This window comes from Blastopirellula sediminis (genome assembly GCF_020966755.1).
GTDB lineage: Bacteria > Planctomycetota > Planctomycetia > Pirellulales > Pirellulaceae > Blastopirellula > Blastopirellula sediminis.
Window position 1 is genome coordinate 1,211,104 of the sequence record NZ_JAJKFT010000010.1, and the last position, 55,606, is coordinate 1,266,709.

Here is a 55,606-nt window from a genome sequence, read left to right on the forward strand (position 1 = left end):
CGATGTGGCCGGCTGCGGTTCGTCGTGCGGTCAAATGTGCGGTTGCAATTCGTGCTGCGGGCACGACTGCTGGCTTACCAAGTTCCTGGTCCCCAGCGATCACTGCTACGACGACTTCATCAGCCCGATGACCAATCCGGTTTACTTTGAAGATCCGCGGACGCTGACCGAAGCCCGCTTCATCTACCTGCATCACCAGATTCCGACCGCCGCGCTCGGCGGACACGTCAACCTGCTCGCGGTGCAGCTGCGAGCGGCGCTGACCGAAAACTTGTCGATCATCGCGACCAAAGACGGTTTCGCCACGTCGACCAGCCCGTTGATTGACGACGGCTGGGCCGACGTCGCCGCCGGTTTGAAATACAACCTCTATAAAGATCCGTTCAATCAACGCTTGCTGAGCGCCGGCTTCACCTACGAAATGCCGGTTGGCAGCACCCGCACGCTGCAAGGAAACGGGGACGGCGTCTTCGACATCTTCCTGACCGGCGGCGCCCAGTTCGGCTACAACAACCACTTCCTTTCGACCACCGGCTTTTTGCTCCCGTGCGACAAGTCGGCCGAAAGCTCGATCTGGTTCTGGTCGAACCACATCGACCATCGCATCGCCGGCACGAAATGGTATGTGCTGGGCGAAATGAACTGGTACCACTACATGAGCTCGGGCAAAGCGTTCTCCGCCGCTCCGATCGAAGGCGGCGACCTGTTCAACCTCGGTACGGTCGGCGTCGCCGGTAACGACATCGTGACCGGCGCCCTCGGCGTGAAGTACAAGCCGTCGTCGCACATGGAACTCGGCTTCGCGTGGGAAACGCCGCTGACCGAACGTCGCGACGTGCTGCAGAACCGCATCACGGTCGACGCGATCTTCCGCTACTAAGCCAAACGCAACTCACTTCTCCTGATGACTAGGTTAGGCTGGGTAACCCGCAAGGCGTTACCCAGCCTCTTTTGTTGCGCGAAATAATAGCCCGAAGCGCAAGCGAGGGAAAAGCGTTTGGCGAAATGACGAATATAGAAACCAGAATGACGAACAAGATGCGTTACGTCGTTCGTCATTCGAGCTTCGACATTCGTCATTGAACTTGCAGCCGCTTTTCCCTCGCTTGCGCATCGGGCTACTATTGGCGGTTAGAACCACCAGCCGCTGCGGATCAGGACGGTGTCGTTCATGTCGAGAGTGAAGGGTTGGTTCCGATATTCGAATTGGCGCCCGAAGACGTAGCCGAATTCGATGAACGACTTTCCCCCGCCGTCGCGGCGTCGTTCGAAGCCGACGATCGCGCGATAGTCCGAGATCGTCAGCAGGTCGTTGGTTTCGTCGGCTCGCTGCACGCTCCACGTGCCGCCGCCAAGTTCGCCGGTGATGTACCACCAATCTTCATAGCCGGGGCCGTAGTCCCACAGTTGGCTATAACGGGGACGGGGAAAGGTCAGCTCCAGCTTGCGACGTTCGCCGGTCCAGACGACGCCGGCGATCGGCAGGATGTTAAAGTCGTCGCGGTTGAGCCAGACGACGCCGCCGAGAAACTGCCAATTCTTGTTCCAGTTGTAGGTGGCGATCGCCATCGCACTGGGACGAAACGCGTCGCTATTCTGTTGCTGGAAGTCGCTGTAGTAGCCCGCGGTGCCGGAAAGGATCACTCCCCACCGGTCATTGATTGGGCGAATGTAACGGGTCGTCAAAAAGGCGTCGTACAAAGTTGGCGGCGCATCGACCGACGCGGGGCCGACCAGAAAGTGCATGCCGAAGCCCGGCGTCACAATCAGCGGCGAGTCGATCGTCGGCGCCGGAAAGCCGAGCGTGATCGTTCCCAGCACGTCGGTCATTCCGATGTTGTCGCCGCTGCCCGCGATCCAGGTGCTGTCCGTTGTGACGGCCTGCAGGATTCCCGGCTTGCTGGTCGCCAGGACGGGACGCGAGCTGAAGATCTCGTCTTCATTGAGCGTCAGCCCCTCTTCCATCTGCATGTCGTACGGCATTTCGTCCAGCTCAGGCGGAATGACCGCAGCGGTGCGCGTCACAGCGGCCGTCGGATCGACCGGCTCGTAGAGGGGATACTTCGGCGGAAAGACGTCGGTCGGCGGTAGAGGCTGAACCGGTTCGTATGGATTGTTGCTTTCGGTCGCGGTTTGACCGTCGCCCCACGCGGCGTACTGCGCACAGACCGTCTCGGTCGCCAGACAGAGCGGAAAGATCGCCAGCCAAAATCTCAGCGAGAACAAATGCACAAGGGTATTTCTGACGGAGAACGCTTAGAAGTTGAAACCGGTCCGCAGCATCAGCGTGTTGTCGACGTTCAGCGTTGGAATCGCGCTGCGATAAACCAGTTGGCGTTCCCAGACGAAGCCGAGTTCGATAAACGCCTTCAAGCGATTCGGGTGAGTCGCTTCGAGACCGCCGAAAACTCGGTAATCGTTGATGTCGACCTGATCGTCGACGAAACCCATGCCGGTGTCGCGTTGAATGGTCCAACTGCCGCCGCCATACTCGCCGCCGACATACCACCAGACCTCTTTGTCGCCGAACGTCGTCCAGTACTTTGAGATGCGAGGGTAGGGAAAGACCAGGTCAAACCGCGAACGAGCGTCAGGCTGCCACGTTAAACCGATGACCGGCAGCAGTTTGACGTCCAAGCGGTTGATGTAAACGACGCCCGCCTTGAGCGTAGTAGTCGGAGTCAACCGCACGGCGCCGACCCCCAAGCCTTGCAGGCGAAGACTGTTGCTGTTGAACGTTTTGAAGTCGGTGTAGACGCCGGCGCGGAAACCAAGTTCGGCGTATAAACGGGGCGTCAGCTCCGGATTCCAGGCGAAGTCGAGATAGGTGCTGTAAGCGTTCCCCGGCAAGTTCTGCACAACATTCTGCGGACCATCCCACAGATGCAGCACGAAGGCCGGAGTCACCAACAGCGGCGCATTGCAGCCGAGGAAGTTCGGAAACTGCGCGGTCGCCGAGACGTCGAAGTCCTGCATCTGCAGCGCCGTATCGTCGTTGCTCAGCTTCGGCAGCCAGGTGTAACGGAAGCCGACGTTCTCGAGAAAACGCTCGTACGGAATCGAAGGAAATTCCGTCGTCGGTTGATAGATCGGTTGTTGATAGCCGTAGGCCGGGGCCGTTTGATTCGGAAAGTAAGACGGTGGTCCCGCGGTAAATCCGGCCGGCGGAGTCGTCGGCGGCGGCGGATAGCTGACCGGCGGCGCATAGGTCGGAGCGCCGTACGTTGGCGCCGCATACGTGGTCGCCGGATACGAACTAAACTGCGTCCCGGTTGCGTAGGGATCAAACGGCTGAATGCCGCCGGTCAATGTCGCCGGAGGCTGAACTCCATACGGCGACGGCGCAACCGTATTGATCGGCGTCGGGGCCTGGATGCGCTGTGCTAGCAGGGCCGCCGGCGCTGTCAGGAGGAGAGCGCCGACGAAGATCGTGTTTTTGAAAATTTCGCGCACGATTTTCTCAAGCAAACGGTCGCCAAGGGACGATAAACAATTAATTGCGGAAGTCGTGCGCTGTAATTACCAACCGCCGCCAATCGGGTCAAGGCGAACTTGCGCCGCTTGAGCGCTCGCGAGCTAAGTCGGCTTTCCTTCTTCCGCCGTCTGCGGAGTCCAGTAGAACTGGTACTCGTCTTCGCGCATCTGTCGCGTCAGACAGATGATCTCCTGCGTATGACCATAGAAATGAGAGACGCTATGGATCGCCGCTTGCCAACCGCTGACTTGTTGCCCCTGCACGCGGCGGGGCTGCAGCATCGCGTCGGCGTCGGCGTTCTGCAGGGCGGCGATCGCTTCGTCCAGCGTCGCTTGGAGATCGGCTAGCAGTTTGCCAGCCGGCAGCGGATCACGCACGGCGAACTCGGCCGGGCGGTCACGAACGTCGGCCGCTCCGCCGACGCCAGAGATAATGTGCTGCCGGACGTTGCCCCCCAGGTGAATCAGAATCGTCCCGATCGAGTTCATGCCGGGACCCGGTTGTCGCCAGAGCTGGGCGTCAGAAAGCTGGCCGACGCAATGTTTGACCCGCTCCAGACAACCTTCCAGACAGCGAATTAATTCGGCGGAAACAGCGGAAGTTACGTCAACGGCGGTCGTCATGGGTTTCTCCTGAGGATGCGATAGGGGCGCAGATTTTCAGGTAGACGCGGGAGAGGAAATTGGGTTCACCGCGACCAGAGAGGCGTGCGGCCGATTTGCCTAAGCGATTATCAGGCAAGCTTTTAGAGAATCCGTTAAGACGAAAAAGGGTGGGTAGAGGGACTCGAACCCACGACCCCTGGAATCACAATCCAGTGCTCTAACCAACTGAGCTATACCCACCGTAGTCGTCGAAACGTCCCAGTTTAAAGTCGCGCCACCCGGTCGTCAACGGCCGGGAGGCCGCCGGTTTTAAAATAGAGCCAGCGGCGGAAATGGCTGAAACGATCGACTAAATTCCGTCATAAGGGGGAGAAGTCCTGTTCTAGCTAGAGCCTGATCCCCAGCCGCAGGTTCACTTCGTTCCCAACCTTCTCTGCGCGAGCTTTCCGATGCTGAACACGATAGCCCGTCCGACGATGTTTCTGGTTGTTGCGCTCGCCGCGTCGTTGACCATTGCGGCGCCGCCGATCGTTCTTCGTCCCGACATGCTGAACGATCTTTCGGGACGAAGCGGACAGGCCGAATTGGTCGACGAGCAAAATAAGCTTGCCGACCCGGCCTACAAGCCAACCAGCAAGCCGAAAGCCAACTGGCAAGGCGCCGCGCTTTACTACCCGCGGCCGGTCGTGATCGACTTGGGGCAGATGCATCAGTTATCGGCGATTCGCTTTTATGATGTCGAAGGGAACGGCCTGATCACGATTGCAGCGCGTGTGGGGGACAAGTGGCAAGAACTCGGTCGCGATGAACTGAAGAAGTACAACGCGTGGTCGGAACATCCGCTTGATGTGGAGTGCCGCTATCTACGACTGACGTTCGCAACTCCTGCTGCGGCGATTGCGGAAGTGGCGCTCGAGGGGAAGCCGGTCGGCGCAGCGCCCGAGGTTGCGAAGAAGATCGAACCGCCGCAGCCGCCGCCGATGGACAAGTTCATCGGCGTGAACGGTTTCATTGATGATCCGGTCGAACGTCTCGCGGCGTTCGGCATGGTGCGCGAATATCACAACGCGCAGTGGGACGACGGCGCGAGCGGCGAGGGAACCGGCGCCTTTCCGCAGCATGCGTTCGCCTACAGCCCCAGCGCCGTGCGCGGCGCCGGTTGGGGATGGGACTTCGATCGCTTCTACACGCAACTGAAAGAAGCAGGCGTCGAGGTTTACCCCTGCGTTCAAGGCGCCGACAAGTACGGAGCGAGCCAACCGTTCAAGCCGCAAGACAAGCCGATCGCCGCGGACGCCGATCCGACCGATCCCGCGTCTTACGCAGCGCATGGGGCGCACTTGTTTCAGACGGCGGCTCGCTATGGAACAGCGAAAGTCGATGAAAGCCTGTTGACGCTCGAAAAGGGACAAGAGCCGAAGAGCGGGCTCGGATTGATCACCGCGATTGAGAACTGGAACGAACCCGATAAGTGGTGGGAAGGGCGCAGCGCCTACTTCAATCCGCTGGAACTCGCGGCGATGTGCAGCGCCGACTACGACGGACATCAAGGGAAGCTAGGACCCGGCGTTGGCGCCAAGAATGCGAATCCGAAGCTGCCGTTCGTGTTGTCGGGTCTGGCCACGACCGAGTTGAGCTATCTGCGGGCGATGGAGTTCTGGGCGGAGCTGCATCGTGGCGGCAGCTTTCCGGCCGACGTGATTAATCTACATCACTACAGCAACGACGCCGGCGGACAAGATGGGCAACCGACGACGGGGATTTCGCCCGAAGAAGACCGGATGAAAGAACGATTCGCCCGGATCGTCGCGTTCCGCAACGAGCATCTGCCGCAGTGCGAGCTGTGGGTGTCGGAGTTTGGCTACGACATTCATCCGAAGTCGGTCCAACGGGCGCCGGCGATCGGCGAGACGAGCGCCGAGGAGACGCAAGCCCGTTGGTTGGTTCGATCGTATCTCGCGCTGGCGGCGGCCGGGGTGGATCGAGCCCAGATGTACATGCTGCGCGACGTGAACGGAGCCGATTCGACCAAGTTCTCCAGCAGCGGAGTGACTAGCAGTAAAGATACGGGTCACCAGCCGCGACGTTCGTGGTATTACATTGCGACGATGAAGAACGTTCTCCATGGGCTGCGATTCGAGAAAGAGATCGAGCAAGAGGAGGACGTTCTGCAATATCGCTTCTCGAGCGAGGACGGCCGCCAGGTCGATCTGATTTGGCTGGGAAGTTCTCGCGATCAGAAGCTGGCCGACTATCAGCTAAACGGCATCGACGGCCAGGTCGAAGTGATTCAGCTGACCGGCGATTCGACTTCGGGGAAGGTAATTGCGAAGGGAGACGCGCAAGGACTGCGGCTCGAGGTGAGCGAATCGCCGCTGTTGGTGCGCAAAAAATAGCCGCGGAGAAGTTTGGTTCTCGCGTGGCTTTCTGGTTATGCATCTCGCCGATTAGAAAATCTTCGGAATAAACATCCGCACGCGACGACGGTACTCTTCGTAGTCGGAACCGTGAACGGCGACCAGGTCTCGTTCTTCCATCGGGATTGCCGCCAGGATGTAGACGGTCGTACCGATCGCGAAGAGCAAGTGACCCACCGACATCGTCGGCGTCATCCAAAAGACCAGGAACCAGCCGACGTACAGCGGATGGCGAATGTACCGATATAACACCGGCATCTGGAACTTCAGCGGAGTATATTCGACGCCGCGGAAGTAGAGCCACGACTGACGCATGCCGAACAGGTCGAAGTGATTGATCAAGCAGGAGGAGAAGAAGATCAACCCCCAACCGCAACCGTACAACGTGTAGAGGATCACTTGCGCCGGCAGCGAAGTCGCATGCCAGACTACCTGCGGCATCGGTTGCCAGACCAGGAACAGGGCGATCATCAAAATGTTGGTCGTCATCACGTATAAGCTACGTTCGGCCGCTTTCGGGATGTACTGCGTCAGCCAACGTTTGAACGCGGGACGGGCCATGCCGGAATGCTGAATGCCGAAGGCGACGATCAGCAGCAAGTTCACCGCGATCGCGCTGGCGGTTCCCAGTTGGACGGGCGCGTCGATCGTGCGGGGGACCCACAAGTTGCCGATAAAACCGATGGAGTAGAGGAATACTCCTAAAAAAGTGACGTAGGCGAGCGCGCCAAACAACAGGACTGCAATTCGTTTTGCCATGACTGGTTCTTTCTATCTCTTGGGGCTGGTTCTTAGTCGGTAACCATGCGAAGCGGAAAGGGGAGCGATTTGTTACGAAAAAAATCGCCCCAGTCCTCCTATTCGACGACCAATTCGCTTTGGACGGCGATCGCATGGGTGATATTGAAAAAATTCGGACTCGTACGGAGGACGGCGGCGTGCAGTTCGGCCAGTTGCTCGGGGGTCGCGTCAGCGCTGATTCGCACCGTCTGGCGAAGCGAGTCGTAACCGTTCGAAACCTTGTCGGCCAATTCAAACATCCCGCGGAGATCGATCTCGCCGCTTGTTTCGATTTCGAGCGAGTCGATCCGAATCCCCATCAGCGCCGCGGTCATCGCATAGCCGACCAGCATGCAGGCGTTCAAGCCTGAGAGGAGCAGCTCTTGCGGATTGGCGTGCAGATTCGTGCCGCCGAGCTCAAGCGGTTCGTCCGTTTTCCAGGCGAAAGATCGTGCGACTGACGTGCCGCCGATTTCGTAACCGTCGACCTGATGCTCGGCGACTGCGCCTCCTTGCCAACGGCTGGAGACCTTCCAGCTAGTCCCGCCGAGCGAACGATCTTGGGCGACGCCGTTGATCGCGGCGCGAATCGCGGTGACGTCGAGTCCATTTACATGCGAATCTCTGGAGGTCGTTGATGTGGTGGCGTTCATATTGGTTTGCATCCTAAGAGCATGATGGTGTTTGCAACGGCAAGTTGTGCCCGCCTGTAAGAAGAATACGGGCGGAAAGGCCTAGTGGAAGCGCACTCTCGGTGCGCACTGCGAGTGCGCACTTGAAGTGCGCCCAATTGGCGTTCAAAATGCGAGCATGACGCAAACGCCATCGTATAAACCAGTTGCCGAATTGCTCGGAGCGCCGCCAGCGCCGCGCGGAGCCAAAGATCGCCTGATTTCGACGGCGATTGATCTTTTTTATCGCAATGGTTTTAACGCGATCGGCGTGGATCGAATCCTAAATGACTCGGGCGTCGGGAAGACGACCTTCTACAAATACTTTGAAGGGAAGGATGATTTGATCGTCGCGGCGGTCGAGCGTTTCGACCAATGGGCGACCGCGGCTTGGAGCACCGCCGTCCGGCGTCATGCCGGCGACGATCCCCGCGCGAAGATCATCGGTTACTTCGAAGTGCTCGATCAGTGGTTTCATGCGCCGGACTTTCAGGGCTGTCTCTTTTTGAACGTCGCTGCCGAGTATCCCAATCCCCGCGATCCGATTCATATTGCTGGCGCCGCTCATAAGCTGCGGTGTCGCGAAACGTTTCGCGATCTCGCCGAGGATGCTGGCGCCGAAAAGCCCGAGGAATTGGCCGATCAATTGGCGATCCTGCTGGAAGGGGCGATCGTCTTGCGGCAGGTCTGCGGCTGCGACGCCGCCGCCAAAACCGCGGCCGAGACGGTTGCGATGCTGCTGGAAATCAATCTGCCCGCCGCGACATAAGTGGGGGCGCCCTCTTTTTTCTGACGGATCGGTGGTGATTCGATCGCCGCTTGCGCGTTAGGATGCCAGACGCGGCGTCGCTCGTCTGCCTGTAGCGACGTCGGTCCGTTTTTCACTTCAGCAGAAAGAGCAGAGCCATGTCGCGTTACGAAGGGAAACCGTTCGTACGACTGATCGAATGTTACATCTTGTCGGCGATTGACGAATTGCCGGCGGTCTACGAGCAGAAGCTGGTCGAAATGGTCCCCGCCTTGAAGGAGACCTACAACATCGAAGGCACATGGCGCGAAGTCGTGGCGGAAGTAATGCAGTTTCCTGATTCGATTGACGAAGAGCTGCGCGGCATGTGGAATCACAACCAGGCGATCGCCGCTCAAAAGAATCAGATCCTCTCGGCCGAGGCGTTCGCCCAAGCGGTCGTCGACCAAAACTTTCCGTCCGAGCCGGAAGGGGAAGAAGACGAGGGCGAAGAAGAATAGTTCCCACGAATAATTCCAAGGAAGGATGCTTTGATGTTCGTTCGTCTAACGGCGGTTGGGTTGTTGGCGATGGCGGGGATCTTCGGAAGCGGCGAATCGCTTTCCGCCGAAGAACGACCTGCACGTTGGGAGAGCGTGGTCGTCATCAAGTCGACCGTCGAGAAAGAGGGGAAGACTTCGGTCCGTTCGTCGACCGGCTTTTTCGTGAAGCAGGGAGAGCAGGTCTACCTGGCGACGGCGCGGCACTCGGCCGATGAAAGCAATCCCTCGTCAGAGATCCTATTCTCGCTCGGCGACAACAGCGTCAGCCTGAAGTTGGAGGAGCTGGGTCAATCTGTCGAGAACTCGTGGCTGACGAAGCCAAGTTACGACATCGCCATCTTACCGGTGTCGCACAAGTTGTTGGCCAAGGCGGCCTGCCTTGAACTGGACGATTGCCGGCGTCAACTGCCTCCGCCGAAAACGCAACTGGAGGTGGTCGGCTTTCCGTTGGCGCTCGGCCTGTTTGGCCCGGACCTGTCGCCGGTCGTGATGGAAGCGAAACTGGCGAGCGGCGAGATCAGCGATCCGTTTAAGAGTGACGGCCAGCGGATCGCCATCGCCATTCCCGCGATCGCGGAAGGAACCAGCGGAGCGCCGGTTTTCGCCCTCGAAGGAGAGAACGACTGGCGCGTGATTGGCGTCTTCATCGGCATTCTGGCTGACTCGACAGGCGGAAAGCTCTCGAAGTTAGCGCCTGCTCACGCTTTGATCGACTTGATCGAAATCGACGCCGCGGCGTCTAAGTAATGGCCGATTTTGCTCGCATCGCGGTCACCGCTTGGATAGTATAACGCCTGCGTTTTCTGTTAAGAAACCTGTCTACAGCATTCCGCCGGCGGTCAGTATGAGCGAAAAAAAAGAGATTAGTTCGACTGGCAAGATGATTCAGATGGTCGTGACGATTCTGGGAGTGGTCATTTCGCTCAGCGTGATGTTTGGAATGGGGATCGGCGGCGCCATTCCGGGCGCAGCGTTCGGCGCGGTTGGTGGAGTCGTCGGTTCGCTGCTAGGGGCGCTTGTCGCGTCGAACTTTCCGGCTGAGCCGCGGTCGTAGGCCGTAATGCAATTCCGGCTAAGTACGCTGTTACTGATGATCTTCGCGATCGCCGTTGCAATGCAGATCGGGGTAATCTATTTGTTGGTGGCGATATACTTCGCCAGCTCCTTGGGGCCGCTCGTCTTTCGCAAGACTTGGCTGCGCGCGGTCGTTTCCTTCGCGCTGGCGACGCTCGCTTGCCTGGCGATATTCATTGCGGTTCGAATGACGGGCGGTAATGATCCTTACCCTACGCCCGAGTCGGGGCCCTATTGGGGCACGTCGCTGATAGCGAGTCTGGTCGCGGGAACCTTTGCGGCGATCGTTTGCGTTGGGATCGGGCAAGAGGATCGGCCGAAGAACAGGGGAGAATAGTCGCCGCGACGGTCAGTTTAGGAATGAGCAGGCTGGAAATCGCCAGCCATTCGTCAAATTAGATGACCTCGCGGCGGCGGAGGGCATAATAGAGCGTGCTGCCGATCGCGAAACCGATCAGCAGCAAGATTGGTCCGTAGCCGCCGTAATCGTCGAGATTCGGGAGCAGCCCAGCGCCCCAGGTTGTGACGAACAGTCGAAACGCTAAGGTCTCGACCATCAACGTCCCTAGTACGATCATCGCGTAGATTTCAGTTCGCATGCAATTTCACCTACGAACGTTGCTGATTGTGATCGCACTGATCGCCGTCGCCTTGGCGATCGGAAGGTTTATCGGTTTGAAGGGTTCGCTGGCGTTCATTTGCGTGAGTGGATTTGTCGTGCCGGCGCTCGTCGGGAATCTATGGATTCGGGCGGCTCTGGCGTTTGGCCTGACGGGCATCGCGATTTTTGCACTTCACGCTCTGCTGGCGGAGGACGGCGCTCGGTCATTGTCACAGATGCTCTACTCGCCGATACGGCTGACGTTGTTCGTTGGCGTCGGGGCGCTCTTATTTAGTTCGCGTTTGCGCTGGGGATATTGTCATCCCACTGGATTTTCGCGACCAAAATAGGGGAGATTCGTCATCCGATTTCGCCTACAAACGCTCTGTATGGTAATTGCTGGTCTTGCCGTCCTGCTTGGGATTGGCAAAGAGATCGGGTGGCTTCCGGTGATATTTGTCATCTGCTTGAGCGGATTTGTCGTTCCGGCATTCGTAGCGAACGTCTGGCTTCGAGTTGGGCTCGCCTTTGGGATGACCGGGTTGCTTCTGGGGATTGTGAATGGAATCTTGGTCCTGGAGCAGTCGTCCCCAGGGGATCCGATTCTGTACCTGACGCTGATCGCGCCATTGCGTCTTCTGTCGGAAGTTAGCGCTGCCGCAATTGTCGTCAGTTCGTTGTTGCGGTGGGGTTGTCGACAGTACCTCGAATATCGATCGGTACTGGAACTTTCCGAGTCTGATCCGCCGGAGGAGTAAGATGCCGATGCTGAAAACGATGAAGTCGCTCTTGATCGGCCAATACGAGGCTTCGCTCTGGATGCTGCACCGCTGTATCGAGCAATGTCCGGACGAAGGCTGGAACCAGCCGGTAGCGAATCTCCAGTTTTGTCAGGCGGCGTTTCATGCACTGTTCTTTACCGATTACTACCTTTGCGCGGCGCCAGCAGAGCTGCGCGAGCAGTTGTTTCACCAGCAGCATGCAGACGACTTTCGCGATTACGAGGAGCTGGAGCCGCGTATACAGCGACTGACTTATGAGCGCGCATTTTTGCGCCGCTATCTCGACCATTGTCGCGCGAAGGCGAATGGCGTAATCAATCAAGAATCGGCGGAGATTCTTTTCGCGCCATGTGCGTTTCCGCCGAAGACATTCTCACGTGCGGAACTACATGTCTACAACATTCGACATATTCAGCATCATGCGGCACAATTAAGCTTGCGTCTAAGGTTATCTTTCGACGATGATATAGCTTGGTTAGGAACAGGCTGGAAAGAGGCGTGATCGTGAAAGCTTCCCTTTAACGGAGGTGCCCATGAGATTCCGCTTCACGAGTAGTGATCTGTTTCGTGCGATTGCTATTATTTCTATTCTAATTACCGTTTGCTTTCTCTCTAATTCTAATCGCGAAGAAGAAGTTCCTGCCAACGACGTCGCTCGCCTATTTCAAGGGGACGGCGCGATTGATCTCTCGCACATCGAAGCGTTTGGTCAACACCGCCATCTTGAATGCCATGATCCTCTGGTAATTCAATATCTTGAACGTTGCCTTGCGGCGTCGACCCCTGGCGGCTATTCGTTGCCGACGACGGAAGAAGAGATTCGTACTCATAGCGGTTACTATTCGTACTACGTCACGTTTGGTCTGAGTAACGGACGAGAATGCACGATGTTTTGCAAAGTTTCCAACCGCGATCTCTGCTTGTTGGTGCCCGAGCACGCGCCAGCCGGAGAAGTCGGTTCGCCGAATCATCGCGCCCCGTTTCCGCAGCCGATGCCGGAGAAGTTGACCGAGTTATTGGCGGTGCTGACGACGGAAGGGTTTCCTGAATAACCCGATAACACCAGGGTAAACTGGACCATGTAAGGTTCGGGCACGTCGGCGCTACGGCGCGATTTTGCAAAACTCGCGCCGTAGCGGAAGGAAGCGATGTTCGAAGCTGACGAGGAATCCTCGCCCAAATCAACGCCAATCGCGCGCGGCCTGGCGCCGATCGCGATTGGAGTTTTTCTTGGCGCCTCGGGTTATTTAACGATGGGGCGCGGACTGTCGTCGATCGTTACGGTTGGCGATCCGTTAGCGGCCGATGCGACGTTTCGAACTTCGGGCACGACCTACGTCATTATTCTAGGAGTCGCCGTCGCGATCATCGCCGCCGGTCTGCTGATGGCGCTCGAAGAGTTCTGGGCGCGGATGGTAATCGGCTTTGGCGCCGGGCTGCTTGTCGCCGGCGTATGGTGGAGCGCTTCGCAGCAGATCGTCTTGCGTCCAGATGGATTCTCGGTACGCGGCGCTCTACTAGTAACCGGCGCGGACTATCATTTCGAGCGTGGCGAGGAGATTCTATTGGAGGTAGAACCTCGTCCTGGTTCGCGACATGGCGATCGTCATTCGGTACATCTACATCGAGCGGATGGTACCGAGATGGAACTATGTCATGATACGCAATTCGAACCCGTCTGGTATTTTGCGGCGCCACATCTCATTCGAACAAGTCGCCGCGGGATGCTTGCGCCGTAACGCCGACTATTTTGTTTTCTTCGGCACGTCGAAATCGACGACGGTCGACTTGGTCGGCAACTCGGTCGTCGTTTCGTACGTGGGGAAGAGGGGACGGCCGTCGGAGTTGTCGCCATGGGCGACGCCGTCATAACCTTCGATCCGTACGATGTGAGGACCGCCGACGACGCCGAGCGCTTCGCTGGTGTCGTACTTGCCGCCGCGAATAATCGCCATACTGCCGGGACCGCTGTTGCCGGCCGACGTGTCAGGCTCAAAGTAAATGGAACCGTTCGGTACCGGTTGCCCGGCGTAGGTCACGGCGCCATGAATGTGAATCGTCGACGTCGATGGGCCGCAACCAAGCGATAACGGAGCGGCCATCAGCGCCGCGACGACGCTGAGTCGCGTGATGGAGGCGTTCACAGGATGGCTCTTGAAACGAAGGTAGAGGACAGGAAGAGAAGGGGCTTAGAGGTTGAAACCTCCGGTCGGCAAACCGTCGTCGACCTTGCCCAGCGCACGATAGGTCGCCAGGTCGATCGTCTCCGGTACGAAGTGAACCGAGCCGTCTCCCAGCAGGAAGAAGCAGCCGCCGGGATGATAACTGCCGAACAGTTTCGTCATGATGTTCAACGTGTCGTACTTCAGGCCGACGTTGGGGTTCGAGTTAATCTGATCGCGTGCCGCGGCCAGGATGTAGGGTGAACCGTACGCGTCGGTCTTCGAGCCGGTCGCCCAGCTGATGTAAATCCCGTCCGAGCGGCCGGTCGGCGTCAGGCAATACTTGGTTTCGCCCACCATGAAGGTGTTCGATGAACCGTCGAGCATGTCGCGGAAGTTGGTCTTTGAGTTGAAGTACAAGATGCCGTTGCGATAGAAGACGCGGTTGCCTGATTGCGTCGAGCAGCTTTCATCCGCTTGGGGACCGCCCCCTTGGACGCCGTAGTAGCTGGTGTTCGGCCAGTCGTCGCGGCTGCCGGGATCGGACGGGCATTGATAGGCCGGGTTGGCCAGCTTGAACTGGTTGTTGTTGGCGGTCACGCCGGGGACGTTGGATGACGCGGTGAAAGCGCCATTCAGGTCGAACAGCTCGTAGCGGTTGGTCTGCTCCAAAAATGGCAGGATCGCGACGGTCCATGGTTCGCGGGCATCGGAGTTGGCGCCGGTGGAGCTGCACCAGTTCGAGTTGGCGTAGTTTGGCGTGTTTCTGTTCTTCACGCCGGCCGGGAAGTGGCCGTAGGTGTCATGGTGATTGTGGAGCGCCAGACCGATTTGCTTCAGATGGTTGGAGCAATCCATCCGTCGAGCCGCTTCCCGCGCTTGTTGCACGGCCGGCAGGAGGAGGGCAATTAGCACTCCGATGATGGCGATTACCACCAACAACTCGACGAGCGTGAACGCTCTCCGATTTCGAAAAGACATGAGCCGTCCCCAGGAAGAAGAAAAGTGATTCGATGAGTTAGGGATTACTTGCGAATTTTCAGGGAAAAAATGCGACAAAGCAAGCACAAAACGGAAAGAAATCATCGTAAAGGCGCGAACTGCAACTTCAAACAAATGTCAAAAGGCGTTACTTCTCCCTACTACGGCTTGCCGTACTCCCGCCCGCCGCAATGCCAAGTGAAAAATAAGGTCCCTTATGCTGGAATTCGTCCGATGCCCCCCAGATCGGACTGCGCTTCGACTTGCCTAAGCGAATGGCGCGGCGTAGACTTTCCGCGCATTTGGCTAACTATTGACACTGCTAGCAGTTAGAATCACCAGAGTGATCCACAAAACCACCGACCCGTCACCGGCGGGTACCGCTTCGATTCAGGATGACCCTTTGTCGATTTACGGCGGACCAAACTATCACGAGCGCGAAGCGATCTTGCTCGCACCCTATGCGATGTTCAGCGCGAACACGCGCGGACGGGACGTCTTTGAGGCGGATCAGCCTTATCGCAGCCCGTTTCAGCGCGATCGGGATCGGGTAGTGCATAGCAGCGCCTATCGCCGTTTGAGCGACAAGACGCAAGTTTTTTCCGGCGTCAGCGACTATCACCGGACGCGGCTCACCCACACGATCGAAGTCGCGTCGGTAGCGCGCACGATGGGGCGGGTCTTCCGCTTGAACGAAGACCTGGTCGAAGCGCTGGCGCACCTGCACGACATTGGCCATCCGCCCTATGGACATTCCGGCGAAGATGTTCTGGCCGAGTGCATGTCGGCGGTCGGAGGCTTCTCGCACAATCAGTTCGGCCTGGTTCTGGTCGATCAGCTGGAGACGCGATCTCCCGCTTATGACGGATTGAACCTGACGCAAGAGGTGCTGGATAGCCAGCGCACGCGGATCGATAAAAGTGGCGGCGCGCCGAAATCTCCTCTCTTGGAGGCCCAAATCGTCGACGCGGCCGACAGCGTCACGTACGATGCGCATGACGTTGACGACGCCGTCAAAGTGGGGCTGGTGCGGATGGAGCAGGTCCTCGAGCTGCCGCTGGTCCGCCGCTGTTACGAGAAGGCCTGTCAGCGCTACGGGCGAGTCGAGGGGAGCGTGCTGCGAAAGATGGTCGTGCACGAACTGATCGATTTGCAGGTCCGTAACGTCATTGAGAACATCGGCGCGCAACTAGCGGCCAGCCAGCCGCAGAGTTCGGCCGAGGTTCAATCGCGGCCTCCCCTGGTCACGATGAGCGAAGAGCTGTTGGCCGAGAAACGGGAGTTGGAAAAATTCCTCTATTACGAAGTCTATCGGCATCCCGCAATCGTCCAGTTTCGTGAGCGAGTGCAGCACCAGCTGACGACCATGTACCGCGGCTATCTACGGCATCCCGAGTGGCTGCCGGCGAAGATCGCCGGACGCATCGATCAGTGGGGCCGAGAGCGCGCGGCCGGGTACTACCTCGCGACGATGACGGATACTTACTGTACAAACGAATTTAAGAAACGATTCGGTGAGAGCTGACGCCCGTGGGGGGTGACTAAGAGGCAGTTTTTCAGCTAAAATACTGAGTTGGAACGGAACAGACACACCTCTTACATTTTGATGACCGCACGGTTCATGCGCTTCTGCTGCGCGGTTATAGGCGACGGGCATTATGGCTCTCCTGATTCTTCGTTGTATTTTCCTGTTGGTGGCGGCTGGCGTCGGCATCTCGATCATTACGGTCAATGACTTCGCCAGCACGGCGCGCAACCAGCCCTTCTTCACCTTCACCGGGGTGATGTTGTTGGCGATTTTCGTCATCGGGTTGGACGTTGCGTTCAAACGGAAACGGTACGACACGATCAGCGGCGTTTACTTCGGTTTGCTCGTCGGTCTGTTCTTGACCTACATCCTTGGTCTCGCGATCCAACCGTTTTTCCCCGCGGATGAACTGGGCGCGACCGGCGGTCCGCAGCGTGCCGTGCAGCTGGTGATCGGGATGGTCCTTTGCTACGCGTGCATCAGCCTGGTGCTGCAGACGAAGGACGACTTCCGCTTCATCATTCCGTATGTCGAATTCTCGAAAGACGTGAAAGGTCTGAAGCCGTACATCCTGGATACTAGCGTCGTGATCGACGGGCGCATCGCCGACGTCGTCGAGACGCAGCTCTTCGACAACCAATTGATCATGCCGCGATTCGTGTTGGCTGAACTGCAAGCGATCGCCGACAGCAGCGACAAGCTGAAACGGAGCCGCGGTCGTCGTGGGCTCGACATCTTGAATCGTCTCCGCAATCACGCAGCGGTCGATCTGAAGATTCATGATCGCGAAACGCCGGAGATGGATGGCCAGCCGGTCGATATGAAGCTGGTGCTGTTGGCCAAGAACATGGAAGGGAAGATCGTCACCGGCGACTACAACCTGAACAAAGTGGCTCGGTTGCACAACGTCGAAGTGATCAACCTGAACGACGTCGCCAACGCGCTGAAGCCGGTCTTCCTGCCGGGCGAGCAGTTGGTGGTCCGGATCGTCAAACGGGGCGAGGAAGAAAGCCAAGGGGTCGGTTACCTGGACGACGGCACGATGATCGTCGTCGAAGGTGGTCGCGACCACATCGGCCAGAACGTCCAGATCCTGGTGACCAGCGTGCTGCAAACCAGCGCCGGCCGCATGATCTTTGGTCGTTACGAAACGGTCGCCGGCGGCAGCCCAGCCGAAATCCCCAATCGTCAGCGTCCCGCCGAATCGAAGGCGTAACGCGGAGAATCGCTAACCAAAATCAATCAAGACCCGTCTCTTCCGGCGGGTCTTTTTCTTTGCGCGGAGGCTTCTTCCCCCGTCTTTGGCTCGCTTTGTCGGCGTAGTAGGCGATCGCCGCGCCGGTTAGTCCGATCCAGACGATCATCAGCAGTTTGAAGACTTCGAAATAGCTCTCTCGATCAGGTCTCACCGGCAAAACGGTCTTGCTGATCCCGAAGCCTTGCACGCGCCATAGAGGCAGAAAGCCTTCGTCGACGACGTTTCCCTCTTTGTCCTTCTTGATAAAGTGGACTCGCTGGGCGTCGTTTGACTCAAGCGAGAACGTCGTCAGCCCGTCATAGGCGGGGACATAGCCGTTGAGCAGGTAACGCTCCAGGTTTTCGGCGAGCGCCCGAGAGAAGGTGGGGATCGTTCTCACCGACGCTCGGTCCGGATTGTCCCAATAGTAGGCGCCAACGGTTGCGATCAGAAACCCGAGAAAGAGGGAACGGAACGCTCCGCGGCAGCCGATCGCCAGGCAAGCGGCGATGATCAACAGAGCTGGCCAAGCGAGTTCCAGCGCTCGGATGGCGCCAGGCGTCGGAAAGCGAACCGCCGCCAAACTGCCGCACAGCACGGCGGTAAAGATGGCGAGCGTTCGCAGCGAAAATTGCGGCATCGTTTTCCCTTTCGCTTATTCAGCTTCGTTCGTTCCTCGCCAAGCGACGAAGTTGCAAATCCATCCCCCGAGTAATCCAAACCAGAACAGGCATATTAGACGGATCGAATTGGCCAACGGCGTTAACTTCGTGGGAAGTTTGCGTGCGCTGGGGATTTTGATCAGGCGGCCACGTCGCCAGACGACAATCTCCGACTGACCGGTCGCCGAACTATATCCGTCCGGAAAGAAACGAGCCGGGTCATTGGCGCCGCGCGCGTTGACGTAAAGTTCGTTCGACGCAAAAACTTGTTCGGCGGCGGCCAGGATTGGCGCCGTATACGTCCGGGAACTGGCCGATCCCATTTCCCAGTAGGCGATGACAATCGAGGAGACGAGAAAGCCGAGGTATTTGTTTCTTGCTGGTCCTGGCGTTCCAATCGCCGCGCAACCGACCCCCAGCATTACGCACGCCCAAGCGATCGCCAGCAAATAGGTAATCCCCTTGCTGGGAAACGTGAGCGCGATCACCGAGATGGCGATCAGCAGCGATACGAGGGCGAAGTTGCGGAAGGGGAATCGTGGCATGTCGACTCTCGATTTGGCCCGGGGCGGTTTCGTATTGTCGCCGATGAAGCCGTGAGATGCGAGAATTTTGGAGCACGCGATCATGGCCCATCATTCGATTCCTAATGCCAGTTACGCATGTAGCCAGCACCGAGTTCGCTAGCGGCAACACCTGACAAAGTGGGTTAAATACGCCAAGACGGGAGGGGGAGCAGTTTTGAATCGATCGATACGGTGGAGCGCACGATAAATCATTAGTCTCGAAAGTATTGCCAGCCTTGGTTCGCCTCACTGAGACAATTAACAGTCAGGATCGATCTGCTAATGCTGTCATTATTGTCTCATGCACTCCTTCGCAGGGTGATCTGCGGGGGCTTGCTCTGGTCTGCATTCTTGTCCGCCGCAGTCGCTCAGCAGCAGAACGACGACATCACGCCGGGGATGATCTCCGGCACTTCGACCTTCGCGAGTCCTTATTCCAACGGCCTCTGGGGCGAGTACTTTCCCCGCGTCTCGGTACAACATCGAACCGAAGGCGCCGGGTATGACTATTCGTTCACCGACTTTCGAACGTGGGTTCCGCTCTACGAATCGTACGACGCACGTGCGCTCACCTTCATGGATGCGGCGTTTCTGCTCGCCAATGATCGTAACGTCGGCATGAACGCGGTGGTCGGACAGCGTTTCTATTCCGATGACTACGGCCGTACGTTCGGCGGCTACGTTGGCTACGACAATCGGGATACCGGCGTACAAACCGTCGGCCAGGTCGTAACCGGCTTTGAGTCGCTCGGCCGAATCGACTTTCGGGCGAACGGCTACTTCCCGACCGATACCAGCCCGGTTTCCACCGGACTTAGTTTCAGCGACCCAACCTATGTCGGTTACAACATTCAGCTGACGCAGCTCAGCCAGTACCAGGTGGCGATGAAGGGGTTCGACGCCGAGTTCGGCGGGGCGCTGCCGCATGTCGGCGATTACGTTCGCGCTTACTTGGGCCTCTATAACTTCCAAGGGGATGGTTCGCCGCAGGCCTGGGGTTGGAAGACGCGGTTTGAAAGCCACGTCACCGATCGAATGCGGCTCTATTTGACTGTCAGCGACGATCAGGTATTCGATACGAACGTCGTTTTCGGCGCCGCGTTCTTTTTTCCTGGCAGCTCGGCTCGTCGGGTTCCGCGGTATGACAGCTTCGTCAACAAGATGGACGAGCCGATCATTCGCAACGAAGCGGTCGTCGTCAACAACGTTAGCCGTAGGGGGATCGTCAATGCGACCAATCCGGTGAGCGGTACCGATCAGCACGTGATCCACGTCGATCCCGATGCGGTGGCGATGGGGGACGGTACGGTTGATAATCCGTACAACGCGCTGCAACTGGCGCAGGCCGGCTCGCAGCCGAACGACATCATCTTCGTTCACCCGCGGGCTGACGATACGGCGACCAACCTGACGCAGGACTTCGTCTTGCAGGACAATCAGCGGCTGTTGGCCTCAACGACGCAGCATATGTTTACGGCGACGCAGGGGACGTTCGACCTGCCGGGTTACGAAGCGGGCAACCGCCCCACGCTTGACTCGCCGGGCGATGCGATCACGCTGGCCAACAACAACGAAGTCTCCGGTTTCCGGTTTGACGACACCGGCGGCGATTCGGTCGTCGGTAACGGCATCACCAGCTTCAATATCAACAACAACCAGTTCGTCGGGCTGGGGGCGATGGGCGAAGCAGCCATCTACATCCAGAACGCCGGCGGCACCGGCATCATCCGCGACAACGTCGTCTCCAACATTGCGTCGTTGGGCGATACCGGCTTCTTCGTCGAGCTTGGCGATACGTCGAACTTGCTGATCACCGGCAATACGCTCACGCGACAGCTGAGCGCCGGCGGCGACAACGGCATCGAAGTAAGCGTCTTGTCAGGCGTCGATGCGACGGTCGACATTACCAACAATACGTTGACCAACTTTCTGGCCGCAGCCGGTACTGGGATTCGGCTGGAATCGTTCGGAAATCTGACCAGCAACATCTCGCATAATGAGATCTATCAAGGTTTGACGGTCAGCCAGGCCGACTATGGCATTCGCGTTCGGCTGATGGACGGCACTGCCGCGCTAACGATTGACGACAATACGATCGGAACCATCGCAACGGCGCAGGCCCTGAATTACGGCATCCGCGTCGAGGATTCGACGTCCGGCGGATCTTATGTGCGTATTACCAATAATACGCTGGACGATTTCCTGACCGGCAGCGTCTTTCTCACCGGTATCGGATACCAGACGACCACCCTTGGGACGCATGATCTTGTTCTCAGCGGCAACTACGTGAATCACTCAGGCGTCGACATCGTGGATGAAGGGATTGTCGCCACCAATAACGGCGGCGGCCTCCTCAACATCAATGCGTTTGACAATGTGGTCACTGCAGATACCATCAGCCAAAACTACATCTTCGCGGCGAATAGCGGCGGCGACGTCAATCTGCGAATGGTTAACAACACAGCCGCTGATCGCGTTCGTATCGCCACCAGCCTTTCGGGAGACCTGCGATTTGAGGTCTTCGGCGGTCAAATGGTTCCCAGTGCGCTTACTGCGGCGGACGTCAAAGGTCAGAATACGATCACCGGCGCCGTTCAAATCTTCAACGGCGGCACTGGGTCGACAACGGCGGTCGCCCCCAATAGTTTGCCGATTCCAGACTAACCTCGCGGTTTAATCACGCCTGATGTTGGGATGCCGCCAACATCGGGCAATTTAGCCCGTTTAGGGGAAGTCGAAAGCGACGTTGATTTTCATTCGATCGATGCGGCGAGGCGCACGATAAATAGTTAGTTCCCAAAAGTTTGGCCAGCGACAATTTCTTCATCTTGAGACAGCCCTGCATGGAGCAATTGCGCATGTGGTCCCAACTATCGTCGAATTCCTTGCGCACGTTGCTGTGTGGGTTTCTTTGCTACTTCGCCTGCTCTGCGGCATTATTCGCGCAGCAGCAGAATGACGACATCACGCCTGGGATGATCTCCGGCACATCGTCCTTTGCGAGCCCTTACTCGAACGGCCTGTGGGGAGAGTATTTTCCCCGCGTCTCGGTGCAGCATCGAACGGAAGGGGCTGGGTACAACTATTCGTTCACCGATTTTCGAACGTGGGTTCCGTTGTACGAATCGTACGACGCCCATGCGCTCACTTACTTCGATGGCGCGTTTTTACTCGCCAACGATCGGAACGTGGGGATGAACGCGGTCGTCGGTCAGCGGTTCTATTCTGATGACTACGGACGGACCTTCGGCGGTTTTGTCGGCTACGACAACCGAGACACCGGCATTCAAACGGTCGGCCAGGTGGTAGCGGGTTTTGAGTCGCTGGGAAAAATCGACTTCCGCGCCAACGGCTACTTCCCAACCGATACCGATCCGGTTTCGACCGGGCTGACTTATAGCGATCCGACCTATGTCGGCTACAACATTCAGCTATTACAGACGACCGACTTCCAGACGGCCATGAAGGGCTTTGACGCCGAATTTGGCGGAGCGCTGCCTTACGTTGGCGATTACGTGCGGGCCTATCTCGGGATGTACAACTTCCAGGGCGAAGATTCGCCGCAGGCCTGGGGTTGGAAGACGCGCTTTGAAAGCCATGTCACCGATCGGATGCGGCTTTACCTGACGGTCAGCGACGATCAGGTCTTCGACACCAACGTCGTCTTCGGCGCCGCATTTTTCTTCCCCGGCAGTTCGGCCCGGCGAGTTCCGCGGTACGACAGCTTCGTCAACAAGATGGACGAACCGCTGGTCCGCAACGAAGCGGTCGTCGTCAACAATACCAGCAAGTACGCCACGGTGAACGCGACCAATCCGGTGACCGGGACCGATCAACGTGTGATTCACGTTGACCCCAACGCGGTGGCGGCGGGGGATGGTACGGTCGAAAGTCCACTTAATCGACTGGCCGAGGCGCAAGCGGCGTCGCAAGCGAATGACGTCATCTTCGTTCACCCGCGGGCCGACGACACTCAGACCAATCTGAAGGTGATTACGTTTTCTCTGAAAGAGAACCAGCGAATATTAGGGTCGACCACTCCGCATCTGTTTACGGCGACCCAAGGGACGTTTGATCTGCCGGGCTACGAAGTGGGCAATCGGCCGAAGATCGATGCGGCAATTGACATGTTCTACCTCGCCGACAACAACGAGATTTCCGGTTTCTATTTTGATAACATCGATGACACTCCGATCCGCAGTCTCGGCAGCGTTACTAACTTCAACATCAACAACAACTACTTTTCGCAAGGTACCGGAACCCTAACTGCCCAAGTCAACATTGCCAACTTTAGCGGGGTAGGGGTTATCCGCGACAATACGTTCTCGAACGTCGGAACGTCGAGCGTGATCCCGATCTCGGTCACCTCGGTCGGAACGGCTCAGCTGACGATTGACGGAAATACGATCAACCGCACAGCACTCGGCGGCAACTCCCCGATCACAGTTATTAACAACGGATCGCTGTTGACCCTCGACATTACCAACAATTACATCTCCAACTTTGTCTCAGCGACCGGCAGCGCCATCAACGTCACCTCGAACGGCGATTTGATCGCCAATATTTCGCAGAACGAAATCTATCAAGGTGTGACGGCCGCCGTCGTTGACTACGGCATTTTCGCGGAACTCAACGGCGCTTCCTCGAACTTGACGATCGACGGCAATACGATCGGCACGATCGCCACCGCCCAAGCTGTCGATGGTGGGATTTGGATTGAGGACAATACGACCGGCACGTCGAACGTCGCCATCACCAACAACACCGTCAGCGACTTCCTGACGGCAAGCGTCTACGACGTCGGGATTCGATACGAAGCCGACGGCGGAGGGACATACAACTTGGTCATGACCGGCAACGACGTGAACCATTCGCTATCTGGGGTCGTTTCCCAAGGTTACGTGGTCATCGCGAGCGGCCTTTCGACTCTCAATTTGAACTTTCAAGAGAACGTCTCTGGCGGAACGTTTAGTAGTCGGTCGGCCGCCTTTTTCGCAGAAGATTCGACGCTCAATATGCGAATGTTGAACAATACGCTCAGCTCCGTCGTTCGCTTCGACGCCGAGAATCCGGGTGGCCAGATCAATTTCGAGGTGTTTGGCGGCCAGACTGTGCCGAACCCCTTGCTTGCCGGCGATGTCTTTGGCCAGAACACGATCAGCGGCGCGATCGAATTCCGACGCGCCTTTGGCGGGACCATCAACCGCGCGTCGCCAAACAGCTTGCCGATTCCGGAATAAGCTATCCTAGTTGAAGGGCAGGACGTGTCTGCCGAAATGGGCTTCAAGCGAAACCGGACGCCATGTTCACGACGAGCGAATTCTCCCGCATCAGCGGGCTGTCGATCGAAATGCTCCGTCTCCTCAAACAGGAGCAGGTGCTGTCGCCGACTGCGCCCAGCGATGACGAAGAGCTGGCTGCTTATGACGACGCCCAGTTGCCGATCGCCCGGGCGATTTATCATCTGGGGAAGATCGAGATCCCGCTGGAGCGAATTCGGGCGCTGCTCGATCAAACCAGCGGCAAGGTCGACATCGCCAAACTGCTTTCGCAGCAGGAAGGAGCGCTTCCTGAGAAGCGAATCAAAACGATCGTCGCCCAGGAAGCGGCGATCGAAGCGATTTGCGCCCGGGACGACGACGATATCCGCGAAACCAAAGTCGACCGGCTGCTGGTCGCTGGGATTCGGATGCGGGGCAAGTACAGCGATTGCGGCAAGGCTTACGGCAAGATCGGCTGGCAGTATGGTCGCCAGTTGAGCGGCCCGGCGATGATGCTCCACTACGACAAAGAGTACAAAGAAAACGACGCCGATTTTGAAGCCTGTTTCCCGATTCGGCAGGGCGCCTCGAAGAAGGGAATCGAAGTCCATGAGCTGGAAGGAGGACGGCTCGTCTCGCTCACCCATCGCGGCCCGTATGAAACGTTGACCGGTTCGTACGCCAGGCTTCTCCGCTACGTCCGAGCTCGCCACCCCGGCTACTTGCTGCCGACGCGGGAAAGCTTCGTCAAAGGCCCCGGCTGGCTCTTCAAAGGGGACCCCGAAAAATATCTCACCGAGCTGCAAATCCTGGTGGCGTAGCGCCGGAATAGAACACGGAGACCACGGTCGGAAAGACGGAGGAACACGGCAAGATTCTTCCGCCTCGTCAAACGAGGGGATCCGACAGTTTGCACAATTTTTCTGATTGGGATTGGGGCGAGCGACTTTCCAAAATTCCTCCTTCTGACCGCGTCTTTCCGTGCTCCCAGCCGTGGCTTCCGTGTTCCATTCTTTCTTCTTTGGAAAGAACGGAGCGGGGAAAAAATCGCCGGAAACTTCCACTTAACGCTTTGGGCGGCCGATGTTATCTTGAGAGGCTCTGGTAGCGGCTTTCTGCTCACCTTCTATCCGTCACGGTTGACATGCCCATCGTTAAATTCGTCAAAGAGCAGAAAGAGGTGGAAGTTCCGGCCGGCGCCTATCTCCGTCAGGCAGCGATTTCGGCCGGGATCAACGTCCACCAAGGGGTGAACGGGATCGGCGCCGGGGTGAACAAGGTTCTCAATTGCTATGGCTTGGGGCAATGCGGCACTTGTCGCGTTCTGATCACCAAGGGGATTGAAAACGCCAGCCCCATGCGCATGATGGAGAAAGTGAAATTTACGGTTCCGGTGGGACCATTGTTGCCGATTCCCGATCCAATCGCATGTCTCGCCTATGTAGGCAATGAGGAGACGATGCGGCTGTCGTGTCGAACCAAAGTGTTGGGAGACATGGAAGTGGAGACGGGACCCGAGTTGAGTCTCTTCGGCGAAACCTTCTTTTGCTAAACGTCGCCGAGCCTAAGCGTGAAACAAGTCATCGCCATCGTGAAGCCCTATCTGGCCGAAAAGGTCTTGGAAGAGCTGAGCCGCGCCCCGATCGAAGCGCTCAACGTTCGCGAGGTGAAAGGTTTCGGCCGGCAAAAGAGCTATCTCGACGAATATAGCGACAGCGAATACGGCCAAACCTTCTTGCCCAAGGTCGAGATCACGATCTGGCTCGACGACTACCGCGCCGAAGAAACGATCCGCCGCATCGTCCAGGTCGCGCGGAGCGGTCGTATGGGAGACGGCAAAATCTTCGTCCTCCCGGCGATGAACGTCGGCGAAGCGATTGATATCGCATCAGCCCCGGCTAGCGGTAATAAGAAACGGAAGTAACGGGGTTCCGACGAACGGAAGCCCCGTTCTCCTTCGTCAAACGGGTCTTTAACGTTTCTTTTTCGTCTGGAGCGGCACATCGATATCGAACTGTCCCGATTTCATCGGCAGTTCAACGCTCATCTCGTAAGTACGGAAGATAGGGGCGCCGTCCGAGTTTTCGCCGGCGGCGATTCCGTCGAGTCCTTGAACGCGGATGACGTAAGCGCCCCCCAAAACTCCCAGGCTGTCGCGGGTCGTAAATTGACCGTTGCGGATCATCGCGACGCAGCCGAAGCCGGGGTTGCCTTTCGCTTCGTCGGGGCTGAACTGGATCATCCCCGCGGGAACCGGTTGTCCGTCGTAGGTGACGGCGCCGGTTAAATGAATCGTCGTATCGGACGCTCCGCAACCAGCAGCCAAGCCGGCCGCCAGAAACAGGGCTGAGAATAGCCAAACGGCGCCGCTACGGCCTGAACGACCGAGCGGCACAGCGACTTCCAAACATGCGGACATGGGAGAAATCCTAAATCTGAGGTGATGTGGAAGAATACCGCAGTTCACGGTCCGCTAATTGGCGTTCACCCCACCGATCGGTAATCCGTCGGCGATTTGAGCCAACGTTTGGTAAGTGGACAGATTCATCGTCTGATTCTGGAACTGCACCGAACCATCCCCCATCAGGAATAATGCTCCCCCTGGATGAAAGCTGCCGAAGGTCTGCGTCATGGTGTTCAGCGTGTTGGTCGTCGAGCCATCCCCGGGAACCGAGTTGATCTGGAGACGGGCTCCCGCCAACGTGTAAACCGACCCGGTGTCGGCGACTAGTTTGGCGGAGGAGAGCCAGCTGCAGTGAGCTCCGCTGGGGTGTCCTTCCACCGTTTGTGCGTACTTGGTTTCTCCCACGACATAGACGTTGGTAGAACCGTCGGTAAAGTCGCGGAAACCATTCTTGGAACTGATGTGGAATGCGCCGTTGGTATAGAAGACGCGCATGTCTCCGTTGTTCGAGCAAGCGGCCGTCGGCCCACCCCCTTGCACGCCGAAGTAGTTGATCGAGTTCGAGTCAGCCGTACTGGCGGGATGCGACGGACACTGGAAGGCTGGATTACTCGAATAGAACAGGGTGGCGTGCGGATTGGGAGCAGGGCAACTGGCGGCCAGAACGTTGCTGAGGGTCGGAAACGTGCTGTGATGCCAGAATTGGTCGTAGAGATTCTTCTGCTCCAAAAACGGCAGGATGCAGACGGTCCACGGCGATCGTGCCGGAAAGGCGTCGGTGCCAGTGGTGCTGCACCAGTTGGAAGCGCTGACGTTGACCGGCAGATCATAGAAGGCGCCGGCGCAGAACTTACCAAAAGTGTCATGATAGTTGTGCAGCGCCAAGCCGATTTGTTTCATCTTGTTGTTGCAAGAGATTCGCCGGGCCGCTTCGCGCGCTTGCTGTACAGCCGGTAACAACAACGCGATCAACACGCCAATGATCGCGATCACGACCAACAGCTCAACCAGCGTAAACCCTTTGTTGGTTTGACGCTGGGAAAAAAGAGAAAGCGGCCCAAAAGTATGTCGCATAAAATCGCCCTTAATTTGACTAAATGTTCGTGGGGCTGGGGATCATTATCCTTGGGGCAGAAGGCGATTCTAATGATCTTTTGCACTATGTGCATGGTTTATGTGCAAATTCAGTGTGGCACGCACGAATGACGCAAAAAAGAGGAGGTGGAGATCGTCGCAAGAATGCGTTTTAGGGAGCTGAACGCTTGCCGAAGGTTTCTGCCGCATTCATGGCCTCTTGCAGCTGCGCGTGCGATTCTTTCGCTTCCGCGCTCGAATCGGGCGAGACCGGTTTCGGCTCTTTCAAGCCATATTCGACGATCGGTCGCAGCTTCCCCTGGTTGTTCAGGATGAACTGCTCGTTGCGGACATGACGCTGGTTTTCTTTCTGCACGTGGATCCATGTTCGGGGCGTACCTGTTTCGCCCCGGAGCTGCGCTGCGAAACTGACGCCGTTGATCGGTTGCGGCGAGGCCTTGGCGTTCGCCAACTCGATCAGCGTCGGCAGCAGATCCGAAAGATCGACCAGGTCATTATTGACGCTGCCCGCTTTCACTTTGCCGGGCCAACTGACGATCAAAGGGACGCGGGTTCCGGTGTCGGTCATGTGCGATTTGCCGCCGGGGATGCGGCGCTCGATCGAGCCGTCGGTCCAGTTGGTGACCAGACGCTGATCGGTTCCGTTGTCGGCGACGAAGATCAGGATCGTGTTGTCGCGCAGTCCAAGTCGGTCGAGGGTCGCCGCTACTTGTCCGACTTGTTTGTCCAAATAGCTGACCATGTCGGCCATATATTTCGGATCGCCATCTCCCTTGCCGGCTGTCAGCGGATCTTTACTGTCAGGCGTCGGCTCCCAAGGCCAATGCGGCAGCAGACAGGCGTAGTAAACGAAGAAGGGTTGATCCTGATGACGCTCGATGAAGTCGGTGACGAAGGCGAGGTTCTCGTCGGGACCGTATCCGCCAGGGGTCGAAACGACTTCGCCGTTTTGCCGCATCGTGGGGTTGGCGTAGCGTGAGGTCTTGGCGCCCTTGTTGAAGATTTGCCAGGCCTGGTACTCGTCAAAGCCGTGGGCCGCGATCGTGTCGCGCTCTTCCAAAAACGAGAGTTGCCATTTGCCGGCCATTGCGGTGGCGTAGCCTGCCTCTTTCAGCAGCTTGGCGACCGACGTTTCTTTGGCCGGATCGAGAAACTCGCGATGCTGGTCGGGCAGGAAGATAACGCGGGGAATGCCGTTATGGAGCGGATAACGTCCGGTCAGCAGTTGGGCGCGAGAAGGGGAGCAGTAGGGATCGGCGAAGCAATGCGTGAATCGCATCCCGCTTTTCGCCAGGCGATCGATGTTGGGCGTTTTATACGAGAGCCCGCCGTACGACTCGACGCATTCAATCCCGAGGTCATCGGCCAGAAAGAGCACGATGTTGGGACGATCGGCCGCCGAGGCAAGCGTCGGGAGGAGTAGCGAGATCGACAAAGCAAACAGCAAAGCGCGAATCATGATTGGTGGGGCTCCATCAAGATCTGGCAGGCAAGGGGGATAGGACTCATGGTAATTGATTCCTACTCAGATTTCGCTCAACAATTCCCTGAAAACGACGTTTCCTTGCGCCGTCGCCCGAGGAAACGTTCGCAATCGGTTTTCGCGGCTGGTAAGATTGGCCGCGATTTGGAACACCCCCGTCACACCCCGGATCGAAACATGGCCAGCCAACCCGAACTCGTTGATCTTTTTTATGATGCCGCCGAAAAAGCGTTCGCCGCCTGGCGAGCGGAGAATCCAACCGAAACGGTCTTCGCCTTCGTCCTGAGTACGATCGACGACGCGATCTATGTGAGCGGCAGCGTCAACAGTTTGGAGAGCCACGAGCGGCGTCTTGCGGAACGAGGCTACGATGCGTCGCACGAGTACGCGGCTGATACGAAATGGGGGCCGTGGGAATGGGAGAACGAGTATATCGGTAGCGAGTACTTTCAAGTCGCCGACCAGCGTCTGGGCGAATTGTCGGAGGAAATGGGGGAAAAGAAGCATGCCAAATTCAAGAAGACCGTGACCGACTCGATGGTCGAAGCGCTGGTCCGTTTGCGGAACAGCGGCGCCATTTCCAATCCTGGCGATCCGATCGAGATCGCGCTGTTTGCGACCATCTATGATTCTTGCGATGCGGAAGGTCTGCAGCGTCGCTCGGGGAAGCTATTGAATTCGCCGGAACTCTGCGCGGAGTTCCTGGAGGTGATCAACGGGTAGACGTTATCGCTTCAGTGCGTCGCGGACATCCATCAATGCAAACCCCAGCAGGTTTTGCCCTTGCCAGGTGCTCGGGTGGGCGGCTTTCGGGTCCGACCCTTTCAGGCCAATTCCCCAGATTCGATCGAACGGGCTCGCTTCGACTAGAACCTGATCGCCAGTGTCGAGCAGGAATTCTTTCAGCGGCGCGTTCTGGCTGAACTTCGCCAGGTTTCCTTCCGTCACCAAGCGGCGCGATTCTGACTTCCAGATTTTGTCGTCAAAGTTGCGGACCTTGCGTCCCAAGGCCTTTGCTTGTCTGGGCGTATCGGCGTAGATGATCTTGGTGAGCGACTCGGCGTCGTCAAACAGCCGCGCTTTGGCCGCCATCATCCAATGTTCGGCGGTCGGGTAAAGCTGGCCGTCGATCGTAAAGGGGACTTCGAACCATTGGCTGAAACAGCTCTTGTAGATTGAGCCGTCTTTGGAGGGCTGGTGTCCCCAAAACATCAGGTAATCGAACGTCTCACCGGCGGCGCAGCGCTCGCGGAGCGAATTCAAATCGAGCATGGTGAACTCTCCCACGAGAAACGAACGCGTTCGGAATGAGACGACGCAAACGGGGAATAGGTTCGCAAGCGACCGCCAAATAGTAGCCCGAGGCGCAAGCCGAGGGAAAGTGGTGGGACAAATGACGAATGTCGAAACCAGAATGACGAAAGGAAGGACAACTCGTCATTCGAGCTTCGACATTCGTCATTGCCTTGAGATCGCATTCCCTCGGCTTGCGCCTCGGGCTAGTGATCCAGTTGGCGGAGAAGGGGGCGAGGGTTATTTCTCGCCCAGGGCCGCTTTGATGATTTCTTCGATATCGAAATCGCCCAGATCGATGGAGTCCATGACCGAGTCGATCATCACCCCTTCATCTTTCTTGTGGAGTTCGGCCAGAATCAGGACGATTTCCTCGTCGCTATGGCCGCGGCCGCGGAGATAGTCAGTCAGTTCCGGATAACGATCCAGTTCGCTCATTATGCTTGTCGTCGGTTGGCGGTTCGGTTCCACTTTCCGACACGGCGTTTGAACGCCCGGCCGGACCTTTTACAAGCATAGAACACCCATTGCTCGACGAACAATCAGTATCCCCAGTTTCTGCGGCGGAGAGATCGGATTTGCTCGATTTCGCCGCTTGCAGGTGATAAGTTAATAACGTGAGCCCTGCCATAACGTTACCTACCGATTGTTGGAGACGCCCCGAGATGACGTATCGACCATACGGGTTGGCCTTTCTGCTGGTTTTTGCAGTCATGACCGATTTTGCCGTTGGCGACGACTGGCGCGCTTGGCGCGGCGGTCGCGGGGATGGTGTGAGCCTGGAGACCGACGTTCCGCTAACCTGGAGCGAATCGGAAAACATTCGCTGGAAAGCGGAGCTTCCCGGTTGGGGCGACTCTACGCCGGTCATTCAGGACGCTGGATTAATTATTACTTCACAAGCGGAGGATGGGCGGCTTTTTTTGCAGCTGTTTGACAAAAACTACGGAAGTCCGCTTCGTAAGATAGAAGTTGGAACTGGCGACGTTCCGCGCGAAGCGCCGAAGCGACTCAAGCAGAAATTCCACAACCTGCACAATCTTGCGTCTCCATCGCCAACAGTTCATCACAAATGGATCGCGGTCCACTTCGGCAATGGGCTTTTGGCGGTTTACGACTTTGAGGGGAACCGTCTGTGGAGTCGAAATCTTCAGGAGGAGTATGGGGCCTACACGGTCTGGTGGGGGCATGCGAATAGCCCGGTCATCGTCGAAGGGAAGGTGATTTCGGTCTGCATGCAGGACTCCCTTTCCGATCTCGACGACCAGAAACCGGTCGAGAGCTATCTGGTCGCGCACAACCTGATGACCGGTGAACTGGTCTGGAAAACGAAGCGGATGACCGGCGCTCCGGCCGAACAAGCCGACGCCTACACCACGCCGCTGGTCCGCCAGCGAAACGGCAAGACCGAACTGATCGTCATGGGAGGGAACCAGCTTGACGCGTACGACGCCAAGACCGGGGAGCAGATCTGGTTCCTGCCTGGTTTGGATGGGGGCCGGACCGTGACCGGTCCGACGACCGACGACAAGCGAATCTACTGCACCCGCGGGATGCGAGGTCCGACGATCGCCGTCGATCTGAAGCAGGCCAAAACCGGGCGCGTGCCCGATACGGCGATTCTCTGGGAAGAGACGCAGTCGACCCCCGATACGCCGTGCCCGGTCGTGGTGAACGATTTGCTGTTTACGGTGACCGACGACGGGATCGCCGTCTGTCGCGATGCGGCGACCGGCGAGGTAGTATGGAAGGAACGCTTGGGAGGAAAATTTAAGGCCTCTCCCGTGGCGGCCGGAAATCGCATCTACTTTCTGAATACGGATGGTCTCTGCAGCGTGGTGGCGGCGGAGCGCGAGTTCCAGAAACTAGCGGAAAACAAACTCGACGACGAGACGATTGCGTCGCCGGCAATCTCGGACGGTTGCATTTACATTCGTGGCCGTAAAAACTTGTATTGCATCGGCAAGGCGCCATAAGGGACATTTCCGTGAACGAAAGCACATTGATGTTGTCCTCTCGCGAAGGGGACCTCGTAAAGGTAACGCTCTTGCCGGAGGAACTGCGCACTCCGGAAGACTGCTACGATTTGCGTAACGAAATGATCGCCGCGGCGGACGGCTGTCGCGTCGTGCTGATCAACTTTGAAAACGTCACCTTCATGAGCAGCGTCGGACTCCTCTCCTTTTTGGGCCTGCGTCGCGCGGTCGCCGAACGGGACGTCCGAATCATCTTCTTCAACCTCTGCGACAATCTGAACGCGATGTTGACGTTGTGTCGTCTCATCTCCGATTCGCCTCACGCCAAGGCGCCGTTCGAAACCGCCGAAAGCGAAGCCGCCGCTGTGGCCCTGGCGACGTAAACGCAAAACTCTGTCACACGTAGGGTGGGTGGAGCAAGCGCGAAAAGGCTGGCGATGCGCCGAAGATGACGCTCGCTTGCGCAACCCACCTTGCGCGACGAAGCGGAAGGTGGGTTGCGCATGCGAATTCGGCTCTGACGGAATGGTCGCGTTTCCGCGCTTGCTCCACCCACCCTACAACTTGCTGACGCTCGGGTTTTCTTTGCCAATCGAGCCCGCCAAGCCGTGGTGGGCGAGTTGTCCATTTCCCCTCTGGCTCTTAAAATCATAAAGGTATGCGAAAAACCCGCGTCCCTTTCCGTGGAGGGGGACCATGGTCCGAACTGGGCCAGCTGTAACAAGTTAGGAATGCCATGACGGTTGCCTCCCAGCAAACCGAAAATCTTGATGTCGACGCCATCCGGGCCGATTTCCCGATCCTGCACCAAACCGTGCATGGAAAACCGCTCGTTTATCTCGATAACGCTGCGTCGTCGCAAAAGCCGCGTCAGGTGATCGACGCCCTGCGGGAAGTGGATGAGCGGTACTACGCCAACGTCCACCGCGGCGGCCATCAATTGAGCAACGAAGCGACCTCGATGTACGAAGAGTCGCGCGAGGCGGCGCGGCGATTTCTGGGCGCCAAGTCGAACAAAGAAGTGATCTTCACCTACGGCACGACCTCGTCGATCAACACGGTCGCGCATGCCTGGGGCGTCGCCAATCTTGCGGCCGGCGATGAGATCCTGGTCAGCGAGATGGAGCATCACTCCAATCTCGTGCCGTGGCAACAAGTCGCCGCGCGAACTGGCGCCAAAATCAAAGCGCTGCCGATCACGCCCGACGGTCTGTTGGCGATGGACGAACTGCCTGCGATGTTGAGCGAACGGACGAAGATTGTCGCCGTCACGGCCGCGTCGAATGTGCTGGGAACGATCAATCCGGTTGAAAAGATCATCCGCCAGGCCCATGCCGTCGGCGCGGTGGTCTCGGTCGACGCAGCGCAGGCGGCTCCTCACAAGCCGATCAACGTGGTCGAGTGGGGCGCCGACTTCGTGGCGCTTAGCGCCCATAAGATGCTCGGCCCGTCCGGCGTAGGGATCCTGTACGGCAAGCAAGAGTTGCTCGATGCGATGCCTCCGTTTCTCGGCGGCGGCAGCATGATCAACACCGTCACCATCGAAGGGTTCACGCCGGCGATGTTGCCGGCCAAGTTTGAAGCCGGCACGCCGCCGATCACCGCGGCGATTGCGCTGAAAGCGGCGATCGAGTATCTCGAAAATATCGGCTTGGCCAATATCCTGGCGCACGAGCAAATGCTGGCCGAGTACGCCCATCAATTGATGGCCGACATCCCTGGGCTGAAAATCCTCGGCCCCGATCCGCAGCAGAAGGCGGGGATCGTCAGCTTCACCGTCAACGGCGTCAGTCCCAACGACATCGGCATGATGATCGACACGGCCGGCGTCGCGATCCGCGCCGGACATCACTGTGCAATGCCGCTGCACGCGAAGTACGGGATCTCGTCAAGCGCCCGGGCCAGCTTCTACGTCTACAACACGCGGGAAGAAGTGGAGACGTTCGTCGCCGCGCTGCGCAAGGTGTTGGCGATTCTGGCGTAGACGCCGCTACTTCTTCGGCAACGTCTTCACGAACTCAAATGCCCGGTCGGTCCAATCCTTGACCGCGGCGAAGTGAACCAGTCCCGGTTCGTCGATCACCACCCAGCCGCGCATCGGTCGGCCAGTGAAATCGAACTCGCGGACGTTCTCTTCTTCGAGCGCCTCCTCATACGCGTCCGGACCAATACGCGCGATCAGCAGATTGCGTGAGACGCCGACCAGCATGTTGCCGTGGAGCAAAAAGGCAAGCCCGCCGAACATGCGTTTTTCGGTTACGCCCCGTTTGCGCTGCAGCAGCCCGCGAATTCGCGAGGCGAGTTGTTCGTCGTACGCCATGCGTCAATTCCCTGTGTGCGTTGCGCGTTAACGAAAGATCGGGCTGCGGCCGAGCGTCTTGCGGATGTCGCAAAGTTGCCCACGATGATTCCACCAGTGCGAGATCACGATCGACAACCCAACGCCACGGTTCGGAAAGAACATATCCATTCCCTCCGGCGGCTGAAGGCAAGGGAGATCCAGGTCTTCGTCTTCCTGCGTCGCGAGCCAGGCGAGCGTGCGATCGCGGGCCTGGCGGAAGTTGGCGACGATTTCGTCCCAGCTCGGGTAAAGCTCGAGATCTTCTTCGGGGCGGCTGCCGGGACCAAGGGTCGGCGCCCATGCGTCGAGCTCGTTCGGCACCCCGAGCAAAAACTGCCGTGCGATCAGCCCTTCGCAGTAGGTGAGATGCCCGAAGATCCAGAGGGCCTGATTGCCGCCGGGCGTCGCTGCAGCCAGCGGCATTTCGCGGAGATCCTCGAAAATCGGCATTGTCAGCGCTTCGGTCTGCTCGAAATTGCAGCGCAGCAGGTCGACGGCTCGCATTACTTCACGCTCTGGGGGAAGAAACCTCGGATATTGCCGTTCGTAATCGATCGGGCAGCTACTATCATCTCACAATCGCGAGGACGAAAAAAGTTGGTTCGCCGCTTGGATTCTGGCGCAAGGAAGGGGAGAATCGCCCTCAATCGCTCTCGATGGATGCGTTCTGAGAAAACACCGGTCGCACGATGAAACTAGTAGTTCGCAGCGTACTCGCCCTGATGGTCTTGATCACCATCCCGTTTTTCGTTGCGCTTTTCATGCCGCGCGAGATCACGGTAACGCGCCAGATCGTGATCGAGCGGCCCCGCGCGGAGGTTTTCGACTTCATCAAGCTGCTGAAGAACCAAGAGAAGTTCAGCATTTGGGGAACGCTCCCCGGCGAGCGGCAAGTGTCGATCCAAGGGGAAGATGGAACCGAGGGGGCGATCATCGCGTGGAAGAGCGACGACTCGAATATCGGCGCCGGCGAGCAGGAGATCACCGGGATCAAACAGGGAGAGCGAATCGACTTTCTGATTCGCTATACCAAGCCGTATGCGGCGATCGATTCGACCTACATGCAGACCGACGACATCTACGACAACCAAACGCAGGTCACGTCGACCTACATCACGACGATGAACTACCCGACCAACTTGTTCCTCGTCTTCGCTGAGGAAATGATCAGCGACCAGGTGGAGATCAGCCTGGAGCGACTAAAGCGGATTCTGGAGAACCCGCCTGGGGAAGAGTAGTTCTCAGATCGCCGACGCGTCTTCGAGCGGCGGGAACCAGAGCGGCGGCATCTTGAGCGCCGCGATCGCCGCGTCGGTCGCCATCTTGGTTGACGCGAAGAGTTCTCCGCGATCGAGCGCCTGCGCGACGTTCAAGTCGCCGCAGAGCAAGCGAACGAGGTCATTCTGCGACAAGCGGATGAAGCTCCGGCCCAGCTTGCCGTCGCTCAGCGAACCGCTCCGCTCGTTGAAGTGGAGCGAGTGCTTTTCCCCTTCGACATGCAGACCGAGGTCGCACGGCAGGGGGTAGCCGACTTTGGCGAGATTGGTGCGGAATCGTTCGGCATGTTCGGCCAGCGATTGCAGCGGGTGACGCCAGCGAACCATCACGGTCGAATTCGAGACCGGGCGTTGCGGCGGAGCGGCGCTGCGAACCGCGCGGTGAAGCGGATCGGCGGCCGGTGCGTGGTAGTAAACGATCCGTTGGTCCCGTTCCATGGCGTCGCCGCAGATGCGACGAAGCAACTCGGCCGAAACGTCTTCACGACCCGGGGCCGCGACAACTTCCAGGATCTGACCGCCGCCGGTCATCGCATAGCCGACGATCCGCGAATCGTCATCGAGCGACAGTTTGTTCCCCCCGTCGATCGCGACGTAAAGCTGTTGGAAGCCGCGGCGATCGAGCAGCCATCGCCATTGCTCCTGCGTCCGGACCGCGGCGCCAAGCAGATCGCCCCAGCGACGTTCGTAGAGCGAAGTCAGCCCGGCGAACTCGACCTGGCGGTACAAGCGAATCGAGAGCCGCGTCGGCTCGTTGGTTTCTTCTTCCCAGTTGCGCAACGGAAGAGGACGTTGCATGTTGGCCAGGATCTGAGCCGGGTCGCCATGGCTGCGGGTTTGCGACGAGAGAGCCGTCCAGCCGCGCCGCGCCAGATAGTCGGGCGCTTCGGTCCGATAGACCGCGCACTCGGCGCCGCAGCGCTGCAGTTCGGCGTCAACTTCGGCCAGCAGTTGGGCGGCGATGCCGCGGCCGCGAAACTCCGGCGCGGTCGCCAGTTCGTCGACATGCAGCGTCGTCGCGATCCGATCAGCGAAGCGGGTCTTCCGCCGGATCACCCGCACGTGACCGACGATTTGCCCATCCGCTTTGCAGACGATCCGTTGACCAGGATCGTAGCCGGGACGTTCTTGTTCGATGTGGAATTCGTTTTCGCTAGGACGCAGCAAAGCACGCTGCATCATCTCGAAGACGGGAAAAGAATCTCCCTGCGTCGCGCGACCGATAACTAGTGGCGACGATTTAGAGGAGCGACCGCTCGGAGACTGGATCGACTTCGTAAGAGGCGAGGCTTGGACCGCGCACATGGGCCGGACTCCCTTCAAGCAACGGACAATTCCCTTTGTTCAGCTGAGCTTTCCCTTAACTTAAGGGGCGGCGGCGCTCAGGTCCAGTAGCAAAGTCCGTAAACTTTTTTCCGGGAAGAGGCAGAAGGGATACTCGCGCGAGAAAGCGATCGCGTCATTGCGCGCTTCGCGCTTGTTTTGCGCCAGCTCTTGTTCCAGCGCCGCGCGCTGCGGTGCGACGTACGGCTGCAGCGCGAGATTAATCCCCTCTAGCGCGCGGTGTCGCTGGGCCAATTGCGCCGGTTGGTCGTCTAACAACCAGCGCTCTTTTTCGTCGACAAGTTGGGTAATTTCCTCTGGCAAATTGCCATCGCCGAGATGACGGTCGGGATTGAACCGCAAATCGCGCATTAAGCGCGCGATCCGCGCCAACTGCTCGACATCGGTTCGCGTGCGAGCGATCGGCAGGTGAACCGTCGCCGTCGCCGCGACGATTTGCGGCGGGGTCACGCCGAAGTAACGCGCGATGATCAGGTCGGTCACTTGATCGTATTTGGCGCCGCCGATCCCATGGAGGAACAGATCGGAAAGGATCAGGCGGGCGTACATCGTCGTCAATAATGCGCGCGGCCGCAAACGGACCTCCGACTGCAACTCTCGCAGCGCCGAAATGGCCCCATCAATATCGCCAGGAATTTTTTGATCGAAGCTTCCCCGATCGGTCAGACGAATGCCGGACGAGGTAACTGCGACGAACAAACCGCGCCGCCGCGGATCGGCTTTCGTCCAGATCCAGAGGGGCGTTTCGATCAATTCACCCTCTTGCGCTAGATGCGGAGCAGGGTGATTGGCGCTCCGAATCTTGTGCAGCTGGCGGTACTCGTCGATCGCGCTGTTATAGATCGCGCGGAAGGAGGGCGCGTCATGCCACAAGCGGAGGGCAAAGCGCAGGAATGACTCGGTTCCATACGCCTGACTGAGCGGGATCTCGAGCGTTCGCAGTCCCCAATCGGCTTCCAGCTGATGCCGTGCCTGGGCGAAAGCGCGGCCGATATTGTCGTTCGACTCGGTCGCCGTCAAGACGCGCGGCCAGTACGACTCGATCAACGGCTCGTCGACCAGCGGGCGAATCGCTTCGGCCGCGGCTGCGCCGAACTGGCGGAACGTATCGCGGTCGAGGATCGTCCGTTCTTCCCAAGCGATCGGCGGCGACGAGTGATCGAAGGAGACGCGGTCCTGGTTCCAATTGCCGGACGCGTCAACTTCCGGAACGGCGATCGCCGGACTCGCGACGATGTCGTTGTCGACAATCAGGTTGATCGGCGTCGCGCCGGCGGCGCTTGCGACCGAGTGGAGGAGGAAGTTCTTGAACCAGACGCCGGGGTGAAACAGCCCAGGCTGATGGCCGGCCATGACGATCGGCGCCGCTTCGCCGGGGAGGTCGAACGGAGCGCGATAGGCGAACGTGTAATCGCGCGCCAGTTGGATCAGCTCGCGCCGCGCTTGTTTGGCGAGGGTCGGGAGGGAGAGCCCCGAGATTTCGACTGCCGGCGCATCGATGATCGGCGAACGACCATGGAGTAGCGCGACCGCTTCGGCGGCGGTCGGCTCGATCAGGGCCGATCCGCTGGCGCGTGGAGCGCGAAGGGGACGATACTCCAGTTCGGCAGGCGTCATTCTTCGTGCCGGTTTGAGGAAGCGGTGGGCGTTAGCCGCCGAGCGAAATCGCCGCGTCGTCGATGCCGAATTCGCCGCGGGCCATCGTCCGGTCGAGGACCAGGTGATAGTAGTTGAGCCGCGTCGTGCCGTCGTCGAGGTTGCCGCCAAACGATCGCTTTTCGTCCAGATAGACGAGCGGAACCGGCAGTTCGATCACGCTGAGCCCGGCTCGCGCCGCTTCGACCCACAGTTCCAGCGGCATCGCGTAACCGAACTCGGTCACCGGCAGCTGGCTGATGGCGTCGACGCGATACGCTTTGAAGCCGCAAAAGGCGTCGGTCAGCTGGTAGCCGAGCCGCTGATTGATTTCGGCAGTGAGCAGTTGGTTGATCCAGCGGCGTTCGGCCGGCGGTTCGCTGTCGCCGGAGTATTGTTTCAGATAGCGGCTTCCCGAAACGATGTCGACATTTTGGCAAGCGGCGACGAACCGCGGGATACGCTGCGGCTCGTGTTGGCCGTCGCAGTCGATCGTGACGATGATGTCGTAGTTCTCGGCGGCGGCATAGTCGAACGCCGTCTTCAGCGCGGCGCCGTAGCCCCGGTTCTTGGCGTGGGTGACGACCTGGATGTCGCTACGTTCGGCCAACAGCTCGGCCGTGCCGTCCGAAGAGCCGTCGTCGACGACCAGAATGTCGCTGCTGTAACGGGCAACTTCGTCCAACACCGAGTGGACGGTTCCACGTTCGTTAAACACCGGCAGCGCGGTCAGAGCACGAGGCGACTTCATCGTTGCTTCCATCAACAGCAGGGACCGAAAACCAAACAACCCATGCTACGCTGCGGCCCCCCGGGAAGCAACGCTTCCGACCAGCGGCGGCAATCCGTAACATCTTGCCTATCCAGCAGATACCGCACGCTGAGCGGTTACTACCCCTTTCGATGCCGCAACAGGGCCAGAGTTGCAAACCGGGGGCAAGAAAGAGGGAAACCCCGAAGAAGTTGGGGGAATTGGCTTTGGAGTTCTCCAAGCAGGGTCAAAAACTCTCTTACGAAAGCAGCGTAATCGGGTCGGTCTCCCGCTCGCTGGCCCAGCACTTCAAGTCCGGGAAATCGGTCGCCAGTTGGCTGGCCAGGGTTTCGACGGCGAAGCGTTCGCTGGCGTAGTGGCCGACCAGCACCAGGGCGACTCCGTGGGCTTTCGCTTCCAGCGACGTGTGGAAGTTGGTCTCGCCCAGCAGTAGGCAATCGCAGGAGAGCGTGATCGCGGTGGAGAGGAACTCGCCGGCGGCGCCGCATGCGACGGCAGGTTGCGCGATCGTTTGTTCGGGGTCACCGACCGCCTGAATGTAGTCGATCTTCAGGAACTCACGCACGACGGCGGCGAACTTGGCCAGCGTCAGCGGAGCGGCCAGCTTGCCGTAGCGCCCGCTGCCGAGCGGCGCCAGGCTCGGATTGTCGGCCGGCTTGAGCGGCGCGATCTCGGTGAAGCCGAGCCCGATGGCGAGCTGTTGATTGATGCCGGCGGCGGCCGAATCGAACCCGGTGTGCGGGCTATAGATCGCGACTCCCGCGGCGATGAGTCGCAGCAACATTCGTCCGACGGTGTCATCCGCCGTGATTCGTTTCAGGGCGCGAAAGGGAAGGGGATGATGAGCGACGATCGCATCGGCCCCTTGGTCGAGCGCTTCGTCGACCACTTCCGGCGTGATGGTCAGACAGGTCATCAGCTTTTCAACCGACGCGGCTCGATCGCCGACCAGCAGACCGACGTTGTCCCACGACTCCGCCAGCGCGGTCGGCGCGAACTGATCAAGGTAGCGGCAGATTTGATCGACGGTAAGCGAGTTGGATCGTGTCATTGGACGTGCGCAGGAGAAGAGTCGCGTTTCGTTTCCCCGTATGGTAACACGAAACGCGGAGCGCTACTTCCCAAGCGGCGTAATCCAAATCATCGCGTGTCCCGCTTCGTCGACTTTGATTTCGAGCGTCAGCTTCGCCTGAAAGAGAATCGTATCGAGCAGCTTCTTGTAAAACGTTCGCTGGTCGGGGTGTTTCACTTTCGCGGTGGCGATGTCGATCCGTTTGGCGGTGATGCCGTTGTGATCCCAGAGGAGCGGTAGTTTGACGCGAGCGGCGATCGCTTCGGTCGCTTGCTGAACCGGAATGTCGGAGATCTCGACTTCCAGGTATTGGAACATGGTCGGCGCGACCTGACCCGGATTGCCGTCTGGCGCCCAGCCGACCGGCCACGGGTTTTTGGCGGCGGACGAGTCGATGATGTGCAGCTCGACCTCGCCGCCGGCTTCACGGCGGGGAACCATCGCCAAGCCTAGTGGGCGAACCATCGCGGCGACCGCCGTGCCGCAGCTGACCGCTTCGAGTTCGTCGAGCACCTTCCCTTGCCGCATTCGAGCGACAACGTCCGGCGCCGCGCGGAACTGGATGTTCACCCGCTTGTTGATCGCCTGCATCGTTTCGAATGCGGTCGTATCTTTCGTCTTCACGCCGACGGCCGGCGCCAGCTTGTCGAAGAGGGCGATGAATTCTTTGGAGGTGAGCCCGAACACGCTCTCGCGGCGCTGGAGTTCCTGCTTGCCGCCGGCGCGAACCTTTTCAAGCCAGGCCCGCATCCCGGCCACGTCAGTCAGACGAAATTGTCCGCCGGGGGTGACCAGCACTTCGCGCGGCGTCAGCAGGGCGACGATATGGTAGTTGCCTGATCCCTTGTCGACGATGTCAGTGGCGTCGCCGCTGTTGCCGGAGCGAAGGCGGACGTCGTCGAAGCCAGCCGATTGGAGCGCCTGGACCCATTTGTGGGTCGAGGTGAGGGGAACCCCTTTTTCGGTAGCGACCTCCAGCGTCACGCGACCCGCGAGGGCCAGGTGCGCGGAGCCGATCAGGACGAGAATCGTCAGTACAATGCGAAACATCGGCATATCCGGCGAAAACTGCGAAGCTATCTGCCGAATTGTAGCACGCCGTGGCGCCGGGTCTGGCGAATTTGTCGAAGCGGCGCCGTTGGCCGAGCGGAGTAAAAAGAACGGCCGGCCCCATCAGACGACCGCGCAGTGCGCCTCACAGGGCCAGCCATATCTTTTATTTTAAGCCGGGCGCCTGGGAGCCGCTATTCGATAATTGCGGCTGCACTAACCCAAATAGGGCTTCAGCAAGTCAACTGTTTCCCCTTTGTGGAGCGACAGCTTGCCGAAACCATGGATGGCGCCTTCCGAGATCGCAAGCTGCTGATGCTCTTCGTAGTTCGTGATCAGCATCGCGGGGACGCTCGCCAGGGCGGCGTCGGCTTTAATCTGCTTGATCACTTCGAGCCCGTCGGTGTAGTCGCGGTCGAGCTTGCGATTGACCAGGACCAGCGCAATCGGTTCGCGGCGGAGGATTTCGAGGGCGTCTTCCGGACCGTCGGCCTGCAGCACCTTCGCGTCGAACGTCTTTTCGACAAACGATTTGATCGCGTAGAAATCAGGGCCGCAGTTGCCGACGTCGAGTACTTTTTTGGTCATTGGTCGAAGGCCGCAATCGGCCGGCGAGGGGAGCGAAAAAAGAAACAAGCGAGCAGGAAACTGGTCCTTCTCGCTTGTTTGGATGTCACATTGCGATAAACGGTTACCGCTCGGAGCGCGTTTTACTCGTCTCCCGCCTTGATGGCGAAGAGATGGGTCTTGTTGGCGATGAACAAGACGCCGTTGGCGACGATCGGGGTGGAGTAAACCGAGTTGCCCATGCTGACTTCGTTGATCGGCTCAGCGTCGTCCGGATCGGACGAGAGCTTGAAGACGCAGACGTCGCCGTCTTCGTCGCCGATGTAGACGTGACCATCGACGATCAGCGGCGATCCCCACGCGGCGGCCAGCATGTCGTAGGTCCAGTACCGCTTGCCGGTTTTGGCGTTGAGGCAGTGGAACAGACCGCTGAAGTCCGAGATGTAGAGAATGTCGTCTTTGATCGCGACGGTGCCGATGCTGCGGTGCATCGTTTCTTCAAAGCTGATGCGGCCGTCGCCGTCGAAGTCTTCGCCGCCATAGTGCCAGATCACGGCGCTGTTGGGGTTGTCGACCGCGACTTCGCCATCTTCCGGGTTGACCGCTTGAATGCGGCGGTGCGGCAGCGGCACGCGAGTGCTCCCTTCCACCTTCATCGCCAACTGCGGGCTGACGTCGCCGCGCTTGTTCGGGTCGATGCACCAGAGGTGACCTTCCCCTTCGCCGTGTTCCGGGTCTTGGCCGACCGCCACGTAAACGTTGCCGTCATAGACGACCGGCGTGGCGATGATGTTGTTGCGAGTGCCGCGACCGCCGATGACCCACTTCGATTCTTTCGGGTTGCCGTCGAACTTCCAGAGGAGTTCCGGCTTGCCGTCCTTGCCGCCGTCGGCCTTGAACGAGTAAACCCAGCCGTCGCCGCCGGCGAACAGCACTTGGGGAACTCCGCCCAGTTCGGCGACCGTCGGGCTCGACCATTGGCCGTGCAGAATGTTTTCGGCCGGCGAACCGTTGGTCCAGAGGACTTCGCCGGTGTTCTTGTTCATCGCGATGAAGCTGGGAGCGTCCGGCGAGGGGAGAACGATGTGCGATTCGTCGACGCCGTTCGAGGTGTTGACGAACAGGATGTCTCCCAGGGCGGCGATCGAGCAGGAGCACATGTTGTGCTGCGAAACGCCGAGTTTCTCCATCATGTTGAAGACCCAGATGACGTCCGCTTCGTGCTTGTCGGTCACCTTCTCGTCGACGTAGGGACCGTCGTTTTCGGCGTCGTAGAAGCCTTCGACGTCCAGGCAGCGAACTTCGCCGCGGCTGGTGACGAACCAGAGACGGTTCCCTTCGACATACGGAGCGCAGCAGATGCCTTGCAGCGGCCAGTCATGAACGCGACCGGTCGGCAGCTTTTCGCTGGAGTGTTGCCAGAGGAATTCGCCCGTCTTTTCGTCGTAGCAAACCAAGACGCCGAGATCGACGTCCGACGGATAGCGGGGGAGCAATCCGCTGCTATTGTTGGTGCCGACGAAAACCTTGCCCGAAGCGACGACCGGGTTGCCGTACGACTGGCTACCGAGCTTGGCGACCCATTGGATGTTTTCGGCTTTCGACGAATCCCATTCGCCGGTCTTACGATCGAAGCGGCCGATGTTCCAATCGGTCGGGATTCCGGTCGCAACCGGGACGTTATTGCGGAGCGAGGTGCCGCCCCACATCGGCCAGTCTTTGGTCGGTTCCGACTTTTCGGACGACTTCGGCTGTGCGATTCCGACGGCGGGTTCAGCGTCCGCTTTCTGTTCCGGCAACAACGTGGCGACAATCGCGCCCAGGATCCAGGCGCAAATGACCGCTAGTAATGACAGGAAGGGCTTGTTTTGCATAACAGCTCCGAAAACTTCTAGGTAGGCTTTTAATATTGGGGGGGGAAGAATGTCAGGTCGCGCGCGACTTACTTGTCGTTCGGCGTGACGGTGACGTTGTCGATATACAGTTCGGCGTTGGTCGCGTTGCCGAAGAAGCCGGGGCTGCCGTCGCGATTCGGATAGGTATCCTCCGCTTCGACCGTCCAATCGGCCGGTTCGGCCTCACCCTTCTTCCAGACTTTGCCGCGAACCATCGCAATGTCTCCTTCGTTGGAGACTTGCATCTTCATCGTGTACCAGACGTCCGGCTCCATGGTGAAGGGGAGCGACTTGGCCATCCGCTGCTGGGTCACCCAGCTGCGAACTTGCGTCGTCTTGTCGTTGCCGTTCAGCACGAACTGATAGCCTTGGGCGATCAAGCCGATATCGGGCAACTGACCGTCGTCCATCTTCTTCGCTTTGACGTCGGCCTGAATCGTGTAGTCATGCAGCTCCGGGCTGCTCATCCACGACTGGCTGCGGGTACCTTTCGGAATGGTCGAAATCTTGACCATCACCTTGCTGCCGTCGACTTCACGAATGACGTGACGGTAACGAGCGCCGACCCAGGTAATCGGCGGCTGTCCGGCGCCGGTCATCGGATCGAGGGCGATCTCTTCAAAATTGAAGCTCCAGGGGAGATCCGGAACCGTGCGAATCCGTGACTGGCTGGCGACTTCGCCCAACTTGGCGGTGACGGTGGTCGCGGTGTGAGCGTCGCTCGTTTCCGAGGTGTAAAGTCCCTTGGCGTCGATCTTGCCGGGGCCGGCCAGTTCAAACGTCACGCCGCTCAGGTCAACGTCGAGCTGTTCGCCCAGCTTGTTGAACGCGGCGACCGAGAACTGCTGCGAATGACCCGGCTTCATCAGAACTTCGCACGGAACGACCTGCAATTGGTCGATGTCCGGGTTTTCGCTGACGGCGGTTTCCGGAGCGACCGGCGGCAGACCGGTGAAGCCCTTCGTCTTGGTCGGATCTTCCAAGCAGTAAATGCCGGCCGAGGTCGGCACGTAGAGGAGGCCTTGAGCGCAGATCGGCGAGCCGTTGACTTCGCCGTCAGGGAAACGGCCCTTGTTCAGGATATCGAGCGAGCCGTCTTCTTGCGGTTCGAGAATCGCCCAGTTGCCGTTGGATTCAAACGCATAGATCTTGCCGTCGGCGTAAAGGGGATTGGCTCGCATCGCACGGCCGATGGCGATGCGTTTACCGACCGGTTCGCCGGTCTTGGCGTCGAACCCGACGACCTTGCCGGCGTCATTGAACGCGTAGACGTAGTCGCCGACTTTCAGCAGCGAGCTCTTGCCCATCATCACTTCGGGCTGCTGCCAGATCAGGCCTTTGCCGGTGATGTCGCCGGACAAAGCGCCATTGATCGCAGCGACGTTCCCCATCACTGACGAGATGTCGCCGATGTTCTCTTCGCTATGGCCGACATAGATGGTGTCGCCGTCGACGGTCGGCGAAGTGTTGATGCCGCGCATCGACATCGCGTAGTTCCAGATCGGTTTGCCGGTCCGGGGCTGCAGCGACCAGAACGAACCGTCGCCCGAGCCGAAGACCATCGCCTTCTGACCGTTCAACGTCGCGATGACCGGAGCGCTGTAGGTGGTGTCGTCCGGCAGCAAGCGAGTGCCGTTGAACCAGACCATCTCGCCGGTGTTCTTGTCGAACGCCAGGAAACGGTGAGCCGGCTTGGCCATGTCTCCCCAGCCGATGACGACGGCGCTGACGATGACCAGGTCTTCAAAGACGATCGGGAAGTTGGTGCGGCCGCCGTAGGTCGACAGGAAGCCGAATTCTTCGTGCAGCTTGTGGACCCAATCGGTCTTGCCGGTTTCGGCGTCGATGCATTGAAAGTGACCGCAGACGCCGAGCGCGTAGATCTTGCCGTTGGTCGGATCGCCGACGACGGCCGACCAGCCGACCCGTTCGACCGGCACGTCCGACAGATAAACGTTGAAGCGATTCTCCCAGAGGAACTCGCCGGTCAGCGCGTCAAGGCAAACGACTCGTTCCCCTTCACGCTTGGTTCCTTGTTCGGCGGCGCACAACGTGTAGAGCTTGCCGTTCATCACGATCGGCGTGCTGCGGGTGCCGAACTCGGGGGCGAACCATTTGACGTTGCTTCCTTCGCCTCCTTCCGGATCGAAGTCGTCCGGCAGGCCGGTAGCGCGCGAGTAGCCGTTGTATTCCGGACCACGCACGTAAGTCCAATCTTGGGGATCGACTTTCCCTTCCGGCTTGGCGTCGGTAGCGACGTGGACTTTGGCTTCTTCTTCAGCCGGAGCCTTTTCTGGCGCCGCTGCCGGCGTTTCGCTCGGGGCGGCGGAAGCGCTGGTAATTTTGGTGGCGGGGATAGAAGCCGGCTTCGCCTCGGCGACCGCTTCGTCCTTTTTCATCTCGCTAGCAGACGACTCTTCGGCGGCCGGCTTTTCTTCCGCTGGCGCCGCCGCTTCCGGTTTCATCTCTTCTTTGTGTTCGTCCGCATCATGATCATGATCGTGGTCGTGATCGGCGTGATCGTGATCATGGTCGGCATGTTCGCCGGTCGTATTGCTGGGCGAAGAAGTCGGGCTGGCGGGCGGGGTGCAGCCGAAGAGGGCGAGGGCCGCAAACAATAGTAGGAGGGAGAGACTGGAAGTCTTCATCATGGGTGAATACCTGCAGATTACTGCTGTACGGGCTGGGCAAGCGGTAGGGATCGCTCTGTTTAGGATACGCCGTCGGCGAGCGCCGGGCAACTGATAGCGGAACGTGAGTCCAAACGGCAAAACCAAGAATTCAATGGACTTACGCTAATTGGGAGGGGGAAGCGGCGGGGAAAAATGGCGTTTGCGTGACCTGTTTCACACTATGCCGGAGGGGGAAAACCTGACTTTCGGACAAAAATTAGCAAAGTTTCGGGATGTTGGACGCTAGTCGTCAAACCACTCGTCGCTGGGGTCAAACTTGGGATAGACGATGTTCAGGATCTTCATCTTGCCGATCGCTCGGTGTCGCGTGCCGGGGCGAATCATGACGAGCATGCCTGGTTTCAGATCGATGCGAGCGTCATCCAGCTGCATTTGTGCGTCGTCAGCGCATTCCAGGATGTAATAGGTCTCGGTCAGTTGTTTGTGGTAGTGAAGCTTGGCGTCGGTCGAGATCTCGGTCAGGTGAATCGTGCCGGGATAGTCGGCGACTTCGGCCAGTCCGCGACGCGCCGTACCGCAAGGGCAAGGAACTCCGGGAAGGGCTGCGAGATGAACGATCTCGTAACCTGAGAGGGAACTAGCGGACATGAACTACTCCAAATGACCGGCGAGCGACGAACATGAGCAAATCGCGGAAGATTTCTACGGATTATCTTAGCTAACCGGCGCCGCCGCTTCCAGTTCGCAAAGTGTCCCCAGTTGCGGGAGGCGTGCGCGTCAAGCTGCGAAGAGTTTGCGGCCTGCGTTTGGTTTCCGGTCATGAGGCGAATCGGACAATCGTTAAGGTTTGCCTGGCTTCCAGAGGCGTTAAATCTTGCGCTACAGGAGAGGTAAACCAAGTTGCGGAAATTGACTTCGATCGGTAAAGCGGCATCGATTGGCAGGCCGATACCGTGATCTGGCGATCGAATTCGTTCGTCGCTTCAAGTCCCTCTCGCGGAGAAGGAGGGCACGTTAACTCTCGGCATGGAGAGATCGAGTCACGGGAAGACTCGACCGAAGTTAGCGGTCAATATTTTGTGTGGACTGTAGAGCTTTGCAAGCTTCCTGAACAAGGTCCGACTGACGCTCCCACACTTACGCCTTCTTCCGACGGTCCCGCCTGTCGGTAGGAATGGAGTAAGCGAACACTCGCGGCGTGGGAGTCGCACACCGTGACTGTTCACGCGAGCGCCGGCCAAGTGACGGACCGCAAGCGGGCCCACAGTACTAACGCATTAGGAGACGTTGCTCGATGAAACTGAATCTTGTTGTGGGAACGATGCTGGTTGCGCTGATGTGTAGCCAATCGTTTGCCGCCGGCCTGCTGAATCAGATGCTTGGCGGTGGCTGCGGCTGCTCGACCTCGTGCTGCCAAACGCCCAAATGCTGCACTCCGGCCCCGCGCTGCTGTGCTCCGAAACCGACCTGCTGTGCTCCGGCGCCGGCCACGTGCTGTGCCCCTGAGCCGACCTGCTGTGCTCCTGAGCCGACCTGCTGCGAACCTTCGCCTTGCTGCTGCTCGAAGAAGTGCTGCACCCCGCTGCGTGACGCTCTGAGCAACCTGTTCTGCTGCAAGAAGAGCTGCTGTGGCTCGAGCTGCGGTTGCGACACCGGTTGCTGCGACGCTGAACCGACCTGCTGTGCTCCGGAAGCCAGCTGCTGTGCCCCGGAAGCCAGCTGCTGTGCCCCGGAAGCTTGCGGTTGCGATTCGGGTTGCGGAAGCAGCTGCGGTTCGTGCTGCAAGAAGAAGTGCGGTCTGCTGGACGGCCTCTTCTGCTGCAAGAAGAAGAGCTGCTGCGGCGGTTGCGACAGCTGCTGCTCGGCTGAACCGACCTGCTGTGCCCCGGAAGCCAGCTGCTGTGCTCCGGAAGCCTGCGGTTGCGACAGCGGTTGCGATTCGGGTTGCGGTTGCGACACCTCGTGCGGCGGTTGCGCCCCGAAGTGCTGCTCGTGCACCCCGATCCGTGACGCCATCAAGCGTCTGTTCTGCCTGCCGAAGTGCCACAGCTGCTGCGGTTGCGAAACCAGCTGCGGTTGCGACACCAGCTGCGGCGGTTGCAGCAGCTGCGGTGGTTCGAGCGCCCCGATGTCGCCGATCCCGGCTGACGATTCGGCCGCTCCGATGCCGCCGGCCCCGGTTCCGGCCGACAACATGACGTTTGTCCCGGCTCGCCGTCGTCTGGCCAGCAACGTTCGCTAAGCTTCGGCTCAGTGATCGACAGCTAAGAATAAAAGCCTGGTTGGAGAAATCCAACCAGGTTTTTTTCTGCGCTAGCCGCAAACTTATCCTTGGAACTGCCGCTGCACTTCGGCGTCCGAAATGACCACCATCCCCCAGATCGCAAACGGCATCACGAAGATGCAGCAGAGACTGGAAGAGCAGGGGAGCAGCGCCAGGATGAAACCGGTCCAGGCCAACGCGTAGTTGCGCAGTTGGACCGCGTTGTAGAGTGAGAACAGCGTGAACGCGTTAAACGCAATCACCAAGCCGCTGCCGATCAGATTGCCGATCAATTCCGCCGGGTCGCGCTGAATGTTGTTATTGTTGGCTGCGATCATGACGACGTTCGCCACCAGGCCCAACAGCATGAGCGCCAGGATGATCCCCAGCAGCGACATGCAGACGATCGCCGGAATGGCCACCTTCTTTTTCGCTTCTTCAAATCCGCCCGACATCGAATAGGCGCTCGACGACGACGAGGCGTAAGGAGACGCGAAGGGATTCGATTCGCCGGCCGGGGGCGCCGTCACGCTGTCCGGGAACAGACTCGACGACTGATCCGCCGGCGGGTTGTACGGATTCGGGTCGGAAAACAGGTTTCCTCCCGACGGAGGCGCTCCGCCCGGGATCGGCTGCACCGCGGAACAATGGGGGCACTTCGTTCGTTTCCCTTCATTGCCGTCGGGGACGCGAATCTGTTGTTTACAAACCTGGCAAGCGAATTCAATCGGCATCGGCGTAACTTCAAGGATGAGTAGCGAATCGGCGCGGCGATTGAATACCGCGTTTTGACTAATGTAAGCCGCTGCCGACCAAGATGCTAGCGCGACTCCGGCGGCAATCCTGGGAAGCTCCCCTTAGCGAAACTGCGCCTTCCCTTCCGGCATGCAGAGCATCACGATCGCCCAGACTCCGGCCGGAAAGGCGATGCCCGCGATCAGAATTGTCGCGCAGTTCGTCATCAGGCCGCACGGAACCATTCCCAGCAGCACGCCGACCCACGCCGCCGCGTACGACTTGCGGAACAGCGTGCTCGCCAGACAGGCGATCGAGCCAATGCTCAGCACGCAGCCGATGCCGCCGGTGACGGCGACGCCGATCCAGAGCACATGTTGGTCAGGAGCGTTGTTCGCCTGGGGCGGATTGGTCAGCATCAGCACTCCGAAGCCGACCACCAGCATCGAGGCCAAAAAATTGACCGCCTGGGCGACCAGCAGGATCGCGACCGGGATCGTCAGCAGCACCTTCGCCGTTTCGGGCGTCATCCCGCCGGAACCAGGCGGCTTCGCGACGTAGGGCGAAGGCGCCGATGCGGCGGGGCTCGGAGACTGATACGGGTTCGGCGGCGCCTCTTTCGCGAGCGGCGGAAGCGGCTTGTCGGCGAATGGATTCGGCTCGCTGGTCGGCAGCGGAGGAGGAGGACCTTTTGGGGGCGGCGGCGTCGGGGCAGGTTTTGGGCTCGGCGCCGGATTGCGGATTTCGCCGCTCGGCGGTTCGCTCTTGGCGCCGTCTGGCGTCGGAATCACTTGCAGATGACCGCAGCCGGGACAGCGCACCTTCTTGCCAGCCGAGTCGTCCGGGACGCGGAGCTTTTTCGGACAGGCGGAGCAAAGGAACTCGATCGGCATCGTGACGAATATCCGCAAGCGGCGTTAAAGAAAAGGGTAAGCCAAGTCTAAGTCGCGGTCGGTCGCCTATCCACTGCAATCCAGGAACTCGCCGCAACCTGTCCAGACTAGGCGCGAAAATGGGCCGAAATGCGCTTGTCCGAAAGGAGCACGATCCCCCAGATGGCGAACGGAATGGTAAAGACGCAGCAGATCGACGTGCCGAACGGGGTCATCGCCAATACCAGGCCGGTCCAGGCCCAGCTCAGCTCGTCGACGTTGCGGAAGCTATTCACTCCCTTGAGCGTCGCCGCGGTCAAACAAACGGAAATCGCTCCCATGAACATCGAGAACATAATGGAGTAGATGTTCATGTTCGCCGGCGGTGCGAACATCAGCTGCAGCGTCCACAGGACCACCCCCACCGCATTTAGTGCAGTGACCAGAATCGCAAAGACGAACAGCACCGTCGCCGGGGTCGAGATGCGATAACGAACTTCGCTCGGGTTCAGACTCTCCGCTTTTTCTTTCCGCTTTGCGGTCGGGGCGGAGGCGCTGGGAGACGTAGACGCGGCGCCCAGCACATCGCCGAGCGATTTCGACGACGACTGCCCCGGCTTCTGACTCCAGAAGTCGTCGTCCCCCTGGGCGCGAGCCTCCGGCGCCGGCGTAGGCGTCGGAACGCGCTCGGCCGATTGGCACTTCGGACAACGAACTTTCTTTCCTGCCAGCACGTCAGGCACGCGAAACTTCGCAGAGCACTGGCCGCAGGAGAATTCAATGGGCATTCAGGGGTCTCAAACCGCAATCGATGGGGGCAAGATTCCGGTCCAAAAATTATAGGCGCTGCAGGGGCTAATCTCGAAATCGCGAGGCGATCCGTTTGTCGCACATCAACGCGATTCCCCAGATCGCGAACGGAATCGCCAGCGGGCAACAAACGTAGGTTCCAAACGGCGTCATCCCCACAATCAAGGCGAACCAGACCGAACCAGCCGAACCGCGTAAATTCCGCAGGGCGTTGGCGCCGCGGTAGGTGCCAATCGACCCAGCAAAGACGAGGACCGTCACGATCAAGTTCGTGATGAGCTGATCGGGCGGCAGTCGATTCGCACCACCGATCAAGAGGAGCACCATGGCGACCAGCCCTAATCCCCCCAGCACGATCCCCAACAACGCAAAGGCGCACAGGACCGTCGCCGGGAAAACGACTCGGCGGCGGGCATCCTTTTCGGATAAGCCGTTCCCCTGGCGACCGGAGTTCCCTGACGAGCTTGTGGATGTGGAAGGGGCGGGAGCGGCGGCCGGCATCGGCATAGCGCCGGCCGTCTGACTCCAGAAGTCGTCATCGACGTTCGACTTCATCTGGTAGTCGATTTCCGGTTCCGGATCGGGCAACGGCAGTTCCGGTTCGGGATCGGGCAAGAGCAGCTCTGGCTCGGCCGCCGGAATTTCCCCGACCGTTTGGCACTTGGGGCAACGGACTTTCTTTCCCGCCATCTTTTCGTCAACGCGAAACTTGGCGGAGCAGCTCTTGCACTGAAAGGTGATCGGCATCCGGCTCTTCCCGATGTCAAAAGGTCAAAATCAACGGCACCCCCCCATTTCTCGGCGTAATACTGTAGAGGGGTTTGGTTCCGGCATCCAGTCTATTTAACGCACCGGCAAACGTCTATCGGTCCTCTGCTAATTTCCCCATTTCCTAACGGCTGGTAAGATGAACGGTCATTTGCGGCGGCAGGGATTCAAGCAAGCAGGCAGGGATGGGCAGCTACACGGTAAACGACATTCTTGGGCCCGACGGCAGTATCGCTCGGCGTTTACCTCGCTATGAACTTCGCCAGCAGCAGCTCGATATGGCCGATGCGGTCGCGGCGGCGATCGAAAATAAGCGGCATTTGATCGTCGAGGCCGGCACCGGCGTCGGTAAAAGCTTCGCCTATCTGGTCCCGGCAATCTTGGCGGTCGCCCAGGAACGAGCCGATGACGACGAAGACCGGCCGCGGCGGATTGTGGTTTCGACCCATACGATCGCGCTCCAGGAACAGCTGATTCAAAAGGACTTGCCGCTGCTCAACAGCGTCATTCCGCTCGAGTTCACGGCGGTGCTCGCCAAAGGGCGCGGGAACTATCTCAGCAAACGCCGACTCGGCGCCGCACTGACCCGCACCAAAACTCTCTTCGCCAAGGATGAAGAAGAGCATCAGCTCGACCATATTCGGACCTGGGCCAAAGAGACCGGCGACGGCTCGCTTAGTGATCTGGAGTTTCGCCCGCTCGGTTCGGTCTGGGACGAAGTCCATAGCGACAGCGGCAACTGTCTCGGTCGCAACTGCCCCAGCTACAACGACTGCTTTTATTACAAAGCGCGTCGCCGCGTGCAGAACGCCCAGATCATCGTGGTGAATCATGCGCTCTTCTTCAGCGACTTGGCGCTCCGTCGCAGCGGCGTCAATCTGCTGCCGAAGTACGATGCGGTGATCTTTGACGAAGCGCACACCTTGGAGTCGGTCGCCGGCGATCACTTGGGTTTGTCGATCACTTCGGCCCAGATCGACTACACCCTCAACAAGCTGTTCAACGAGCGGACCAACAAAGGGCTGCTGATCCACCATGGACTGACCGAAGCGATGCAGCAGGTCGTTCATTGCCAATACCGCGCCCAGCAGTTCTTTACCGAGATCGACGCGTGGCTCGCCGAGAACCCGCAGTCGAGCGGTCGCGTTCGCCAGGCCGAACTGGTCCCCAACGTGCTGACTCCGGCGCTGGCCAAACTGGCCGCCCAGGTCAAAAACGCCGGCGAAGATCTGAACGACGACAGTCAGCGGCAAGACCTGACGTCGATGAGCGATCGGCTCTATCTGCTGGCCGACGGGATCGAAAGTTGGCGGACGCAGAAGATCGAGGACGCGGTCTACTGGGTCGAAAGCTCGCAGCAGCGGGGACCGTATCGTCGCGTCAAATTGTCGGCCGCTCCGGTCGACGTCGGACCAGCGCTGCGGAGCGAGTTGTTCCAAGCGGTCGATAGCGTGATTCTGACCAGCGCCACGCTGGCGGTCGGCGGTTCGGCGTCGTTTGACTTCTTCAAGTCGCGGGTTGGGCTGACGCACTGCGAAACGTTGGCTCTCGGCAGTCCCTTCGACTACGCCGAACAGGCGAAGCTGATCCTGGTCAACGAGATGCCGGACCCGAGCGATCGCAAAAACTACGATCAAGCGGTCGTCGAAATGATCCGGCGGTATGTCGCTCGGACGCAAGGTCGCGCGTTCGTGCTGTTCACCAGCTACGAGATGCTCCGCTGGGCCGCTTCTTCGCTAACGCGTTGGCTCGCGCAACAGGAGATCGAACTCTTCAGCCAGTCGGACGGCATGCCGCGGAGCGTGATGGTTGAGAAGTTCAAACAAGCCAAGAAGGCGGTCCTCTTCGGCACCGACAGTTTCTGGCAAGGAGTCGACGTCCCCGGCGACGCACTGCAAAACGTGATCATCACCAAGCTCCCCTTCAGCGTCCCCGATCAGCCGCTACTGCAAGCGCGACTCGAACGGATCAAAGAGCAGGGAGGCCAACCGTTCGGCCAATACCAACTGCCGGAAGCGGTGATCAAACTCCGCCAAGGCTTCGGCCGCTTGATCCGCACCCAGGAAGATTCCGGCATCGTCGTGATCCTCGACCCTCGCGTAAAGACGAAGGCCTACGGCAAGGTCTTCCTGAAGTCGCTCCCCGACTGCCCCATCGTCCAAGAAAGCTACCGCGACGGCACCTTCGCGTAATCGAATGACCCGCATGCGCGCCCAATAATAGCCCGAAGCGCAAGCGAGGGAAATGCGGACGCAAGCAAATGACGAATGTCGAAGCTCGAATGACGAATCAAGCACGAATTCCCCAATAGCGAAGGCGCGCATCTCCAAACACTAACCCGAGGCGCAAGCCGAGGGAATGCGTTTGCAAGCGAAACGCCGGGATCGAATTGCCAAAGATCGCCCGCTCGCATCAACTCGCGATTGACGCACAACGAGAATCAACCGACTGGACCGCAGCCCCCAATTTTTTTTCGTCGCGTAGCACATCTCCCGTAGGGTCCGCTGTGCGGACCGAGGATGCGTCGATTGATTGGGCCAATCGGTTCCCACTTCCCATGGTCCGCACAGCGGACCCTACGGGAGTGGACTCGACCGCGTCCATTTTTTCTTGGGCCGATTGGATCAATCGATACTTCGGATCGTAAAACCGTTTCTCGTCAACGATCTTTTCAATCTCCCCCGCCGCAACCATCCGATCCCACGCCCGGGCGAACTTCGTCCCGTTCATGCCGCAGTTCTCGCGGACTCGCAACTTCGTCGCATGCGCCTCGCCCAGGTCAGTCATCGCCAGGCGAATTCGGGAACGCATCCGCTCGTCCATCGCGGCGTCTTTCCAGCGTTCCGCTTCGTCTTGCAGCGCATCCGCGTCGTGCACGATCGTTTTCCAGCGTCGCCCGGTCGTAGTCGTAGGGCAGGCCGTGCCTGCCGCTCTTCTTGCGAGTCTGTCCATTTCGGCAGGCACGGCCTGCCCTACGTCGGTCAATCTTCCTTCGTCGACATCGACGCCCCATTCGCCACCTTGGCCGGCGTAACCGCCGAGCGTTAGCCAGAGTCGATGCTCTCCGCTGCCTGGCGCATAACTCTGGCGACGATTCACCAACAGCCACTGCTGGGCGAAGTCGAGACTGCCGGCGAGGATCGCAGCGTCGAGTTTGCCAGGCTTCATTTCCTTCCGCGTTTGCACGCAAAGAATCGGCGTGGCGCCGTTGTCGAGACAACACTGCGCG

At 59.0% G+C, this 55,606-nt stretch carries 56 protein-coding genes, 1 tRNA gene and 1 pseudogene (1 of these 58 cut by a window edge); 25 read left to right on the forward strand and 33 right to left on the reverse strand.

The annotated features are described in order from the left end of the window. Positions 1-880, forward strand: partial view of a hypothetical protein gene (locus LOC68_RS16575; RefSeq protein WP_230220780.1) — the 3' portion only. Its footprint begins 215 nt before the window's first position; the window shows 880 of its 1,095 coding nt (coding positions 216-1,095); its start codon lies off the left edge, out of view; the stop codon is at positions 878-880. A gap of 251 nt (positions 881-1,131) precedes the next feature. Here LOC68_RS16575 and LOC68_RS16580 read toward each other — a convergent pair whose 3' ends face one another. The 4 genes from LOC68_RS16580 to LOC68_RS16595 all read right to left on the reverse strand — a co-directional run bounded on the left by LOC68_RS16580 (position 1,132) and on the right by LOC68_RS16595 (position 4,320). Further along, positions 1,132-2,232, reverse strand: a complete 1,101-nt coding sequence (locus LOC68_RS16580; protein WP_230220781.1) for a DUF6268 family outer membrane beta-barrel protein — start codon at positions 2,230-2,232, stop codon at positions 1,132-1,134. A 24-nt stretch (positions 2,233-2,256) separates the two neighbouring features. Further along, a complete protein-coding gene (locus LOC68_RS28570) occupies positions 2,257-3,453 on the reverse strand; it encodes a DUF6268 family outer membrane beta-barrel protein (protein WP_230220783.1) in 1,197 nt (398 codons plus the stop codon). Positions 3,454-3,576: 123 nt separating this feature from the next. Beyond that, complete coding sequence (locus LOC68_RS16590; protein WP_230220785.1) at positions 3,577-4,098, reverse strand: DUF1572 family protein; 522 nt, start codon at positions 4,096-4,098, stop codon at positions 3,577-3,579. A gap of 148 nt (positions 4,099-4,246) precedes the next feature. Next, positions 4,247-4,320: transfer RNA gene (locus tag LOC68_RS16595), tRNA-His, on the reverse strand. A gap of 209 nt (positions 4,321-4,529) precedes the next feature. Between LOC68_RS16595 and LOC68_RS16600 the strand changes: the two genes are divergently transcribed. Next, entirely contained in the window at positions 4,530-6,476 is a 1,947-nt protein-coding gene (locus LOC68_RS16600; RefSeq protein WP_230220787.1) for a hypothetical protein, read from the forward strand. Between the two features lie 51 nt (positions 6,477-6,527). Here LOC68_RS16600 and mddA read toward each other — a convergent pair whose 3' ends face one another. Further along, entirely contained in the window at positions 6,528-7,256 is a 729-nt protein-coding gene (gene mddA / locus LOC68_RS16605) for a methanethiol S-methyltransferase (RefSeq protein WP_230220789.1), read from the reverse strand. A gap of 98 nt (positions 7,257-7,354) precedes the next feature. Further along, a complete protein-coding gene (locus LOC68_RS16610) occupies positions 7,355-7,930 on the reverse strand; it encodes an OsmC family protein (protein WP_230220791.1) in 576 nt (191 codons plus the stop codon). A 157-nt stretch (positions 7,931-8,087) separates the two neighbouring features. On the opposite strand from LOC68_RS16610, the gene LOC68_RS16615 reads away from it, so the two are divergent. From LOC68_RS16615 to LOC68_RS16635, 5 genes are all read left to right on the forward strand, one after another. Beyond that, a complete protein-coding gene (locus LOC68_RS16615; protein ID WP_230220793.1) occupies positions 8,088-8,717 on the forward strand; it encodes a TetR/AcrR family transcriptional regulator in 630 nt (209 codons plus the stop codon). 137 nt (positions 8,718-8,854) lie between these two features. Continuing rightward, complete coding sequence (locus tag LOC68_RS16620; protein WP_230220795.1) at positions 8,855-9,196, forward strand: hypothetical protein; 342 nt, start codon at positions 8,855-8,857, stop codon at positions 9,194-9,196. 33 nt (positions 9,197-9,229) lie between these two features. Continuing rightward, entirely contained in the window at positions 9,230-9,985 is a 756-nt protein-coding gene (locus LOC68_RS16625) for a trypsin-like peptidase domain-containing protein (RefSeq protein ID WP_230220797.1), read from the forward strand. A gap of 97 nt (positions 9,986-10,082) precedes the next feature. After that, complete coding sequence (locus LOC68_RS16630) at positions 10,083-10,292, forward strand: hypothetical protein (RefSeq protein WP_230220798.1); 210 nt, start codon at positions 10,083-10,085, stop codon at positions 10,290-10,292. Between the two features lie 6 nt (positions 10,293-10,298). Beyond that, positions 10,299-10,649, forward strand: a complete 351-nt coding sequence (locus LOC68_RS16635; protein WP_230220800.1) for a hypothetical protein — start codon at positions 10,299-10,301, stop codon at positions 10,647-10,649. 58 nt (positions 10,650-10,707) lie between these two features. On the opposite strand, the gene LOC68_RS16640 is transcribed toward LOC68_RS16635, so the two are convergent. Then, positions 10,708-10,911: a hypothetical protein gene (locus tag LOC68_RS16640; protein WP_230220802.1), complete on the reverse strand. Its 204-nt coding sequence runs from the start codon at positions 10,909-10,911 to the stop codon at positions 10,708-10,710. 28 nt (positions 10,912-10,939) lie between these two features. Here LOC68_RS16640 and LOC68_RS16645 point away from each other — a divergent pair, with 28 nt between their 5' ends. The 5 genes from LOC68_RS16645 (at position 10,940) to LOC68_RS16665 (ending at position 13,434) form a co-directional block, all read left to right on the forward strand. Next, complete coding sequence (locus LOC68_RS16645; protein WP_230220804.1) at positions 10,940-11,263, forward strand: hypothetical protein; 324 nt, start codon at positions 10,940-10,942, stop codon at positions 11,261-11,263. Between the two features lie 183 nt (positions 11,264-11,446). Further along, a complete protein-coding gene (locus tag LOC68_RS16650; protein WP_230220806.1) occupies positions 11,447-11,671 on the forward strand; it encodes a hypothetical protein in 225 nt (74 codons plus the stop codon). Between the two features lies 1 nt (position 11,672). Continuing rightward, a complete protein-coding gene (locus tag LOC68_RS16655) occupies positions 11,673-12,197 on the forward strand; it encodes a DinB family protein (RefSeq protein ID WP_230220808.1) in 525 nt (174 codons plus the stop codon). Positions 12,198-12,228: 31 nt separating this feature from the next. Next, positions 12,229-12,747 carry a hypothetical protein gene (locus LOC68_RS16660; RefSeq protein WP_230220810.1) on the forward strand — a complete coding sequence of 173 codons (519 nt, stop codon included), beginning with the start codon at positions 12,229-12,231 and terminating at the stop codon, positions 12,745-12,747. A gap of 96 nt (positions 12,748-12,843) precedes the next feature. Next, positions 12,844-13,434 (forward strand): hypothetical protein, encoded by a 591-nt coding sequence (locus tag LOC68_RS16665; protein ID WP_230220812.1) that lies wholly within the window; start codon positions 12,844-12,846, stop codon positions 13,432-13,434. A 6-nt stretch (positions 13,435-13,440) separates the two neighbouring features. Here LOC68_RS16665 and LOC68_RS16670 read toward each other — a convergent pair whose 3' ends face one another. Together LOC68_RS16670 and LOC68_RS16675 are read right to left on the reverse strand one after the other, a co-directional pair. Further along, positions 13,441-13,839, reverse strand: a complete 399-nt coding sequence (locus tag LOC68_RS16670) for a hypothetical protein (RefSeq protein WP_230220813.1) — start codon at positions 13,837-13,839, stop codon at positions 13,441-13,443. 45 nt (positions 13,840-13,884) lie between these two features. Then, the gene (locus LOC68_RS16675) at positions 13,885-14,838 is read right to left on the reverse strand and encodes a DUF1559 family PulG-like putative transporter (RefSeq protein ID WP_230220815.1); all 954 of its coding nucleotides are present in this window, start codon (positions 14,836-14,838) and stop codon (positions 13,885-13,887) included. Between the two features lie 343 nt (positions 14,839-15,181). Between LOC68_RS16675 and LOC68_RS16680 the strand changes: the two genes are divergently transcribed. Further along, on the forward strand, positions 15,182-16,363 hold the full coding sequence (locus LOC68_RS16680) for an HD domain-containing protein (RefSeq protein ID WP_230220817.1): 1,182 nt from the start codon (positions 15,182-15,184) through the stop codon (positions 16,361-16,363). 133 nt (positions 16,364-16,496) lie between these two features. Further along, a complete protein-coding gene (locus LOC68_RS16685; protein ID WP_230220819.1) occupies positions 16,497-17,582 on the forward strand; it encodes a PIN/TRAM domain-containing protein in 1,086 nt (361 codons plus the stop codon). Positions 17,583-17,604: 22 nt separating this feature from the next. On the opposite strand, the gene LOC68_RS16690 is transcribed toward LOC68_RS16685, so the two are convergent. Continuing rightward, positions 17,605-18,243 carry a hypothetical protein gene (locus tag LOC68_RS16690; protein WP_230220821.1) on the reverse strand — a complete coding sequence of 213 codons (639 nt, stop codon included), beginning with the start codon at positions 18,241-18,243 and terminating at the stop codon, positions 17,605-17,607. A gap of 15 nt (positions 18,244-18,258) precedes the next feature. Then, on the reverse strand, positions 18,259-18,810 hold the full coding sequence (locus tag LOC68_RS16695; protein ID WP_230220823.1) for a hypothetical protein: 552 nt from the start codon (positions 18,808-18,810) through the stop codon (positions 18,259-18,261). Positions 18,811-19,182: 372 nt separating this feature from the next. On the opposite strand from LOC68_RS16695, the gene LOC68_RS16700 reads away from it, so the two are divergent. The 5 genes from LOC68_RS16700 (at position 19,183) to LOC68_RS16720 (ending at position 26,016) form a co-directional block, all read left to right on the forward strand. Continuing rightward, positions 19,183-21,495 carry a hypothetical protein gene (locus tag LOC68_RS16700; protein WP_230220825.1) on the forward strand — a complete coding sequence of 771 codons (2,313 nt, stop codon included), beginning with the start codon at positions 19,183-19,185 and terminating at the stop codon, positions 21,493-21,495. Positions 21,496-21,689: 194 nt separating this feature from the next. Beyond that, positions 21,690-24,071, forward strand: a complete 2,382-nt coding sequence (locus tag LOC68_RS16705; RefSeq protein WP_230220827.1) for a right-handed parallel beta-helix repeat-containing protein — start codon at positions 21,690-21,692, stop codon at positions 24,069-24,071. A 62-nt stretch (positions 24,072-24,133) separates the two neighbouring features. Further along, a complete protein-coding gene (locus tag LOC68_RS16710) occupies positions 24,134-24,913 on the forward strand; it encodes a MerR family transcriptional regulator (RefSeq protein WP_230220829.1) in 780 nt (259 codons plus the stop codon). Between the two features lie 323 nt (positions 24,914-25,236). Further along, positions 25,237-25,644 (forward strand): 2Fe-2S iron-sulfur cluster-binding protein, encoded by a 408-nt coding sequence (locus LOC68_RS16715; RefSeq protein ID WP_230220831.1) that lies wholly within the window; start codon positions 25,237-25,239, stop codon positions 25,642-25,644. 18 nt (positions 25,645-25,662) lie between these two features. Beyond that, positions 25,663-26,016 (forward strand): P-II family nitrogen regulator, encoded by a 354-nt coding sequence (locus tag LOC68_RS16720; protein ID WP_230220833.1) that lies wholly within the window; start codon positions 25,663-25,665, stop codon positions 26,014-26,016. A 48-nt stretch (positions 26,017-26,064) separates the two neighbouring features. On the opposite strand, the gene LOC68_RS16725 is transcribed toward LOC68_RS16720, so the two are convergent. The 3 genes from LOC68_RS16725 to LOC68_RS16735 form a co-directional block, all read right to left on the reverse strand. Beyond that, on the reverse strand, positions 26,065-26,511 hold the full coding sequence (locus LOC68_RS16725) for a hypothetical protein (RefSeq protein ID WP_230220835.1): 447 nt from the start codon (positions 26,509-26,511) through the stop codon (positions 26,065-26,067). Positions 26,512-26,565: 54 nt separating this feature from the next. After that, the gene (locus LOC68_RS16730; RefSeq protein WP_230220837.1) at positions 26,566-27,570 is read right to left on the reverse strand and encodes a DUF1559 domain-containing protein; all 1,005 of its coding nucleotides are present in this window, start codon (positions 27,568-27,570) and stop codon (positions 26,566-26,568) included. A gap of 172 nt (positions 27,571-27,742) precedes the next feature. Next, positions 27,743-29,050 carry a sulfatase-like hydrolase/transferase gene (locus LOC68_RS16735; RefSeq protein ID WP_230220838.1) on the reverse strand — a complete coding sequence of 436 codons (1,308 nt, stop codon included), beginning with the start codon at positions 29,048-29,050 and terminating at the stop codon, positions 27,743-27,745. A gap of 201 nt (positions 29,051-29,251) precedes the next feature. Between LOC68_RS16735 and LOC68_RS16740 the strand changes: the two genes are divergently transcribed. Then, positions 29,252-29,797: a DUF4303 domain-containing protein gene (locus tag LOC68_RS16740; protein WP_230220840.1), complete on the forward strand. Its 546-nt coding sequence runs from the start codon at positions 29,252-29,254 to the stop codon at positions 29,795-29,797. A 3-nt stretch (positions 29,798-29,800) separates the two neighbouring features. Here the strand turns inward: LOC68_RS16740 and LOC68_RS16745 are convergent, their stop codons facing one another. Further along, positions 29,801-30,346: an NADAR family protein gene (locus LOC68_RS16745; RefSeq protein ID WP_230220842.1), complete on the reverse strand. Its 546-nt coding sequence runs from the start codon at positions 30,344-30,346 to the stop codon at positions 29,801-29,803. A 261-nt stretch (positions 30,347-30,607) separates the two neighbouring features. Further along, on the reverse strand, positions 30,608-30,805 hold the full coding sequence (locus LOC68_RS16750) for a hypothetical protein (protein WP_230220844.1): 198 nt from the start codon (positions 30,803-30,805) through the stop codon (positions 30,608-30,610). A gap of 227 nt (positions 30,806-31,032) precedes the next feature. Between LOC68_RS16750 and LOC68_RS16755 the strand changes: the two genes are divergently transcribed. The 3 genes from LOC68_RS16755 to LOC68_RS16765 all read left to right on the forward strand — a co-directional run bounded on the left by LOC68_RS16755 (position 31,033) and on the right by LOC68_RS16765 (position 34,327). Next, positions 31,033-32,343 (forward strand): outer membrane protein assembly factor BamB family protein, encoded by a 1,311-nt coding sequence (locus LOC68_RS16755; protein ID WP_230220846.1) that lies wholly within the window; start codon positions 31,033-31,035, stop codon positions 32,341-32,343. Positions 32,344-32,372: 29 nt separating this feature from the next. Then, the gene (locus tag LOC68_RS16760) at positions 32,373-32,726 is read left to right on the forward strand and encodes an STAS domain-containing protein (protein WP_230220847.1); all 354 of its coding nucleotides are present in this window, start codon (positions 32,373-32,375) and stop codon (positions 32,724-32,726) included. 353 nt (positions 32,727-33,079) lie between these two features. Further along, the gene (locus LOC68_RS16765; RefSeq protein ID WP_230220849.1) at positions 33,080-34,327 is read left to right on the forward strand and encodes an aminotransferase class V-fold PLP-dependent enzyme; all 1,248 of its coding nucleotides are present in this window, start codon (positions 33,080-33,082) and stop codon (positions 34,325-34,327) included. Positions 34,328-34,333: 6 nt separating this feature from the next. On the opposite strand, the gene LOC68_RS16770 is transcribed toward LOC68_RS16765, so the two are convergent. Continuing rightward, entirely contained in the window at positions 34,334-34,663 is a 330-nt protein-coding gene (locus LOC68_RS16770) for a TfoX/Sxy family protein (RefSeq protein WP_230220851.1), read from the reverse strand. 27 nt (positions 34,664-34,690) lie between these two features. After that, complete coding sequence (locus LOC68_RS16775; protein WP_230220853.1) at positions 34,691-35,188, reverse strand: DinB family protein; 498 nt, start codon at positions 35,186-35,188, stop codon at positions 34,691-34,693. A 185-nt stretch (positions 35,189-35,373) separates the two neighbouring features. On the opposite strand from LOC68_RS16775, the gene LOC68_RS16780 reads away from it, so the two are divergent. After that, a complete protein-coding gene (locus tag LOC68_RS16780) occupies positions 35,374-35,922 on the forward strand; it encodes an SRPBCC family protein (RefSeq protein WP_230220855.1) in 549 nt (182 codons plus the stop codon). A 3-nt stretch (positions 35,923-35,925) separates the two neighbouring features. On the opposite strand, the gene LOC68_RS16785 is transcribed toward LOC68_RS16780, so the two are convergent. The 14 genes from LOC68_RS16785 to LOC68_RS16850 all read right to left on the reverse strand — a co-directional run bounded on the left by LOC68_RS16785 (position 35,926) and on the right by LOC68_RS16850 (position 52,356). Further along, complete coding sequence (locus LOC68_RS16785) at positions 35,926-37,266, reverse strand: GNAT family N-acetyltransferase (protein ID WP_255670821.1); 1,341 nt, start codon at positions 37,264-37,266, stop codon at positions 35,926-35,928. A gap of 60 nt (positions 37,267-37,326) precedes the next feature. Continuing rightward, positions 37,327-38,922: a hypothetical protein gene (locus LOC68_RS16790; RefSeq protein WP_230220859.1), complete on the reverse strand. Its 1,596-nt coding sequence runs from the start codon at positions 38,920-38,922 to the stop codon at positions 37,327-37,329. Between the two features lie 31 nt (positions 38,923-38,953). Next, the gene (locus LOC68_RS16795) at positions 38,954-39,691 is read right to left on the reverse strand and encodes a glycosyltransferase family 2 protein (RefSeq protein WP_230220861.1); all 738 of its coding nucleotides are present in this window, start codon (positions 39,689-39,691) and stop codon (positions 38,954-38,956) included. A gap of 259 nt (positions 39,692-39,950) precedes the next feature. After that, complete coding sequence (locus LOC68_RS16800) at positions 39,951-40,763, reverse strand: Nif3-like dinuclear metal center hexameric protein (protein WP_230220863.1); 813 nt, start codon at positions 40,761-40,763, stop codon at positions 39,951-39,953. Between the two features lie 63 nt (positions 40,764-40,826). Continuing rightward, the gene (locus LOC68_RS16805; protein WP_230220865.1) at positions 40,827-41,834 is read right to left on the reverse strand and encodes a hypothetical protein; all 1,008 of its coding nucleotides are present in this window, start codon (positions 41,832-41,834) and stop codon (positions 40,827-40,829) included. A 216-nt stretch (positions 41,835-42,050) separates the two neighbouring features. Beyond that, the gene (locus tag LOC68_RS16810) at positions 42,051-42,422 is read right to left on the reverse strand and encodes a response regulator (RefSeq protein WP_230220867.1); all 372 of its coding nucleotides are present in this window, start codon (positions 42,420-42,422) and stop codon (positions 42,051-42,053) included. A 122-nt stretch (positions 42,423-42,544) separates the two neighbouring features. After that, on the reverse strand, positions 42,545-44,275 hold the full coding sequence (locus LOC68_RS16815; RefSeq protein WP_230220869.1) for an outer membrane protein assembly factor BamB family protein: 1,731 nt from the start codon (positions 44,273-44,275) through the stop codon (positions 42,545-42,547). 68 nt (positions 44,276-44,343) lie between these two features. After that, entirely contained in the window at positions 44,344-46,947 is a 2,604-nt protein-coding gene (locus LOC68_RS16820; protein ID WP_230220871.1) for an outer membrane protein assembly factor BamB family protein, read from the reverse strand. A 264-nt stretch (positions 46,948-47,211) separates the two neighbouring features. Beyond that, positions 47,212-47,577, reverse strand: a complete 366-nt coding sequence (locus tag LOC68_RS16825; protein ID WP_230220873.1) for a cupin domain-containing protein — start codon at positions 47,575-47,577, stop codon at positions 47,212-47,214. A gap of 723 nt (positions 47,578-48,300) precedes the next feature. Continuing rightward, positions 48,301-49,125 carry a hypothetical protein gene (locus LOC68_RS28785; protein ID WP_390623376.1) on the reverse strand — a complete coding sequence of 275 codons (825 nt, stop codon included), beginning with the start codon at positions 49,123-49,125 and terminating at the stop codon, positions 48,301-48,303. A 129-nt stretch (positions 49,126-49,254) separates the two neighbouring features. Then, positions 49,255-49,926, reverse strand: a complete 672-nt coding sequence (locus tag LOC68_RS16835; RefSeq protein ID WP_230220877.1) for a hypothetical protein — start codon at positions 49,924-49,926, stop codon at positions 49,255-49,257. Positions 49,927-50,049: 123 nt separating this feature from the next. Further along, positions 50,050-50,820 (reverse strand): zinc-ribbon domain-containing protein, encoded by a 771-nt coding sequence (locus LOC68_RS16840; RefSeq protein WP_230220879.1) that lies wholly within the window; start codon positions 50,818-50,820, stop codon positions 50,050-50,052. 107 nt (positions 50,821-50,927) lie between these two features. Next, a complete protein-coding gene (locus LOC68_RS16845) occupies positions 50,928-51,587 on the reverse strand; it encodes a zinc-ribbon domain-containing protein (RefSeq protein ID WP_230220881.1) in 660 nt (219 codons plus the stop codon). Between the two features lie 67 nt (positions 51,588-51,654). Further along, positions 51,655-52,356, reverse strand: coding sequence for a zinc-ribbon domain-containing protein (locus LOC68_RS16850; protein ID WP_230220882.1), 702 nt, complete (start codon positions 52,354-52,356; stop codon positions 51,655-51,657). Positions 52,357-52,562: 206 nt separating this feature from the next. On the opposite strand from LOC68_RS16850, the gene LOC68_RS16855 reads away from it, so the two are divergent. Continuing rightward, complete coding sequence (locus LOC68_RS16855; RefSeq protein WP_230220884.1) at positions 52,563-54,569, forward strand: ATP-dependent DNA helicase; 2,007 nt, start codon at positions 52,563-52,565, stop codon at positions 54,567-54,569. A gap of 220 nt (positions 54,570-54,789) precedes the next feature. Here the strand turns inward: LOC68_RS16855 and LOC68_RS16860 are convergent. Beyond that, positions 54,790-55,606 (reverse strand): annotated as a pseudogene (locus LOC68_RS16860) (hypothetical protein); the annotation flags it as partial.

Coding starts and splice junctions, on each gene's coding strand:
- LOC68_RS16590 (WP_230220785.1), bottom strand. CDS start 4,098: ATGACGACCGCCGTTGACGTAACTTCCGCTGTTTCCGCCGAATTAATT.
- LOC68_RS16600 (WP_230220787.1), top strand. CDS start 4,530: ATGCTGAACACGATAGCCCGTCCGACGATGTTTCTGGTTGTTGCGCTC.
- mddA (WP_230220789.1), bottom strand. CDS start 7,256: ATGGCAAAACGAATTGCAGTCCTGTTGTTTGGCGCGCTCGCCTACGTC.
- LOC68_RS16610 (WP_230220791.1), bottom strand. CDS start 7,930: ATGAACGCCACCACATCAACGACCTCCAGAGATTCGCATGTAAATGGA.
- LOC68_RS16615 (WP_230220793.1), top strand. CDS start 8,088: ATGACGCAAACGCCATCGTATAAACCAGTTGCCGAATTGCTCGGAGCG.
- LOC68_RS16620 (WP_230220795.1), top strand. CDS start 8,855: ATGTCGCGTTACGAAGGGAAACCGTTCGTACGACTGATCGAATGTTAC.
- LOC68_RS16625 (WP_230220797.1), top strand. CDS start 9,230: ATGTTCGTTCGTCTAACGGCGGTTGGGTTGTTGGCGATGGCGGGGATC.
- LOC68_RS16630 (WP_230220798.1), top strand. CDS start 10,083: ATGAGCGAAAAAAAAGAGATTAGTTCGACTGGCAAGATGATTCAGATG.
- LOC68_RS16635 (WP_230220800.1), top strand. CDS start 10,299: ATGCAATTCCGGCTAAGTACGCTGTTACTGATGATCTTCGCGATCGCC.
- LOC68_RS16640 (WP_230220802.1), bottom strand. CDS start 10,911: ATGCGAACTGAAATCTACGCGATGATCGTACTAGGGACGTTGATGGTC.
- LOC68_RS16650 (WP_230220806.1), top strand. CDS start 11,447: ATGACCGGGTTGCTTCTGGGGATTGTGAATGGAATCTTGGTCCTGGAG.
- LOC68_RS16655 (WP_230220808.1), top strand. CDS start 11,673: ATGCCGATGCTGAAAACGATGAAGTCGCTCTTGATCGGCCAATACGAG.
- LOC68_RS16660 (WP_230220810.1), top strand. CDS start 12,229: ATGAGATTCCGCTTCACGAGTAGTGATCTGTTTCGTGCGATTGCTATT.
- LOC68_RS16665 (WP_230220812.1), top strand. CDS start 12,844: ATGTTCGAAGCTGACGAGGAATCCTCGCCCAAATCAACGCCAATCGCG.
- LOC68_RS16675 (WP_230220815.1), bottom strand. CDS start 14,838: ATGTCTTTTCGAAATCGGAGAGCGTTCACGCTCGTCGAGTTGTTGGTG.
- LOC68_RS16685 (WP_230220819.1), top strand. CDS start 16,497: ATGGCTCTCCTGATTCTTCGTTGTATTTTCCTGTTGGTGGCGGCTGGC.
- LOC68_RS16690 (WP_230220821.1), bottom strand. CDS start 18,243: ATGCCGCAATTTTCGCTGCGAACGCTCGCCATCTTTACCGCCGTGCTG.
- LOC68_RS16695 (WP_230220823.1), bottom strand. CDS start 18,810: ATGCCACGATTCCCCTTCCGCAACTTCGCCCTCGTATCGCTGCTGATC.
- LOC68_RS16705 (WP_230220827.1), top strand. CDS start 21,690: ATGTGGTCCCAACTATCGTCGAATTCCTTGCGCACGTTGCTGTGTGGG.
- LOC68_RS16710 (WP_230220829.1), top strand. CDS start 24,134: ATGTTCACGACGAGCGAATTCTCCCGCATCAGCGGGCTGTCGATCGAA.
- LOC68_RS16715 (WP_230220831.1), top strand. CDS start 25,237: ATGCCCATCGTTAAATTCGTCAAAGAGCAGAAAGAGGTGGAAGTTCCG.
- LOC68_RS16725 (WP_230220835.1), bottom strand. CDS start 26,511: ATGTCCGCATGTTTGGAAGTCGCTGTGCCGCTCGGTCGTTCAGGCCGT.
- LOC68_RS16730 (WP_230220837.1), bottom strand. CDS start 27,570: ATGCGACATACTTTTGGGCCGCTTTCTCTTTTTTCCCAGCGTCAAACC.
- LOC68_RS16735 (WP_230220838.1), bottom strand. CDS start 29,050: ATGATTCGCGCTTTGCTGTTTGCTTTGTCGATCTCGCTACTCCTCCCG.
- LOC68_RS16740 (WP_230220840.1), top strand. CDS start 29,252: ATGGCCAGCCAACCCGAACTCGTTGATCTTTTTTATGATGCCGCCGAA.
- LOC68_RS16745 (WP_230220842.1), bottom strand. CDS start 30,346: ATGCTCGATTTGAATTCGCTCCGCGAGCGCTGCGCCGCCGGTGAGACG.
- LOC68_RS16750 (WP_230220844.1), bottom strand. CDS start 30,805: ATGAGCGAACTGGATCGTTATCCGGAACTGACTGACTATCTCCGCGGC.
- LOC68_RS16755 (WP_230220846.1), top strand. CDS start 31,033: ATGACGTATCGACCATACGGGTTGGCCTTTCTGCTGGTTTTTGCAGTC.
- LOC68_RS16760 (WP_230220847.1), top strand. CDS start 32,373: ATGTTGTCCTCTCGCGAAGGGGACCTCGTAAAGGTAACGCTCTTGCCG.
- LOC68_RS16765 (WP_230220849.1), top strand. CDS start 33,080: ATGACGGTTGCCTCCCAGCAAACCGAAAATCTTGATGTCGACGCCATC.
- LOC68_RS16770 (WP_230220851.1), bottom strand. CDS start 34,663: ATGGCGTACGACGAACAACTCGCCTCGCGAATTCGCGGGCTGCTGCAG.
- LOC68_RS16775 (WP_230220853.1), bottom strand. CDS start 35,188: ATGCGAGCCGTCGACCTGCTGCGCTGCAATTTCGAGCAGACCGAAGCG.
- LOC68_RS16780 (WP_230220855.1), top strand. CDS start 35,374: ATGAAACTAGTAGTTCGCAGCGTACTCGCCCTGATGGTCTTGATCACC.
- LOC68_RS16785 (WP_255670821.1), bottom strand. CDS start 37,266: ATGTGCGCGGTCCAAGCCTCGCCTCTTACGAAGTCGATCCAGTCTCCG.
- LOC68_RS16790 (WP_230220859.1), bottom strand. CDS start 38,922: ATGACGCCTGCCGAACTGGAGTATCGTCCCCTTCGCGCTCCACGCGCC.
- LOC68_RS16795 (WP_230220861.1), bottom strand. CDS start 39,691: ATGAAGTCGCCTCGTGCTCTGACCGCGCTGCCGGTGTTTAACGAACGT.
- LOC68_RS16800 (WP_230220863.1), bottom strand. CDS start 40,763: ATGACACGATCCAACTCGCTTACCGTCGATCAAATCTGCCGCTACCTT.
- LOC68_RS16805 (WP_230220865.1), bottom strand. CDS start 41,834: ATGTTTCGCATTGTACTGACGATTCTCGTCCTGATCGGCTCCGCGCAC.
- LOC68_RS16810 (WP_230220867.1), bottom strand. CDS start 42,422: ATGACCAAAAAAGTACTCGACGTCGGCAACTGCGGCCCTGATTTCTAC.
- LOC68_RS16815 (WP_230220869.1), bottom strand. CDS start 44,275: ATGCAAAACAAGCCCTTCCTGTCATTACTAGCGGTCATTTGCGCCTGG.
- LOC68_RS16820 (WP_230220871.1), bottom strand. CDS start 46,947: ATGATGAAGACTTCCAGTCTCTCCCTCCTACTATTGTTTGCGGCCCTC.
- LOC68_RS16825 (WP_230220873.1), bottom strand. CDS start 47,577: ATGTCCGCTAGTTCCCTCTCAGGTTACGAGATCGTTCATCTCGCAGCC.
- LOC68_RS28785 (WP_390623376.1), bottom strand. CDS start 49,125: ATGTTGTCGGCCGGAACCGGGGCCGGCGGCATCGGAGCGGCCGAATCG.
- LOC68_RS16835 (WP_230220877.1), bottom strand. CDS start 49,926: ATGCCGATTGAATTCGCTTGCCAGGTTTGTAAACAACAGATTCGCGTC.
- LOC68_RS16840 (WP_230220879.1), bottom strand. CDS start 50,820: ATGCCGATCGAGTTCCTTTGCTCCGCCTGTCCGAAAAAGCTCCGCGTC.
- LOC68_RS16845 (WP_230220881.1), bottom strand. CDS start 51,587: ATGCCCATTGAATTCTCCTGCGGCCAGTGCTCTGCGAAGTTTCGCGTG.
- LOC68_RS16850 (WP_230220882.1), bottom strand. CDS start 52,356: ATGCCGATCACCTTTCAGTGCAAGAGCTGCTCCGCCAAGTTTCGCGTT.
- LOC68_RS16855 (WP_230220884.1), top strand. CDS start 52,563: ATGGGCAGCTACACGGTAAACGACATTCTTGGGCCCGACGGCAGTATC.